Origin of the sequence: Streptomyces sp. NPDC048248, assembly GCF_043201875.1 — a bacterium.
In the GTDB taxonomy this organism is placed as follows: Bacteria; Actinomycetota; Actinomycetes; order Streptomycetales; family Streptomycetaceae; genus Streptomyces.
In genome coordinates this window covers 281,443-337,640 of record NZ_JBICZL010000008.1, presented here as the reverse complement: position 1 = coordinate 337,640, position 56,198 = coordinate 281,443, and the positions used below count along the sequence as shown (strand labels likewise).

Below are 56,198 nucleotides of genomic sequence, written 5' to 3'. Positions count from 1 at the left end.
TCAGCTGATGAGCCCCGTTGTTCAGGCCGCGGCGAACGTGCGACCGCTCTGGACCCGGCCCGCGGCCGTCAGCGCCTCGGCGGTCAGCACGGACGCAGGGGCCACCACCCCGCACTCCCGGCAGGCGGGTCCTGATGCGGGGGGCCCTGCGAGATCCGGGAGCCAGGCGAAGCGGGTCCCGCCGCACACCGGGCACTCCCGGCGCGGGCGCCCCGACTCCATCGCGGCGATCATGTTGCGCAGCACCACCGCAAGGCGGGCCGCCGGGTGCCGCTGCGGGGACTCGCAGGGCACGATGTCACAGCCGCCCCAGGTGCGGCGGTGCCAGTCGTCGATCGCGCTGGGCTGGCGGATGCCGTCGTGCTTCTCCCTGCGGCGCCGGGCCGCGAACTCCTCCTCGTAGGCCAGCCAGAGGGTGCGCGCCTCCTCCAGCTCGGCCAGTGCGACCACCAGCCGTTCGGGATCGGGGTCGCGGTCCTGTGGCGCGATGCCGACCCTGCTGCACAGATGGTGCCAGGTGGCCCGATGCCCGTAAGGGGCAAAGCGCTCCAGGCACTTGCGCAGGGCGGTACGCCGCTGAGCTGCGACGAGTCGTGGATTGCGGACCTGTTCGGCGAGGGCTCTGAAACCGGCCATGTTCATCCCACCTCCGTGGGGAGGACCCGACTGGACACAGAAGGGACGTAGCCGATCACCACCTGGATCCATCGAATTTTCGTGCGGTTTTTTCGGCGGATGGTGTCGGCGCGGCTCCCGGGTGTCTGTGGGGAATTGGAAAAGGTGACTGTTGTTCATCTTCCGGCCGGGGTTAACCGCCGGTAACGTCCCGCCCACCACCCTCCCCCGAGCTGTTGCGGAGCGGAGGGACCCCCATCGAGGAGCAGGGATGCGACGACGTACCGGAAGGCTCAGGACCGCCGCGGCGGCAGCTCTGGTCGCCCTGGGTGCCACGCTCTTGGCGCCACCCCCCACCGCGGCCGCGGCCGCCGCACCGACCGAAGCCACCGACCACTGCCAGGGCCAGTGCGCCGACATCCTGCCGCCCGGGGCCAGTGGCAACGCCACCCTGGTGGAGATCCTCGGCAACAAGCTGTTCGGCACCCACCCCGCGCACACCACCGATCAACTCGCCCCGTACGGCGCCCTGGCGAGCGGCTACCAGTCGCTCACCGACGACACCCTGACCAACTTCTTCAACGACGCCTCCTTCGGCGTCCCCGAGGACCAGGTCGCCAAGGTCACCGCGCCCCGCGACGACGTGACCATCACCCGGGACAAGAAGACCGGCGTGCCGCACATCAAGGGCACCACCCGCTACGGCACCGAGTACGGCGCCGGTTACGCGGCCGGCCAGGACCGGCTGTGGCTGATGGACCTCTTCCGGCACATCGGCCGCGGCGAGCTGACCTCCTTCGCCGGCGGAGCCCTCGCCAACCAGGGCCTGGAGCAGCAGTTCTGGCCGTCCGCCCCGTACACCGAGGCGGACCTCCAGGCGCAGGTCGACAGCATCCGTGACAACAACGGAGCCCGCGGCAAGCAGGCGATGGAGGACGCGCAGGCGTACGTCGACGGCATCAACGCCTACCGCGAGGAGTCCAAGAACGGCCGCTACTTCCCCGGCGAGTACGTGCTCACCGGGCATGTCGACGCCCTCACCAACGCCGGCGAGATCAAACCCTTCAAGCTCACCGACCTCATCGCGCTGGCGTCCGTGGTCGGCGGCCTCTTCGGCAACGGCGGGGGCGGCGAGGTCCCCTCCGCGCTCGCGCTGCTCTCCGCCCAGCAGAAGTACGGCGTGGAGAAGGGCACCAAGGTCTGGGAGTCCTTCCGGGAACGCAACGACCCCGAGGCCGCGAAGACCCTGCACGACGGCCAGAGCTTCCCGTACGCCGTCAAGCCGGCCAAGGCCAAGGGCACCGCGCTGCCCGACCGCGGCACGGTCGCCGCCGAGCCCCTGGTGTACGACCGCACGGGCGCCGCCACGGCCAAGAAGGGGACGCCGCCGCGCGACCCGGTCAAGGCCCCGAAGAAGTACAAGAAGCTGGAAGGGCTGTTCAAGGACGGGGTGCTGCCCAAGGGCAGTTTCGACCCGACACAGCACCGGGGGATGTCCAACGCCCTGCTGGTCTCCGGCAAGCACTCCGCGAGCGGCAACCCCGTCGCCGTCTTCGGCCCGCAGACCGGCTACTTCGCGCCCCAGCTGCTGATGCTCCAGGAGATCCAGGGCCCGGGCATCAGCGCCCGCGGCGCCTCCTTCGCCGGCGTCGGGATGTACGTCCAGCTCGGCCGCGGCCAGGACTACGCCTGGAGCGCCACCTCCGCAGGACAGGACATCACCGACACCTACGCCGTCGACCTGTGCAACACCGACGGCTCCGCGCCCACCAAGGACTCCACCGGCTACCGCTACCACGGCTCCTGCCTGCCCATGGAGAAGCTGGAACGCACCAACTCATGGAAGCCCACCATCGCCGACCCGACAGCGGCAGGCTCCTATCGGATGCAGGTGTTCCGGACCAAGTACGGCACCGTCACCCATCGCGCCACCATCGACGGCAAGCCCGTCGCCTACACGGCGCTGCGCACCACCTACCGGCACGAGGCCGACTCCATCATCGGCTTCCAGATGCTCAACGACCCCTCGTACGTCCAGGACGCGAAGACCTTCCAGAAGGCCACCCAGCACATCGGCTACGCCTTCAACTGGTTCTACGCCGACTCCCGCGACATCGCCTACTACAACAGCGGACTCAACCCGGTCCGCGCCCCCGGGGTCGACCCGGCGCTGCCGGTCAAGGCGGAAGCCGCCTACGAGTGGCAGGGCTACGACCCCGACACCAACAACATCGACTACACACCGCCCGCTGAGCACCCGCAGTCCGTCAACCAGGACTACTACATCTCCTGGAACAACAAGCAGGCCGAGGACTACGACTCGGCCGGCTACGGCAACGGCTCGGTGCACCGCGGCAACCTGCTCGACGACCGGGTGCGAGCCCTGACGAAGGACGGCGGGGTGACCCGCGCGTCGCTGACCCGGGCGATGTCCGAGGCCGCCGTCACCGACCTGCGCGGCGAGGACGTGCTGCCCGAACTCCTGCGGGTGCTGCGCAGCAAGCCGGTCACCGACCCCGCGCTGCAGACCGCGGTGCAGCGGCTGGAGGCGTGGCGCAAGGACGGTGCCCAGCGCCGCGAGACCACCGCCGGCTCGCACACCTACGCGCACTCCGACGCGGTACGGCTGATGGACGCCTGGTGGCCGCTGATGATCGAGAAGAGTTTCAAGCCGGGCCTGGGCGGCGACCTCTACGGCGCGCTGGGGGCCAACCTCGCCATCGACGAGTCACCTTCGGCCGGCCACGGTCCGACCGGCGCCCACGCCGGATCCGCCTTCCAGTACGGCTGGTGGAGCTACGCGGACAAGGACCTGCGGTCGGTGCTCGGTGACAAGGTCCAGGGCCCGCTCGCCGAGCGCTACTGCGGCGACGGCGAACTGTCCGCCTGCCGCGACGCCTTGCTGGAGACCCTCCGGCAGGCGAACGCGAAGACTGCCGAGCAGGTCTACCCGGGCGACGACAGCTGCAAGGCCGGCGACCAGTGGTGCGCGGACGCGATCATCCACCGCGCGGTGGGCGGTCTGACGCACGACACGATCAGCTGGCAGAACCGGCCGACCTACCAGCAGGTGGTGGAATTCCCCGGTCACCGTTAGGAGGGGAGCCGGGCTGGGACGCACGACGGGCCCCGGCCCGGCACTCAAGGACCCATCGGCCCACACGACGCCGGCCGGGTGCCCGAAGGACTCGGGCGCCCGGCCGGCGTCGTGCGAGGGCTTGCCGCGTCAGGCGAGTTCGCGCTCCCGCGTCTCGGGCAGCGCCAGGACGCACACCAGCGAGACGACCGCCATCGCGCTGACGTACCAGCCCACCGAGGAGGAGCCGAAAGCCGCCTGCAGCCGGGTGGCGACCAGCGGTGCCACCGCACCGCCCAGGACGCCGCCGAGGTTGTAGGCCAGCGAGGCGCCCGAGTAGCGCACCGTGGTGCCGAACAGCTCCGGCAGGTACGCGCCCATCGGGCCGTACACCACGCCCATGCAGAACAGCGCGCCGCCGATGCCGAGGGCGATCAGCACCGGCTGCTCGGTGTCCAGCAGCGGGAAGAGCACCAGGCCCCAGACGACGGCGAGTCCGCACCCGGCGAGGACGAGCTTGCGGCGGCCCGAGCCGTCGGAGCGGGTGGCGGCGAGCCAGGTGCCGGCCGCCAGGAACAGGCAGGCGACGAGCGAGAGGCCGAGCATGGTGTTCCGCGAGACGCCGAGGGTGCCGGTCGCGTACGAGAGGCAGTAGGTGGTCGCGGTGTAGAACAGGCCGTAGGCGATGACCATCCCGCCCGCGCCCAGCAGCAGCTCGCGCGGATGCCGGCGGAAGACGTCCACGGCCGGGACGCGGCCTGCTTCCTGCGCTTGCCGCACCTTCGCGAAGACCGGCGTCTCGCTGATCTTGAGCCGGACGAACAGTCCGACGCCGACCAGCAGGAACGACAGCAGGAAGGGCACCCGCCAGCCCCAGGAGCGGAATGCCGCGTCGTCGAGGACGGCGGACAGCAGCCAGAACACACCCGTCGCCGCGAAGAAGCCGACGGAAGGCCCGAGTTGGGGGAAGGCGGCATACAGTCCACGCCGCTTCTTGGGCGCGTGCTCGACCGCGAGCAGTGCGGCACCGCCCCACTCGCCGCCCAGCCCGATCCCCTGTAGGAAACGCAGCAGGATGAGCAGCAGCGGCGCCCAGATGCCCAGCGTGCCGTAGCCGGGGAGCAGTCCGACCAGGGCCGTGGACAGACCCATCAGCAGAAGCGAGGCGACCAGGACGGACTTACGGCCCACCCGGTCGCCGAAGTGCCCGAAGATCACCGAGCCGAGGGGGCGCGCGGCGAACGCCACCGCGTAGGTGGAGAACGACGCGAGCGTCGCGTTGACCGGATCGAGGGTGGGGAAGAACGCCTGGTTGAGGACGAGCGCGGCGGCCGTGCCGTAGATGTAGAAGTCGTAGAACTCGATGGCGGTCCCGATGAACGAGGCCACCGCCACGCGCCGCAGGCTCTCGCCGCCGGCCTCCTCCACGCCGCCGGTCTTCTCCACGGCGTCCGCGCCGGCCGGCGCCGCGGACGGGCCGGCCGCCCCCGTCCGCGGTACGGCCGTCGCCCCTGGCTCCGCCGGGGCCACGGCCGCTTCGTCCGGGCTCGTCTTCGCTGTTTTCGCTGGTGTCGCGTCACTCTGCACGAGCGGCACTCTCACGCTAGGTGTACGGGGCAGTCAATAGGCGAGATGGCCTGTCTCGGGTGCTGAGACGGCGCGGGGTCCGTCGCGCAGGTCCATCGCCCTGTCAGTGGTAGCGCAGATACTGCTGACGCACCGTACGGAAGCGCCGCAGCGGCCCCTGCCAGGCGGCGACGACCTCGTCGGTGTCCGCACCCGCGTCGATCATCGTCCGCACGGCCGACGAGCCGGTCAGCCGGTCGATCCCGTTGTCCGGCCGCCAGGCGAAGCCGTTCCAGACCCGCTTGGCGGTCACCAGCAGGCCGATGCCGGTCCGCACCGGATCGAAGACCTCGCGGTCGTGGACGTGCAGTTGCACGCCGCCGATCGTCCTGCCCTCGAACTTGGAGAACGTCGGCGCGAAGTACGCCTCCCGGAAGTGCACGCCCGGCAGCCGCAGTTCGCCGACCGCGGCGGCCCACCGCCGGTCGATGCCGTCCGCGCCAAGCAGTTCGAAGGGCCGGGTGGTGCCGCGCCCCTCGGAGAGGTTGGTGCCCTCGAACATGCAGGTGCCCGCGTAGACGAGCGCGGTGTCGGCGGTGGGCATGTTGGGGCTCGGCGGGACCCACGGCAGTCCCGTCGTGTCGAAGAAGTCCCCGCGCCGCCACCCGGTCATCAAGACCGTCTCCAGCTCCACCGGCCGCCCGGCGGCATTGGGCACGAACTCGCCGTTGAACAGCAGCGCCAGCTCCGCCACCGTCATCCCGTGCGACTGGGCGATCGGCTCCCGGCCGACGAACGAGGCGTACGCCTTTTCCAGCACCGGGCCGGTGGCGGACCGGCCGGTGACCGGGTTGGGCCGGTCCAGCACCACGAACCGCTTGCCGGCGAGCACGGCCGCCACCATGCAGTCGTACAGCGTCCAGATGTAGGTGTAGAAGCGGGCACCGGCGTCCTGGATGTCGAAGACGACGGTGTCCACGCCGGAGGCGGTGAAGATGTCGGCGAGCGCCTTGCCGCTCTTGTTGTACGTGTCGTAGACGGGCAGCCCGGTCGCCGGGTCGTCGTAGCGGCCCTCCGAGCCTCCCGCCTGTGCCGTGCCCCGGAAGCCGTGCTCGGGGCCGAAGACGGCGGTCAGCCGCACCCGGTCGTCCGCGTGCATCACATCCACGATGTGCCGTACGTCCGGGGTGACCCCGGTGGGGTTGGTGACGATGCCGACCCGGCGGCCTTCCAGCAGGCGGTAGCCGTCCGCGGCCAGCCGGTCGAAGCCGGTGCGTACCGTGCGGCCGGCGGGGGCGGCGCGGCCGCCGGGCACCCGCGCCGTCGCGTGGGCCGGGCCGGCGGCCGCGGCGACCGTGGCGCCTGCCGCTCCGGTCGCCGCCAGATGCCCGAGCAGAACGCGTCTCGACAGAGCCATGCGCACACCTCCGTGATCGGGTACGTGTCGTGCGCACGCTAACGCGGTCGGGGCCGCTACGGAACGCACCCGGCCGTCACGGAGCCGGGGCTCTTCCGTTCGGACATACCGACTGGTTAGTCTGCCCGGGCAGACGAGTGGACGTCACCGAGGGAGAACCAGCGTGGAAGCCGTACGGGACAAGGCCGTTGTCGTGACCGGGGCCGGCGGGGGGATCGGCGCCGCACTGGCCCGCCGGTTCGCCGCCGAGGGTGCCCGCGTCGTCGTCAACGACCTGGACGTGGCCAAGGCCGAGAAGACCGCCGAGGAGATCGGCGCCCTCGCGGTCCCCGGCGACGCCTCCACCGTCGTCCCGGCCGCCCGGGACGCCCTCGGCGGGGCCATCGACATCTTCTGCGCCAACGCAGGCGTCGCCCCGGCGGGCGGCCCGGAGGCCGCCGAGGACGTCTGGCTCCAGGCGTGGGACGTCAACGTCATGGCCCATGTCCGGGCCGCCCGCGACCTCGTGCCCCACTGGCTGGAGCGCGGCAGCGGCCGCTTCATCTCCACCGTCTCCGCGGCCGGGCTGCTCACCATGGTCGGCTCCGCGCCGTACAGCGTCACCAAGCACGGTGCCTACGCCTTCGCCGAGTGGCTGTCGGCGACCTACCGCCACCGCGGCATCGACGTGCACGCCATCTGCCCCCAGGGCGTGCGCACCGACATGCTGGCCGTCACCGGAGCCGCAGGCGACCTCGTCCTCACCCCCGGCGCCATCGAACCGTCCGCCGTCGCCGACGCGTTGTGCACCGCGATCGAGGAGGGCCGCTTCCTGGTCCTGCCGCACCCCGAGGTCGCCGGCTACTACGCGTCGCGCGCCGCCGACCCCGACCGCTGGCTGGGTGCCATGAACCACCTCCAGCAGAAGCTGGAGAAGGCCGAGGGCCAGGACGCGTAACCGCACCATCCGGGGGGCGGCGGGCCGGACGGGCCCGGCCACGTCACCCCCGCCCGCACCCCAGGTGTCCCCGCAGGGATGATCAGGCGATCAGGAAGAAAGGGCCGCACCCCGATGACCTCCTACCAGGACAAGCCGTGGCTGGCGCAGCTCACCGACGCGCAGCGCGCGCCCGTCCAGCCGCCCCCCTCGACGCTGCACGCCTTCCGGAGCGCGGTCCGCCGCGCCCCCGACCGCACCGCACTCGCCTACTTCGACGGCCGGCTGTCCTACGCCGAGACCGACGCGCTCTCCGACGGCATCGCCGCCCACCTCGCCGAGCGTGGCTTCTCCCGCGGTGACCGGGCCGCGGTCATGCTGCAGAACTCCCCGCACTTCGTGCTCGCGCTGCTCGGCGTCTGGAAGGCCGGCGGTGTGGCCGTGCCGGTCAACCCGATGTACAAGTCCGGCGAGATGCAGCACATCCTGAACGACGCCGAGGTCACCGCCGTCATCTGCGCCGACCGCACCTGGGACGGCTTCCTGCGGGACACCGCGGCCGAGTCCCCGTCCGTGACGATCGCGCTGACCGCCTGCGAGGGGGAGTTGCAGACCCGCGACGACGCGCGGGTGCTCCGCGGGGAACGCCTCGGGCCGCGCGAGGGCGCCGACGACCTGCTCACGGTCGCGCGCACCGCCGGGCGGATACGCGCCGTGCCCACCGACCCGGGCCTCACCGCCGACGACATAGCGCTGATCAGCTACACCTCGGGCACCAGCGGAACCCCCAAGGGCGCCACCAACACCCACGGCAACATCAGTTACAACGCCGAGCGGCAGCGCACCGGCCTTGGCCTGCCCGAGGGCGCCACCTACTTCGCGCTCGCCCCGCTCTTCCACATCACCGGCATGGTGTGTGAGCTCTCCGCGTGTATCGCCAACGCCGGCACCCTCGCACTGGCCTACCGCTTCGAGGCGGGTGTCGTCCTGGACGCCTTCCTGGAGCACCGCCCCGCCTACACCGTCGGCCCCTCCACCGCCTACATGGCGCTGATGGCCCACCCCGACGTCAGCCGGGACCATTTCGCGTCGTTCCTGACGATGTCCTCGGGCGGCGCGCCGCTGCCGCCCGCGCTCGTCGAGAAGTTCCGGGCCGGCTTCGGCCCCTACATCCACAACGGCTACGGCCTGACCGAGTGCACCGCCCCCTGCGCCAGCGTCCCGCCGGGCAGGGAAGCGCCGGTGGACAAGGTCTCCGGCACCCTGGCGGTCGGCGTGCCCAGCCCCGACGCGGTCGTCCGCATCATCGACGAGAGCGGCGCCGACCTGCCGTTCGGTGAGCAGGGCGAGATAGCGGTGCGCGGCCCGCAGGTCGTGCCCGGATACTGGCGGCGCCCCGAGGCCACCGCGGACGGTCTCCCGGACGGCGAGCTGCGCACCGGCGACATCGGCTTCATGGACACCGACGGCTGGCTGTACGTCGTCGACCGCAAGAAGGACATGATCAACGCGTCCGGCTTCAAGGTGTGGCCGCGCGAGGTCGAGGACGTCCTGTACACCCACCCGGCGGTGCGCGAGGCCGCCGTGGTCGGCGTGCCCGACGCCTACCGCGGCGAGTCGGTCAAGGCGTATGTCAGCCTGCGGCCGGGGAAGGCCCCCGAGCCCGGCGATCTGGCCGCGTACTGCAAGGAACGGCTGGCGGCGTACAAATATCCGCGGGAGGTGGAGATCCTGCCCGAGCTTCCCAAGACCACGAGTGGCAAGATCCTCCGACGGGAGTTGCGCCACCGCGCATGACCCCGGGCATCCGGCGGGTGCCGGGCCCGGGTAACCGGCCCGTGCCCCGCCCGACCCGGGCCCACCGGCACCACAGACGCATCAGCACGAAGGACAGGTGAGGGCGATGGCCGGCACGAAGGACGGCAACGGCAGCACGAAGCCCGTGGCCCAGCGGCTGCTGGCCACCGCCACCAAGCTCTTCGCGGAGCAGGGCTACGACCGCACCTCCGTCCAGGAGATCGTCGACGCGGCGGGCGTCACCAAGGGCGCCCTCTACCACTACTTCGGCTCCAAGGACGATCTGCTGCACGAGGTCTACGGCCGGGTGCTGCGGCTCCAGCAGGAGCGGCTCGACCACTTCGCCGACGCCGACGCGCCGGTCGAGCAGCGGCTGCGGGAGGCCGCGGCCGATGTCGTCGTCACCACCATCGACAACCTCGACGACACCAAGATCTTCTTCCGCTCGATGCACCACCTCGGACCGGAGAAGGACAAGCAGGTCCGCGCGGAGCGGCGGCGCTACCACGAGCGGTTCCGGGCACTGATCGAGGAGGGCCAGCGATCCGGTGTGTTCACCGCCGACATCCCTGCCGACCTCGTCGTCGACTACCACTTCGGCTCGGTGCACCACCTCGGCACGTGGTACCGCGAGCGCGGCCCGCTGACGCCCCAGCAGGTCGCCGACCACCTCGCCGACCTGCTGCTGCGTGCACTGCGCCCGTAACTCATGCAACGACGGAGGGGCCCCGCGGCTGTTCGGCCGCGGGGCCCCTCCGCCGCCGACGCTAGAGGTACTTCTTCAGCTCGCGGCGGGCCAGTGACCGCTGGTGCACCTCGTCGGGACCGTCCGCAAGGCGCAGCGTGCGGGCCGCCGCCCACAGCTCCGCCAGCGGGAAGTCCTGACTGACGCCGCCGGCGCCGTACAGCTGCACCGCCTGGTCCAGGATCCCGACGACCGTGCGCGGGGTGGCGATCTTGATGGACTGGATCTCGGTGTGCGCGCCCTTGTTGCCGACGGTGTCCATCAGCCAGGCGGTCTTCAGCACCAGCAGCCGCAGCTGCTCCACCGCCACCCGCGCGTCCGCGATCCACTCCTGGACCACGCCCTGCTGGGCCAGCGGTTTGCCGAAGGCCGAACGGGCCACCGCGCGGCGGCACATCAGCTCGATGGCCCGCTCGGCCATGCCGATCAGCCGCATGCAGTGGTGGATCCGGCCGGGGCCGAGCCGGGCCTGGGCGATGGCGAAGCCGCCGCCCTCCTCGCCGATCAGGTTGCTCGCGGGCACCCGCACGTCGTGGAAGACCACCTCGGCGTGGCCGCCGTGGTAGTGGTCCTCGTAGCCGTAGACCTGCATGGCGCGCTTGACCTCGAGCCCCGGGGTGTCGCGCGGCACCAGGATCATCGACTGCTGACGGCGGATGTCCTCGCCGCCGGGGTCCGTCTTGCCCATCACGATGAAGACCCGGCACAGCGGGTTCATCGCCCCGGAGATGTACCACTTGCGGCCGTTGAGGACGTACTGGTCACCGTCCCGCTCGATCCGCGTCTCGATGTTCGTCGCGTCCGAGGACGCCACCTCGGGCTCGGTCATCGCGAACGCCGAGCGGATCTCGCCCGCGAGCAGCGGCTCCAGCCACTGCTTCTGCTGGGCCTCGGAGCCGAACTGCGCCAGCACCTCCATATTGCCGGTGTCCGGCGCCGCGCAGTTCAGCGCGGTGGGGGCGAGCTGCGGGCTGCGGCCGGTGATCTCCGCCAGCGGCGCGTACTGCAGGTTGGTCAGCCCCGCGCCGTGATCGGCGTCCGGCAGGAAGAGGTTCCACAGGCCCTGCCGGCGCGCCTCCGCCTTGAGCTCCTCCACGATCGCCGGGGTGTCCCACGGCGAGGCCAGCTGCGCCCGCTGCTCCTCGACGATCTCCTCGGCCGGCAGGACGTGCTCGTCCATGAAGGCCAGCAGCTTCTCCCGCAGCTCTTCCGTACGGGCGTCGAATGCGAAGTCCATGGGTGCCTCAGCCTTCCTTCAGGGCGGACAGGGTCGAACGGCCGTGCTCGATGAAGACCGGCACGACCTCGCCGATCCGGTCGAAGCCGGCGCCCAGGGTCTGGCCGAGCGTGTAGCGGTAGTGGATTCCTTCGAGGATCACCGCGAGCTTGAAGTACGCGAACGCGGTGTACCAGGCGACCTGCGAGACATCGCGGCCCGAGCGGGTCGCGTAACGCTCGATCAGTTCGGCCGGTTCGGGGTGTCCGGGGGCGCTGCGGGTGGTGGTGATGGGGGAGTCCGGGGTGTCCTCCTGCTCGCTGTACATCACCAGCAGCCCGAGGTCGGCGAGCGGGTCGCCCAGCGTGGACATCTCCCAGTCCAGGACGGCGGTGATCCGGTCGTCGGCGCCGACCAGGACGTTGTCCAGGCGGTAGTCGCCGTGGATCACGGTCGGCGCGGGGGAGTCCGGCAGCGCCTTGGCCAACTCGTCGTGGAGCGCGTCGATGCCCGGCAGCTCACGGTTCCTCGACGCCGCGAGCTGCTTGCCCCAGCGCCGCAGCTGGCGCTCCAGAAAGCCCTCGGGACGGCCGAAGTCCCCGAGGCCGACCGCCTCGGGGTCCACCGCGTGCAGTGCGACGAGGGTGTCGACGAGGGAGAGCACCACGCCACGGGTGCGCTCCGCTCCCAGCGGCCGCAACTGGTCGGCCGTGCGGTACGGCGTGCCCTCGACCAGCTCCATCACGTAGAAGGGCGCCCCGATGACCGACTCGTCCTCGCACAGCAGCAGCGCTTCGGGCACCGGCACCGGCGTCTCGTGCAGCGCGCTGATCACGCGGTGCTCGCGCCGCATGTCGTGCGCGGTGGCCAGCACATGGCCGAGCGGCGGCCGCCGGACGACCCAGGAGGACGCGTCGTCGGTGACGCGGTAGGTGAGGTTGGACCGCCCGCCCTCGATCAGCTGCGCGCGCAACGGTCCGCCGGTCAGGCCGGGCCGTTCCCGTTCCAGGTGCTCGCGCAATCGCGCCAGGTCCAGGCCGGGGGGTACCTCCCGGGCCGCGGCCTGAGGGGGAGGGGTGCCCTTGCTCATCGTGCTCCTCCGTACGGAGTGGACAGTCACTCGGTCAACGCCTCGATCATGCCGACTAGTCGGTATGGCGTCCAGTGCGCGGACGTGGGGCGTCGGTCACGCGACGGCGGCCGGGCGCCGGCCCGGCCGCCGACCGGACGTCGCGCAGCCACTGTGACCAGGCCGGATCGCGCGACGGCAGCCCGCAGCCCGCGCTTCCCTCACGCGTGGCACGCCATCGGAATCCCGCCGTTCATGACCGTCATGTCCCCGAACCCGGCGACCGGATCCAGCAACGATCCGGGTGCCGCGCCCGCCAGCTCCGCGTACGCCCGATGCAGATTCGCCACCAGCCGCTCGCTCTCGGCCAGCTCGGCGAACGGGCCGAGGTCCGTCTCCTGGGCCACCTCCAGAGGAGTCCGGCCGGCCGCGTACCCGTCGACCGCCAGCCGCTGGACGAAGCGCAGGTAGCGCTCGACGTCGTCGTACACCTCCGGTCCGGTCACCGGGCCGTGCCCGGGGACGACCGTGACGGCGTCCAGCGAGCGCAGCACCTCGATCGCGTGCAGGGAGCCGGTCAGCGATCCCATGAACACGAACGGGGTGCCGCCGTGGAAGACGAGATCGCCGGTGAAGACGATCCGTTGGCCGGGCAGCCAGACGATGGTGTCGCCGGGGGTGTGCGCGACGCCGGGGTGGATCAGCTGCACCTCGATCCCGCCGATGTGCAGTGTGAGCGTGTCGGTGTACGTGACGGTCGGCGGGGTGAGGCGGATGTCGCCGTAGGCCACCTGCGGCCACATCGCGTGCAGCTGATGTCCGGCGGCGAGCAGCTCACGACGGCATGCGGCGTGCCCGATGATCGTCGCCTCGGGCGTGAAGACGCCGTTGCCGTAGGTGTGGTCGCCGTGGTGATGGGTGTTGACCACGGTGCGGGGCGTCGCGGCGCCGCTCCCGGCGATCCGGTCGCGCAGCAGGCGTGCCCGGCGTTCGGTGGCGGCGGTGTCCACCACAAGGGTGGCGTCCCCTTCGGTGACGAACCCCGCGTTGTTCAGGCACCATCCGCCGTCCGGCTGGATGAACGCGCCGACACCGGCGGCCAGTTCGACGAGATACGGCTCCGGTACGGCCTGCTCCGTGACGGCTGCCGCGCCGGCCGGCGGCTCGGCGGCGGTCACCTCGGCGGCGGGCCCCGGGACGGTGCCGGGGCCGGTGGCGGTCGGTGCGGTGTGGCTCATGCGGATGTTGCCCCTCAGCTGATGGATCCTCACCCCGCTCTGCCGGTACGAGTGTTAGGCCTGCTCCGGCGATGTGCGGGGTCGCGCCACGGTACCGCCGGGGGCCGAGCCGCCTGCGCACCGGGCGCCCTCCGCGCGACGGGCGCCTTCAGGGCAGCAGGATCGTCGCGCCACCCACCGCCAGCGCCAGGGTGCAGCCGACCAGCAGCAGCGCGGTCCGCGGGGGCATACCGGGCGGGCGGCCGCCGGCCATCGCCTGCATCCTGCGGTGTGCGACGGCGACGAAGACGATCCACACCAGCCCCATCAGGAGCACCAGGACCGCCTCCACGGCACCCGGGGCGTCGCTCTGGATCAGTTGCCTGCCGGCCAGCACCGCCACGGCCGTGCAGGACAGCGTCGTACGTCGCCATGCCAGCCTGGTCCGTTCCGGCTGCAGCCCGGGGTCCCGGTCCGGCTCCGGCTGCCGTGCCCCGGCGCCCTGCGCCTGCCCGTCGCCCATCGGCTAGCGGGTCCGGCCCAGCAGCACCAGCACGACCATCGCCACCGCGAGCGCCCCGACACCCAGCGCCAGCACCGAGGGGAAACGGGACGTCGGCAGGTCCTCACCGCGTCGCATCGCCCGCTCGCACCGCACCCAGTGGTTGACCGCCCGGAGCGCGCAGAGCGCCCCGCCCGCCAGCAGCGCGACGGTGAACGTCACCCGCAGTGCCTCGTGCAGTCGGGGCAGGAACTGATCCACCGCGAACCCGCCGCCGACCAGTGCCAGACCGGTACGCAGCCAGGCGAGGAAGGTGCGCTCGTTGGCGAGCGAGAAGCGGTAGTCGGGTGTCGAGCCCTCCTCGCGGACCCGCCCGGGGGAGAACCAGAGCCGCACGGCCGCCGCCGTCGCCCGCAGCCCGTCGGTGAGGATCATGCCCAGAACCCTACCCACCGGTTGGCTTGCCCGCCGGTGCCATCAGTGGGCCCCGCCGTCCCGGTGGGCGAGCAGCTGACGCCAGGCCGCCATGCCGTCCGGCGTCCACGGCCACGCGTCGAGCCGCCCGGCCAGCTCGTCCTCGGTCACGAAGGCATGCCAGTCGATCTCCGACTCCTGCGGGGCGACCGGCAGCGTGCAGCGCACCTCGTACACCGCGGACCACCAGGTGTGCTCGGGCGTCTCGTACAGGAAGGTGAAGAGGTGCTCCGGCTGCGGCAGGCCCTGGACGCCCAGCTCCTCCTCCGCCTCGCGCAGCGCCGCCTCGTCGTAGGACTCCCCGGTGCCGACCACGCCCCCGACGAACATGTCGTAGTGCGAGGGGAAGACGAGCTTTTGCGGTGTGCGCCGGTGCACGAAGATCCGGTCCTCGGCGTCCCGGGCGAGGACGAACGCGCAGCGGGTGCGCAGCCTGCGGGCGTAGGCCTCACCCCGTGGGGCCTGTCCCACGACCTGATCGTTCTCGTCGACGACGTCGAGGATCTCGTCCGCGTTGAGCGGCTGCTGATCGGTCATGGGGCCATGCAATCACCCCCGGCGGCGGCCGGTCCCGCCGGGGATGCGGGGCCCACGGGCACGGCCTTGCGGGCGAGCGCTCACTGCCCCATGACGTACTTCAGCGTCGGGCCGGTGGTCCAGCCGCCGTCCACGGCCAGCTCGGCGCCGGTGACGTAGGAGGCGGCGTCGGACAGCAGGAAGACCACGGATCCGGCGATCTCGTGTGCCTCACCGACCCGGCCCATCGGGGTGTTGGGGTACTTGCCCTCGCCCGGCTCGATGCCGACCTCGGCGGTCATCGGCGTGTAGGTCATACCGGGGTGGACGGAGTTCACGCGGATCCGCGCCGTGCCCAGCTCCACCGCACCGATCTTGGTCAGGCCGCGCACGCCCCACTTCGACGCGCCGTAGCCGCCGGTCAGCGCCAGCCCCATCAGCCCGGCCGCGGAGGAGATGTTGACGATCGAGCCGGCGCCGCGCTCCCGCATGGCGGGGATGACGGTCTTCATCCCGATGAAGACGCCGGTGAGGTTCACGTCCAGGACCTTGCGGAAGAAGTCGACGGAGACCGACTCCAAGGGCGCCCCGGTGGATATCCCGGCGTTGTTGACCAGGCCGTCGATACCGCCGAACGCGTCCACGCAGAACTCCGCCACCCGCTGCCAGTCCTCCTCGGACGTGACGTCATGGGGGAGGAAGCGGGCCCGCTCGCCGAGGCGGGCCGCCGTCGCCGCGCCCTCTTCCCGCAGCACATCGGTGAGCACGACCCGGGCCCCGGCCGCCACGGCCTGCTCGGCGGCGGCGGCGCCCAGTCCGCGCGCGCCGCCGGTGATGATGACGGTCTTGCCGGCCAGGCCGGCAGCGGGGGCGGGTACGGGGGTGGCGTCGGTCATGAAGCGCTCCTTGAAGGCGGGGTCGGGCCCGGGGCGGCGGCAAGCAGGAACGCGACCGTGGTCCCGGTGAGGTCGGCGAGGAAGAAGTCCTCGCCGGTGAGGGGCGAGGCACCGTCGAGGTGGTGCCGGGCGCGGTCGGCCATCGCCGCGCCGATGAGCGTCAGCGCCAGGTCCAGCCGCTCCAGCCGCAGCGCCTCGGGCAGCCCGGCCGCGACGAGGGCGTCCTCGACGCGGCAGATCAGCTGCCAGTAGGCGGTGCCGGCCAGTGTGGGGTGCGGAATCCGGGTGCGTACCCCGCTCTCGTGGCTGAGCTGGGCGGAGATCCGAAGACAGCGCCGCCCGCGGTCGTCGCGCAGTTCGGTCGCCTCCGCGGTGACCAGCGCGCCGATCAGGTCCCTGAGCGAGGTCTCGCCCGTCATCGCGGTCAGCAACGGCTTCAGCGCGGCCTCGGTACGGGCCAGCCGGCCGGCCATCACGGCGTCCAGCAGACCGGCACGCGAGCCGAAGTGGTACTGCACGGCCGAGGGGTTGCTCTGCCCCGCCCGCCGCACGATGTCGCGGGTCTGGGCACCGTCCACCCCTTGCGCCGCGAAGACCTCCTCGGCGGCACGGAGCAGCTTCTCCCGGGTCTCGGGTCCTGAAGTCCTGGCCATGAGCGCACTCTAATGCTGGCCATTATTAAAGAGCGAGCCATCGGGAGAAGGAGGAGGCATGGGCCGAGGTGCGGTTCCCCGGCGGCGAGTGGTGCCGCGGGGTACCGGGGCGGGCACGGGGGAATGGCTTAGCGCGCGGCGGCGGTCCAGCCGGGACCTGGCGGCCCACCGAGACCAGCGAGCGCCCGGTCCCCTCGCGCAGCCCGCCTCGGCGCGGCCGCATCCCCGCGCGCCCTCGGCCGCGCCCCGAACGCCGTGGTGCTACGGCCGTGCGGACGTTGGGCCTCGACAGGAGGACCCCACCGGTCAACCGGGGCCGTCCCAGCACTCGGCGCCCGCCGCGCAGCATCGGGCTCCCGCCGGACGGCAGTCGGCGTCAGCGCCACCGGAGTCCTCGCGCGCCCTCGGCGGTCGCGCGCCCGTCCGCGTAAGCGCTACCGCCGGACGGCATTCCGGCGTCGCCGGGCGGCAGCCTGCTTCAGCGCGGCTCCCACTCCCGCGCGCCCTCGGCCGCGCGTTGGTACGCCTCGGTGCCACCGCCGATGGGCAGAGTCAGGCGGACGGCTCCCGTCCCGGCGGGCCCACCGCCGCCCGGGCCCGCCGAACCATCGGCCGGCCCGCACCGGCGTTCAGTGCGGCTGCAGCTCCCGTGAGTTCTCGGCTCGGCCCGCGCCCGGTGGCATCGCGGGGTGGCTGCCGATCAGGACGATGCCCGTGACGACGGCCGCTATCCCCGCCCCTTCCCAGGCCAGTGCCCCGGGAGTGACCTCCAGCCGGTCGCCGAGGAACCCGACCCCGCAGGCGATGCCGGCCAGCGGCTGAGCGGCGGTCAGGGCGGGCAGCGACATCCGCAGTGGCGCCGTCTCGAAGGCGCTCTGCACCAGCACCAGTGCCAGCACCCCGAGCACCACGATCGCGTACGGCTGCCACGTGGTGAGCAGGGCGTTCCAGCCCCCCTCGCCGAACCGCTCCCCGCTCATCCTGGTGAGCGCGTCCTGCAGGCCGTAGATCAGCCCGGCCGCGACGCCCAGCAGCGCGGCCTCCACACTTATCCGCGCCCGTTTGGCCAACGCCGCGAGCAGCAGGGCGGTGCCCAGCACCATGCCCATGATCAGCCAGTGCCACATCGATTCGGTCTCGCTGGTCCCGCCGCGTGGCCGGCCCGCCACGATGAAGGCCGTCACCCCGCCCGCCAGCAGCCACAGCCCCGCCCAGCCGCTGCGCCCGAGCCGCTGCTTGGTCAGCCGCCTGGCCAGGGCCATCGCGAACAGCAGATTGGTCGCCAACAGCGGCTCCACGAGGGTGATGTCGCCCATCCCCAGCGCCACCGCGCCCAACGACATCCCGATCACCATCAGGCCGATGCCCGCCAACCAGCGCGGCATCCGCACCAGGTCGAGCAGCAGCCGCAGGGAGAGGAAGTCCTTCATCGGGGCGTGCTGCGCCGCGGCTTGCTGGAGGACGAATCCCAGTCCCAGACAGCAAGCCGCACCAAGGGCGAGCAGTATCACCGTCACGTCGCACACCTCGTATCGCGCGGGGCGGGGGATGCGCCTGAGGATAGTCATCCGCCGGCGTCGGTGGAGTGGCCCTGGTCACCCACCATTCTCCCGCTCACCCGTGCGTACCACCCGGTAACAGCTGTTGACGGCCGTGGCCGGTGCACTGAAGATCGTGTGCACCACGGCGGCCAGGTCGTCCGGCGTGTCCGGTGAGGAGAGCTGAGATGGCGTACGACGCTGATGTGATCGTGATCGGGGCGGGGCTTGCGGGGCTGGCCGCCACGGCGGAGCTGGTGGACGCCGGGCGCAAGGTCATCCTCCTCGACCAGGAGCCCGAACAGTCCCTCGGCGGACAGGCCCACTGGTCCTTCGGCGGTCTGTTCCTGGTGGACACGCCCGAGCAGCGCCGGCTGCGGATCCGCGACAGCCACGACCTGGCCTGGCAGGACTGGCTCGGCACGGCCGGTTTCGACCGCCCCGAGGACCACTGGCCGCGCCAATGGGCGGAGGCGTACGTCGACTTCGCGGCGGGGGAGAAGCGCTCCTGGCTGCACCGCCAGGGCCTGCGCATCTTCCCCGTCGTCGGCTGGGCCGAACGTGGCGGCTACGGAGCCACCGGGCACGGCAACTCCGTCCCCCGCTTCCACATCACCTGGGGCACCGGCCCCGGCATCGTGGCACCGTTCGAACGCCGGGTGCGCGCCGGCGCGGCGCGCGGCCTGGTGGACCTGCGCTTCCGCCACCGCGTCACCGGCCTGTCGCGCAGCGCGGGCAGCCTGGACACGGTCAGCGGCGAGATCCTGGAGCCGTCCGACGCCGAACGGGGTACGCCCAGCAGCCGCGAGGTGACCGGTTCCTTCGAGCTCCGGGCCCAGGCCGTGATCGTCACTTCCGGCGGCATCGGCGGCAATCACGACCTGGTCCGCGCCAACTGGCCCGAACGGCTGGGCAACCCCCCGCAGCAGATGCTCTCAGGGGTGCCCGCGCATGTGGACGGCAAGATGCTCGGCATCACCGAGGCGGCCGGCGGCCGGATCATCAACCGCGACCGGATGTGGCACTACACCGAGGGCATCGACAACTGGAACCCGATCTGGCCGAAGCACGGCATCCGGATCCTGTCCGGGCCCTCCCCGCTCTGGCTGGACGCCCGGGGCAAGCGCCTGCCCGTGCCGCTGTTCCCCGGCTTCGACACGCTCGGCACGCTGGAGCACATCATGCGCACCGGCCATGACCACACCTGGTTCGTGCTCACCCAGAAGATCATCGAGAAGGAGTTCACCCTCTCCGGCTCCGAGCAGAACCCGGACCTGACCGGGAAGAGCATCCGGGGCGTCCTGGGGCGGGCCAGGGCGGGCGCGCCGGGACCGGTGCAGGCGTTCATGGACCACGGCGCGGACTTCATCGTCGAGCGGTCGCCGGCCGACCTGGTGCGGCGGATGAACGAGCTCACCGGGAAGCCGCTGATCGACGAGGCCGCGCTGCGCGGCGAGATGGTGGCACGGGACCGGGAGATCGCCCACCCCTTCACCAAGGACCTCCAGGTGACGGCGATGCGCGGCGCCCGCAAATTCCTCGGCGACCGCCTGATCCGCACGGCTGCCCCGCACCGCCTGCTCGACCCCAAGGCCGGGCCGTTGATCGCCGTACGGCTGCACATCCTGACCCGTAAGACGCTCGGCGGTCTGGAGACCGATCTGTCCTCGCGCGTACTGGCCGAGGAGGGGTCTCCCGTCCCGGGCCTGTACGCGGCGGGCGAGGCGGCCGGCTTCGGTGGCGGCGGCGTCCACGGCTACCGCTCGCTGGAGGGCACCTTCCTCGGCGGATGCCTCTTCTCCGGCCGCACGGCGGGTCGCGCCGCGGCCAAGGCGGTCTCCTGACGGAAGGCCCGGGGGTGGGCCGGCCCCCTAGGCCGCCGACGAGCTCTGCACGACCTTGGCGTGCGCCTCGGCGGAGGCCAGGCCCAGCAAGGGGATGATCGGGGGGTGGGCGAGGGTCGGGATCACCGTCTGGAAGAACACCGTGAGCCAGTGCTGAAGGGGAGACGGACCGCGCCCGGCCGAGAAGGCGTCCGACATCAGCTCGATGCCGGCGAACGACCCCACGATCATCTCGGCGACATCGCGACGCGCGGTCCTGCTCTCCATGGTCGGCAGGAGTTCCCCCCGGTCGTGCGCGACCGTCAGCAACTCCTCGACGTACTCCGTCCACATCAGCATGGGCTGCGCACGGTCCAACTGGTTGGCGCCCTGCTCCAGGGTGAGACGTGCGGCGGCGCGCTGCACCACGTCCGTCTGCAGCCGGTCCACAAGGGTGTAGCCCGCCGTCATGAGTTCCCGGAGCTTGATCGCGTCCGGCTCGACCCTGATCTCGTGGACGTGCTCGGTGAGGAGGGTGTCGGCGAGCGCCTGCTTGTCCGTGAAGTGGAAGTACAACGCGCCCTTGGTGACGTTCGCTTCTCTCAGGATGTCGGCGATTCTGGCCTTGTCGTAGCCGTTCTCGGCGAAGACCTTGGCGGCGGCTTCGAGTATCACTCGCCTGGTTGCCATCGCGCGTTCCTGCTGAACCACAGGGCGCCTCCCGTCCGTCGAGGAATGTCAGGTGAGCAACTCGATGCTCACGTCATTGGCAGACCACCAGTCGTCTTCGGCCGAGCCCGGAAACAGCAGAACGTACCTGGTGGTGCGCAGCGTAGCCGTGTCGGCCGCCTCGTGAGAGGCGGGGCCGAGGGGCTCGCCACGGGGACGGACGGGCTCACGCGGCGGCCGCCCGGGTATCGCGTCGGCCAGGGTGGCCGGGACGGCCGGGGTGAGCGGAAAAATTGGCCGGTGCACCCCTGGTGGTGACAGCCCCGACCTGATCGCGACGCCCGCGGTGCGACGCTCTACCGTTGCCAGCGCGGTCGCCCTGACGCCCTGCGCGCCCCCGGACGCGGTTCGAGACATCGGACGGGACCACCCAGGGGTGTCATGGACACCGCAGGTGCCGCGCGGGGGCGATCCCTGCGGCGGGCCCTGCGCACCGCCGCTCCACCGTCCCCACCCGACATGTCAGACAAAGGAGTTACCCGTATGTCCCGATCCGTTCTGGTGACCGGAGGCAACCGAGGCATCGGCCGGGCTGTCGCCGAGACGTTCCGCGACGAGGGCGACAGGGTCGCCATCACCTATCGCAAGGAGGACCCGGCGATACCCGGGGTGCTCGCGGTGCGCTGCGACGTCACCGACAGCGAACAGGTCGATGCGGCATTCGACGAGGTCGAGGCCCGGCACGGCAACGTCGAGGTGCTCGTCGCCAACGCGGGCGTCACCGCCGACAACCTGCTCGCGGACATGTCGGACGAGCAGTTCCGGCACGTCTACGAGACCAATGTGGCGGGCACCTTCTACGTCGCCCGGCGCGCCGGCACCGCACCGATGCCGGACGGCGGCCGCATCATCGCGATCTCCTCCGCCATCGCCCCCTACGGCGCCTACGGCCAGGCCAACTACGCGTCCTCCAAGGCCGGACAGATCGGGCTGGTCAAGTCGCTGATGCGCGAGCTGGCTCCGCGGGGGATCACCGTGAACGCCGTCCTCCCGGGTCCCGTGCAGACCGACATGTACGACGAGCTCTCGGAGGAGGCCAAGGCCGGTCATCTGCGGAGCATCCCGCTGGGCCGCTGCGGTCAGCCCGAGGAGATCGCCGGAGTCGTGGCCTTCCTTGCCTCGTCCAAGGCCGCGTTCATCAACGGAGTGGCGCTGCCCGTCGACGGCGGGGCGCTCGGCCACCTGATCTGATGCGTCCTCGGCGGTCGTACGCCTGAAAGGCGGCGGGTCCCTGCCGGCCACGGAAGGGGCCCGCCGCCTCCGCGGCGTGCCCCGGCCCCGGGGGAGCGCCAGGTCCGGCCGCCGGCATCGCCGGTGCGCCACCTGACGCCGCCGATGACGAAAGTCTGACGCCGTGGCCCGGGCACTGGACCGGGAGGCCGTACGGTGTTCGAATCCAAGAGTGACAAAGGACGCGATTCCGGCCCGCCCGGCGGACGGCGACGGCGAGGACGGGCGCGGTACACCCGTCGGCCGCCGCGTCGTGCTCGGCATGCTCGGGGCGGGCGCCGCGGGAGTCGCCGCGGCCCCCTTCCTCCAGCGTGCGTACGACAGCACCCTCGGCGCCGCCGCCCAGAAGGACCCCACCGGGCTCTCCGGCCTGCTGCCGGCCGGCGGCGGATTCCGCTACTACTCGGTCACCGGCTCGGTCCCGCCCAAGGACGAACGGACCTACCGGCTCACGGTCGACGGCCTGGTCCGCCGGCGCGTCACCTACCGCCTCGACGACCTGCGCCGGCTCCCGCAGACCCGGCTCGTCCGCGACGTGCAGTGCGTCACCGGCTGGCGGGTGCCCGGCACCCCCTTCGAGGGCGTGCGCCTGGCCGACCTCCTCGACGACGCGGGAGTCCGCCCCCAGGCCAAGGCCGTCCGGTTCACCTGCTTCGACGGTGCCTACAGCGAGTCCCTCACCCTCGAACAGGCCCGCCGCAGCGACGTCCTGGTGGCCCTGCGGATGCAGGACAAGCCGATCGGTCACGCGCACGGCGGACCGGTGCGTCTTTACGTGGCGCCCATGTACTTCTACAAATCCGCGAAGTGGCTCTCCACGATCACCCTCACCGAGCGCGTGGAGCCCGGCTACTGGGAGGAGCGTGGATATGACGTCGACGCCTGGGTCGGCAAGTCGAACGGACGCGACGATGCCCCGACCACCTGAGCGCCCGGCGGCCGGCCGCATCGCCCGCTTCACGCCCGCCGAACACTGGGTGCACCGCGCCACCGCCACCCTGATGGCGCTCTGCGTCCTGACCGCGGGCTGCCTCTACCTGCCCTTCCTCGCCGAACTCGTCGGCCGGCGCGCCCTCATGGTCACCGTCCACGAGTGGTCGGGCGTCCTGCTGCCGGTGCCCCTCCTGCTCGGCCTCGCCTCGCGAGCCCTGCGCGCGGACCTCACCCGGCTGAACCGCTACGGTCCCCACGACCGCCACTGGCTGCGCGCGTCCCTCCGCCGCCGGAAGCACCGCACCGGCGCCCGCACCGCCGGCAAGTTCAACGCCGGTCAGAAGGTCTACGCCGCCTGGATCGCCGGTGCCGTCCTGGTCATGATCTGCACCGGCCTGCTGATGTGGTTCACCCACCTCGCCCCGCTGGTGTGGCGGACCGGCGCCACCTTCGTCCATGACTGGCTCGCCCTCGCCGTGGTCATCGTGATCGCCGGCCATGTCTGGATGGCGTTCGGCGACCCCGAGTCCCGCCGGGGCATGCGCACCGGCCACGTCGACGCGGACTGGGCCCGGCGCGAGCACCCCCTGTGGGATCACGAGAAGGACCACCGGAGCGAGGACCGGTAGCAGGGGGAGCGGCCGTGGGACCGGCAGGGGAGACCGCCGCGAAGGTGATGGCGCAGGCGGCGCCCATCAGGCCGGGCGTTCCCAGGCAGCGCGTTCCTGTATCGAGAACATCTTGCAGAGAAACCTCTGCAAAGGAGTCTCGGCATCTTCTACTCTGTCGGCATGACGGAGTCTCCCGAGCCACCCCGGACACCTGCCGAAACGCGCCCCGTCCGCCGCCTGGACGCCCGTAGCCTGCGGGGCCTGGCGCATCCCCTGCGGATGCGCATCCTCGAGCTGCTGACCCTCGACGGCCCCGACACCGCCACCGGCCTCAGCCGCCGCGTCGGCGAGAACACCGGCACCGTGAGCTGGCATCTGCGCCACCTCGCCGACCACGGATTCATCGAGGAGGAGACGGGCCGCGGCACCAAGCGGCAGCGCTGGTGGCGGGCGGTCGCGGTCTCCCGCCACCTGAACACGACGGAATTCCGCGACGATCCGGATGCCCGTGGTCCGCTCTCCGTCTACGTGCACGAGCTCGTCCAGCAGCACTTCCACCGGGTCGCCGGCTACCTCGCCGAGGACTGGGACGCCGACTGGCGGGACGCCGGCACCATCGCCCAATGGCACGACCTGCGCCTGACCCCCGGTCAACTCGAAGCGCTCAACGCCGAGATGACGGCCGTCGTCGACCGCTACCGGCAGGCAGCTGCCGCCACCGGCGAGCCCGTGAACGAAGACGATCGCGCCGGCACGAGCGCTTCCGGGAAGCCGGAAACCCGGCCCGTCATCGTCCAACTCCAGTCCTTCCCCCGCAAGGAACGTGCGGAGCACACCGCGGCTCCGGAACAGCCGGACGGGCGGGACGGCGGAGAGCAGCCGGGGCGCGACGAGCCGCGTCGCCCGCGGGAAGACGGCCGATGAGCGGGCTGCTGCGCCGCGACCGGGACTTCCGGCTGCTGTGGTGCGGCGAGACCTCCGGGAAGTTCGGCGCGGCGGTCACCCATGTGGCCATGCCGCTGGTCGCCGTCTCCACCCTGCACGCCGACACCTTCGCGGTCGGCCTGCTCGGCGCCTGCGGCTGGCTCCCCTGGCTGCTGATAGGGCTGCCGGTGGGCGTCTGGGTGGATCGCACACGCCGCCGTCCGCTGATGCTGTCCGCCGCGGCACTGTCCCTGACGCTGTTCGCGGCCGTGCCGGTTCTGGCCTGGCTCGGTGGGCTGGGGCTCGGCCTGCTGATCGTCGTCGCGCTGCTCGCGGGGTCCGCCTCGGTGGTGTTCCAGACCGCCTACAGCGCCTACCTTCCCACTCTCCTCCCACCGGCCGATCAGGCCGAGGGCAACGCCGCACTGCACGGCAGCGCGTCCGCGGCGCAGATCGCGGGACAGGGCGCCGGCGGCCTGCTCGTCCAACTGGCGGGCGCGGTCAACGGATTGGCCGCCCAGGCCGCGACCTTCCTCGTCTCGCTGCTGTGCCTGCTCGGCATCCGCCACCGCGAACCGCGGCCGACGGGGCCGACGGGCGCGCCTCGGGCACTGACCGCGGAGGTCGCCGAGGGCCTTCGGCTGGTCGCGGGTGACAAGTGGTTCCGTACGCTCACCCTCTTCGGCGCGTCGTCCAACCTCGCGCTCATGGGCTACCAGTCCCTCCTGGTCGTCTTCCTGGTGCGCGAGGTCGGTCTGTCGCCGGGGGCGGTCGGTGGCCTGCTGGCACTGGCCGGTACGGGCGGTATCGCCGGCGCCTTCGCCGCCCGCCGGCTGGCGAACCGCCTGGGCACCGCCCGCGCCATGCTGGTGTGTGAACTGGTCCTGCCCACCGGGGCATTGCTGATCCCCCTCACCGGCCAGGGTGCCGGCGCCCTGTTCTTCGCCGCGGGCAGCTTCTGTGTCTCGGCGGGCGTCGTCGCCGGCAACATCGTCAAGGCAGGCTTCCAGCAGCGCTACTGCCCGCCGGCCCTGCTCGGCCGCCTCGTCGCCAGCACCTCCTTCCTCAACTACGGGACGCTGCCGCTCGGCGCCCTTCTCGGTGGCGCGCTCGGCGGGGCGCTGGGACCCCGCCCCGCGATGTGGATCTTGACCGCCGGTGTCCCGCTGGCCGCCCTGATCCTCCTGTTCTCGCCGGTGCGCAGGGTCCGGGACCTGCCGCTCGCACGCCCGGAGGCGGGCCGGAATCCCGATACGCCCGGCCGCGACGGGACTGCCCCGCTGCCGGGGCGATGAGGTCACCGCTCCCGGTGCCGGTGCTCACGCCCCGCCGACGGCGAGCCCCCAGGAGCACCGCCACCGTCCGCCGGGGAGCCTCACGCCACGGGCGGTTCCGCCGCCGGGAGATCCACCTCGAAACGGCAGCCCGCGCCGGCATTGCGGACCGTCGTGCGCCCCTGGTGGGCTTCCACGATGCCGCGGACGATCGCGAGCCCGAGACCGGCGCCGCTCTTGCCGTCCGCGCGGGGTGTCCGGGCCGGGCCGCCGCGCCAGCCGGTGTCGAAGACCCGCTCCAGGTCGCCCGGCGGGATGCCGCCGCAGCCGTCCTCGACGGCGAGGACGACCCGGCCCGCCTCGTGCCGCGCGCTGACCGCGACGGTGCCGTCGGCCGGTGTCGCGCGGATGGCGTTGACCAGCAGATTGCCCAGTACGCGGGTGATCTGCTGGGCGTCCACCCGTACCGGCAGCGGCACCACCCCGCCGTCCACCAGCCGCACCCCGCTCACCCGCGCCAGCGGCCGGGCCCCCGCGAGCGCGTCGTCCACCAGGTCGTACACCGACACCCGCGACAGGGTCAGCGCCAGCGCCCCGGCCTGGATGCGGGAGAGTTCGAAGAGGTCGTCCACCATCGCCGCGAGCCGGTCGACCTCCACCCGCATCCGGGAGTGGTAGCGGGCGGTGTCCTCGGCGACGCCGTCCTCCAGCGCCTCGGCCATCGCCCGCAGCCCGGCGAGCGGGGTGCGCAGATCGTGCGAGATCCCGGCGATCAGATCGCGCCGCGAGGCGTCCAGTGCCCGCTCCCGCTCGCGTGCCTCGGCGAGCCGCCCGCTGGTCTCCTCCAACGCGGTGGACAGCGCGGCGAGTTCCGCGGTCGGTGGCTCGGCGGGCGCCACGAACCCGCCCTCGCTGCCGACCGTACGGGCCGACCGCGCCAGCTCCCGGCTGCCCGTGGCGACCCGCCGTCCGAACAGCAGGGCGGCGGCCAGCGAGACCACCCCGGAGACACCGACCACCGCCATCACCACGCCCAGGTCGTGCCCGGACAGGAACATCGCCTGCGCGACCGCGACGGTGCCCGCCGCCATCGAGGCCACCGCCAGGGCGGCCACCGCGAACAGGGAGACGGCGACGGAGCGGCGCCGCAGTACCCGTACCGCGGGTGCGGCGAGCAGGCCCACGAGCAGCGCGCCGAGCGCCGCAAGGCCCACGATGACCAGGAAGTCCGTCATGACGGCGACCCGCCTTCCGCGGGGTCGAAGCGGTAACCGGCGCCCCACACCGTCGTCACCAGGCGCGGCGCGGCCGGATCGTCCTCGACCTTCTCGCGCAGCCGTCGCACATGCACGGTCACCGTCGACAGGTCACCGAACTCCCACCCCCACACCCGGTGCAGCAGCGCCTCCCGGGAGAAGACCTGTCCGGGGTGCCGCATCAAGAAGACCAGCAGGTCGAACTCCCGGGCAGTGAGGGACAGTTCGCGACCTCCCCGGTCGGCCCGCCGGCCGCCCGGATCCGCGCGCAGGTCCCCGCACCGCAGGACCGGGGCGGGGGCCGCGGGCGGCGGCGCCGACTCCGCCCGCCGCAGCACCGAACCGATGCGCAACACCAGCTCCCGCGGGCTGAACGGCTTGGTCACGTAGTCGTCCGCCCCCAACTCCAGGCCGAGGATACGGTCGGCCTCCTCGCCCCGCGCCGTCAGCATCACCACCGGAACGGCGGGGCCCTCGTCGGCACGGCGCAGCCGCCGGCACACCTCCAGGCCGTCGATGCCCGGCAGCATCAGGTCGAGGACGACGAGATGGGGGCGGAAGGCCGCGGCCCGGTCGAGGGCGGCGAAGCCGTCGGCCGCGTGCTCGGTGGTGTAGCCCGCGCGGGAGAGGTAGCCGGTCACGACTTCGGCGACGGTTGGATCGTCCTCGACGACAAGGACGCGCCGCGGCGGTCCGTGCGACGGGGTCGGGGACGGAGGGGGCTCGGGAGGCGTGGCTCGGTGCACGGGGTCAGCGTGCCATTCCCGGCGCGGAGCCGTGCGAGGCGTCGTCGCTTGCGGGGGCGTACGGGGCGGCTTCCCCGGGGCGACCGGCATTCTGAGCACCCGGGGGCGCCGGATGCCGGCGTCCCCGGGGCCGTCCCAGGCCGCCCGTCCCCTCGGCCGGCCGACTGTCCAGGTGGTGCGTCATGGTTCCAGCAAACACCGGCGAGGCGCCGCGGCGTGCGGCACGGACTCCTGCCGTAAGACTCCGGTAATCGCATGGTGCCGCGGCCCGCCCCGGCTGCTCCGCGTCAGCTCTCCAAGCCCTCCCGCACCCGCCGCGACACCTTGATCGCGTAGAGGTCGAGCACACCCGGCGGTTCGGCGAGACCTGGACCGCCCGCGCGGATCCACGCGGCGATGTCCGCGAGCGCGTCGTCGTCGTTGACGAGTCCGAGCCAGACGGGGCGCCCGCCCGCGGCCCGGCCCGCCGCCGACGGCTGGACCACGACGACGTTCGCCTGGTCGCAGACGTCCAGGCACTCGGAGGCCCGTACCGGCGCCGCGCCGTCGAGCGCCGCGCGCAGCCTGGGTATCTGGCCGGCGTGGTCGACGCCCGGGATCTTGGACGCGTCACCGCAGCAGCAGCCGCGGCAAACGGTGACCCGGCACGGGGACGCGGTGGCCGCACGGCCGGAACGCTGGGAGCTCATCCGCACCATGCTACGTGCGGCGATCCGGCGGCCCGCCCCGCGCCCCCGGCCCCGCGCCACCCGCACCCGCCGTCCCGCCGGCCCGTCTCGAACGAATGCCCCAACCCGCGGTGCGGGGCACGTTTTTGGGATAGGAATCGGAATATGACGCTCACCGATTCCGATCGCACTCCCGGCCCCGGCTCCGACGGTGGAGCCGCCACCGACATCCCCGGGCCGGCCGGTCTGCCGTTACTCGGTTCGATGCTCGACCTCCGCCGCGACTCCCTGAGCGCCTTCGTCCGCGCACAGCGCGAACACGGCGACGTGGTCCGCCTCCAAGCGGGCCCACCAGGTCTGCGCAGCGTGTTCCACGCCGTCTTCTCGCCGGCCGGGGTCCAGCAGATCCTCGGCACCGAGGCCGCCAACTTCCGCAAGGACCACCCCCTCTACGAAGAGGTCCGGCAGGCGTTCGGCAACGGTCTGCTGACCAGCCAGGACGAGGACTACCTTCGCCAGCGGCGGCTGGTGCAACCCCTGTTCACCAAGCGCCGCGTCGACACCTACGCGGCGGCCGTGACGACCGAGGCGGACGCCGTCGCCGAGCGCTGGCGGACCGCGGACCCGTCCGGCGTCGACCTGGTCCCCGAGATGAACCGGCTGGCACTGCGCACGGTCTCCAGGATCCTTTTCGGTACGGACGTCGAGGCCGCCGTCGACGTCATCCACCGGTGCGCCCCGGTCATCAACGCCTATGTCGTGCGCCGCGCCTACGCTCCCCTGAAGGTCCCGCGCGACTGGCCGACGCCCGGCAACCGCAAGGTGCAGGACGCCTCCGCGGAATTCTCCGCCGTCTGCGACCGCATCATCGCGGAACGGCGTGCGGCGTCCGGGACCACCGGGGACGGTGGCCGCGCCGCGGACGGCGACGACCTCCTCTCGCTCCTCGCCGATGCGGGCAACGAGGAGGACGGCTCCCTGGACGCCACCGAGGTCCGCGAACAGGTGCTCATCTTCCTGCTCGCCGGCCACGAGACCACCGCCACCTCCATGGCCTTCACCCTCCACCTCCTCGCCAAGCACCCCGAGGAGCAGGCACGGGTCCGCGAGGAGATCGACCGCGTACTGGCGGACCGCGAGCCCACGGCCGAGGACCTGGAGCGACTGCCGTGCCTGACCCGGGCGTTCAAGGAAGCCATGCGGCTCTATCCGGCCGCGCCGGTCGTCAGCCGCCGAGCCGTCGAGGCCACCGAGATCGGGGGCTATGTCATCCCCGCGGGTGCCGATGTGGTGGTCGCGCCGTGGGTGACCCACCGCAGCCCCGACCTGTGGGAGGACCCGGAGCGCTTCGACCCGGAACGCTTCACCCCCGAGCGCGAGGCGGCACGGCACCGCTACGCCTGGTTCCCGTTCGGCGGGGGCCCGCGCGCATGCATCGGCCAGCACTTCTCCATGCTGGAGTCGGTGCTCGCGATGGCGACGCTGCTGCGCGCCCACGAACTTGAGGCCGTGGACCAGGAGGTGCCGGTCGCGGCCGGCATCACCCTCCAGGCGACCGGCCCGGCCCGGGTACGCCTGCGCCCCCGCGACCTCGGCTCCGAAGGAGGGTGAGCGGACCCTGCTGCCGGGCCCACGGCCCCGCGACAACCGGGGCAGCCGTCCGGCTGCGGGGCCACTGCCCGTCCCGTCGCCGGAATTCGGTTGCCGAGCGCCGTTCCCGTGGGCCATGCTCCTGCGCATGACCTACAGGAAGGGCGGTTGCCGCCCCACCCGTTGACCGCGCGGACGCCGGGCCCGATCCCGGCTTCCGCCCCGTCCACCGGTCGCACCGACTCGCACCGCCCGTGACAGGGCCGTCCGGTCCTACGCGACCGTCATGCCGGCCGGGCCGCGAAGAGCGCCAGGCTCGCCCCGCACTGCGAGTGCAGCGGCGCCGGCAGCGCGTCCGGCGCGAACCACTCCCACGCGTCGAACTTGTGCGGCTCGCCGAGCTCCACCTCACCAGGCTCCACCCGGACCGCGAAGACCACCGCGACCCAGTGCGAGTGCACCGGATCGCCGCGCAGCACATTGCGCACCCCGATCATGTCGATGCGGAGCGGCCGTGTGCCGTACTCCTCGTGCACCTTCCGGGCCACAGCCGCCTCGAAGGTCTCCCCGAACTCCAGCGCCCCTGCCCCGCAGTCCCATGTCCCCGGCTCGTCCCTGGCGCCGCTGCTCCGCCGCGCCAGCAGCACCCGCCCTGCCTCGTCGTGGCACACGAAGACACACGACACCTTCGGCTCCGACCCGCTCACACCAGCCCCCTCGACCACCCTGTGCTCCTCGCCTGTGCCCCGCCTCAGAAGTGCCGCAGCAACTCACCGAACGCCGACAGCCGAAGGACCTTCTTGTCGTCCGGATCCACGTCGCCGTGCTCCAGCACCCAGGTGTGCTCGTGCGGAATGAAGACCGCGTTCAGTCCGGCCGCGCGGGCCGGCAGGATGTCCGACTTCGGGGAGTTCCCGATCATCCAGGTCGAGGCCGGCACCAGGCCGTGGACCCGCACCAGCTCCTCGTACGTCGAGACGTTCTTCTCCGCCACGATGTGCACGTCCCGGAAGTACGGCAGCAAGCCGGATGCCGCCACCTTCCGCTCCTGCTCCTCGGTGTCGCCCTTGGTCAACAGCAGCAGCTCGTGCCGCCGGGCCAGCTCCGCCAGCGTCTCGGCCACCCCCGCAACGAGCTCCACCCGGTCGTGCGCGAAGGCCGCCGCCCACCCCGCGATGCGGGCCGTCTCCTCGGCCGTCGCCGCCCGCTCCCGCAGCCGTGCCACACACTCGCCGAGGCTGCGCAGGAACACCTTGCTGCCGTAGCCGTGCGTCAGGGCGTTCGCTGCCTCGATGTCGTCGAGGACGGCCCGCACCCCGGCCCGGTCGAGCTCGGGATGCGCCATCCACTCCAGAAACTCGTCGATAACCCGCTCGAAGATCACGTTGTTCTCCCACAACGTGTCATCCGCATCGAAGATCAGCACTCGCCCGCCCCTCCCACGCTCCACCGACCTGCGCACCCTACGCACGCCCGGCGGGCCCGCGCACCGGAATATCGCGGGGGGACGGGCGCGACCCGCCGCCGTGGCCGGGCGCCCAGGGAAAAGCAAAGGACCCCAGATGAACTGGGGTCCTGACTGGTGTCCGAGGGGGGACTTGAACCCCCACGCCCGATAAAGGGCACTAGCACCTCAAGCTAGCGCGTCTGCCATTCCGCCACCCGGACAAGGTGTCTGTCGTCGCGGCTGCGCCGTTCCGACGTGGAAAACAATAGCAAACCTTCGGCGGTGGTCGATCACCCACTCTTTTGGCCGGGGGAGGGGCTGTGACCAGGGCATGTCGGGAGTATTGCGGCCTTGGGCACAGCGGCCGCGAGGTGGAGGATGGCGGTGGACCCCCGCCGCGGTGCGGGCTCCCATGAGGAGCGCGACGCGGCCGTGAACCATGAGGAGGCAGTGTGAGCGAGCCCGGCGAGCGAACCATGGCAAGGTGCGAGCCCCGCGGATGCGGGGCCGAGCGAAGCGAGGTTCAGGCATGAGCGAGTCGCAGCCGACCCGTACGGTCACCGGCGAGGACGAGGTCGTCGACCTGTGCCGGGACCTGATCAGGATCGACACCAGCAACTACGGCGACCACTCGGGCCCGGGTGAGCGCGCGGCCGCCGAATACGTCGCGGAGAAGCTCGCCGAGGTCGGGCTGGAGCCGCAGATCTTCGAGTCGCACCGGGGCCGCGCCTCGACCGTTGCCCGGATCGAGGGCGAGGACCGCTCCAGGCCCGCACTGCTGATCCACGGCCACACCGACGTCGTGCCCGCCAACGCGGACGACTGGACCCACCACCCGTTCTCCGGCGAGATCGCGGACGGGTGCCTGTGGGGCCGCGGCGCGGTCGACATGAAGGACATGGACGCGATGACGCTGGCCGTCGTCCGTGACCGGATGCGCACCGGCCGCAAGCCCCCGCGCGACATCGTGCTGGCCTTCCTCGCGGACGAGGAGGCGGGCGGGAAATACGGCGCGCGCTTCCTCGTCGACAAGCACCCCGGCCTCTTCGAGGGCGTGACGGAGGCGATCAGCGAGGTCGGCGGCTTCTCCTTCACCGTCAACGAGAATCTGCGCCTCTATCTCGTCGAGACGGCGCAGAAGGGCATGCACTGGATGAAGCTGACCGTGGACGGCTCCGCCGGACACGGCTCGATGATCCACCGGGACAACGCCATCACCGAACTCTCCGAGGCCGTCGGGCGGTTGGGTCGGCACGAGTTCCCGGTGCGGGTGACGAAGACCCTGCGGGCCTTCCTGGACGAGCTCGGGGACGCGCTGGGCACCGAACTCGACCCGGAGAACATGGACGACACGCTGGCCAAGCTCGGCGGCATCGCCAAGCTGATCGGCGCCTCGCTCAAGAACACCGCCAACCCCACCCAGCTGGGTGCGGGTTACAAGGTCAACGTCATCCCGGGCCAGGCCACCGCGCATGTCGACGGCCGCTTCCTGCCCGGCTACGAGCAGGAGTTCCTGGCCGACCTGGACCGGATCCTCGGCCCGCGCGTCAAGCGGGAGGACGTGCACGCGGACAAGGCCCTGGAGACCACCTTCGACGGCGCGTTGGTCGACGCGATGCAGTCGGCGCTGCAGGCCGAGGACCCGATCGCGCGCGCGGTGCCGTACATGCTCTCGGCCGGCACGGACGCGAAATCCTTCGACGACCTCGGAATCCGCGGGTTCGGCTTCGCGCCGCTGAAGCTGCCGCCGGAGCTGGACTTCGCCGGAATGTTCCACGGCGTGGACGAGCGAGTGCCCGTGGACGGCCTGAAGTTCGGTGTACGCGTGCTCGACCGGTTCATCGAACAGAGCTGAATTGGGCGCGGGTTTCCTGCCGTCCGCGCCGACGTAGCTGAAACGGGTGAATGCAACGGTGTGTTCGTAGCTCAATCGCTCCGGCCTCGTTGGAGTGAGTGCGGTCCGCGGCTGGGATCGCATTGCCTACAAGGAGGAATAATGATCAAGAAGATCGTCGCTGCTGCGGCAGTCACCAGTGGCCTTGTGCTCGCCGGCGCGGGCCTGGCTGTTGCCGATTCGGGTGCCCAGGGCGCGGCCCTGCACTCCCCGGGCGTCGTCTCCGGCAACGTCGTCCAGGTGCCGGTCCACGTTCCGGTGAACGTCTGCGGCAACACGGTCAACGTGATCGGTCTGCTGAACCCCGCCTTCGGCAACAAGTGTGTCAACGACTGACGTTCACTGACGTTGTATCCGCCCCTGTAGGGGGCTGATCCAGCTCGGCTCCGGAATGCACTCGCATTCCGGAGCCTCTGGGTATTTCAGCGGGCGGGTGGATCTTACTCGCGCGCATTCCTGATGGCACAAGGCAGGGGAACCAAGCTATGAGGCAGGTCGCGAAAAAGGGCCTGATCACGATGGCGGCCGCGGGCGGATTGCTCGCACTCGCGGGCGGCTACGCACAGGCGGACTCCGGAGCACTGGGACGCTCGGCGCACTCGCCCGGTGTCGGCTCCGGCAACACCGTCCAGGTCCCGGTCCACGTACCGGTGAACGTGTGCGGAAACACCGTCAACGTCATCGGACTGCTCAACCCGGCGTTCGGGAACAAGTGCTCCAACGACTCGGGTGGCAAGCACCACGGCTCCGGCGCCAAGGGCAAGGCATCGCACTCGCCCGGTGTCGCATCCGGCAACAATGTCCAGGTCCCGGTCGACGTTCCGGTCAACGCCTGCGGCAACAGTGCCTCGGTGGGCGGGCTGCTGAACCCCGCCTTCGGAAACGACTGCGACAACGAGTCGGAGACGGTGCCGCCGACGAGCCCGGAGTACCCGGACAACCCCGGCGATCCCACTCCGCCCACGGAGGAGCAGCCGCCGTCGCCGGAGAACCCCGACGAGCCGGACAACCCGGATAACCCCGAGGAGCCCGAGGAGCCGGGCACTCCCGGGGGACCGGAAACCCCGGACTCTCCGGACAGCCCGGACTCCCCGGACAACCCGGGGACGAGGCCGCAGACGGAGACCGAGCCGCACACGCAGGTCGTCACGCCGCCCAGGGCTGCCGGACATCTCGCGCAGACCGGTGCCGGGGCGATCGGTCTCGCGGTTCCGGCCGCCGCCGGACTGCTGCTCGGGGGAGCCGTGCTCTACCGCCGGGCGCGCACCGCTCGCGGGTGACAGGCACCACATAGCCCGGCGTGAGACGTCCGGGCATCGGAGCGGGCCCCGTGGTGACGGGGCCCGTTTCGCTGTGCTCGGACAGCTCCTGTGATCACCAAGTGGCGCGGAGCTGTCGGATGATCCGGCGGCGCAACCGCACCCTGCGGCTGCCGTCGGGGTTGAGGCGAAGTCGGTCCAACTCCCAGTGTCCGTACTCGGCATGGTCGGTCAGCAGGCGTGTGGCGGCCTTCCGGGAGACCCCCCGAGGCACGTACACATCGCAGAATTCGTATTCCGGCATCGCATCTATTGTGCGGGACCGGCCCCGGTACGGATAGCGTCTGCACTATGTCTGATGCTGCGCAGCCCTCCGCTGCCGAGGTACGTGCCGCCGCCGAGGCGGTCAAAGCCGCGCTGGACCGTCACCTCGACGCGGTCGAACGCCGCTCGGGGCAGGATGATCCAGCTGTTTATGCCGCGTTCGACGAGCTCGCCGCGGCGGCCGAGGCCTATGACGAGCTGCTGTACGACACCTACGACGAGGTCACCCCCTTCGAGATCCCCGGCAGCGACGTGCTGCCTTCCTACGCGGGCCCCGAGGAGCCCAGTGCGTTGAGCGTGCTCATCCGGCGCGACTACACCGTCGTCGAACCACAACGGTTGCTGCACCAGGCCCAGCGCATCGCCGACCTCGATCCGGACGCCGCCGACGGCGTACCGGCCAACGGCTCCGCGGGTGCCGGGGCGGGCGGCGTGGTCGGCAACAGCGTGCATGCGGCGCTCGGAGTGCTCTTCGGGGAGTTCGAGCCGGACGAGATCGCCTCCCGCCACAAGGAGTTCGGCCTGGAGGAGGGCGACTCCACGCTGTGGGTGGCGGCCGCGGACGATCCTGCGGAGCCGGGGGAGTGGCTGTCCGCGCCGTTCGACCAGGCGGATCCGCAGCGGGTGGTCTGCCGCTTCGACGTCAGCTCCGTCTTCGACGAGGAGCTGGGCGAGGACGACGACGATCTGATCGAGGTGCTCGACCAGGACCGGTGAGACCGGGCGGGAGGTTCGCCTCTCGTCTGACTCCCGGCCTCGTGCGCATCGCTGCCCCGGCCCCGTCAGGACGTACCGACGGGACCGGGGCAGCGGCGTGCCCGGGACCTAGCTCACCGCGGCGTCCGCGGTGTCCTGCACGCTCTGCATCTGCAGGAGGGTGCGCAGCCGGGTCGTACGCTCCTTGACGGGCACCTCCGCCACGGCACGCGCCAGGGCCTGGTCGACGCCCTGGACCACGGAGAGGTGGCGCTCGCCGCGGCTGAAGGCGGTGTACGCCCAGGAACGGGTCAGACCGCCCGCCGCGTCACCGGGCAGCACGGCCACCACGGCGGGCCAGCGCATACCCGCCGCCTGATGGGCGGTGAGCGCCCAGCCGTGCCGCACGGCACCGGAGCCGACCTGGTCGCGCGGCACCACCACGGGGGCGCCGCAATCGAGGTGCAGGCCGTCGACGTCCGCTCCGGTGACCGTGCCGGGCACGGTGCGGCCGGGCGCCGGGGCGTACACGACGCGGTCGCCCGGGTCGAAGCCGCCGAACCGGCCGGGGCCCGGGTTGAGCCGCTCCTTGAGAGCGGTGTTCAGCGCGCGGGTGCCGGCCGCGCCGCCGTGGCCGACCGTGATGACCTGCGTCTGGTCTGCGGGGACGCCGAGCGCCCGGGGCACGGAGTCGGCGACCAACTGGACAGTGCGGTGCACGGCCTCGCCGGCGTCCCGCACCGGGACGATCACCACTTCCTTGCCCGGTGCCTCGACCTGGGTCAGCTCCCCGATGCCGATGCCCGACACCAGCTCGCCGATCGGGCCGAAGTCCGGGGTGCGGGAGGCGACCTGGGGGCAGCAGCGGGCCGAGAGGAGGTCGGTGAACAGCCGGCCCGGCCCTGCGGACCACAGGACGCCCGGGTCGCCGCTGAGCACCAGGCGGGTGCCGTCGGTCAGCGACTCGACGAGCAGCGCGGCGGTCTCCAGATCCAGTTGGGGAGCGTCCAGCACCACGAGCAGATCGAGGGCAAGCGCGCCGTCCGCGTCCCGGCCGGGGCCCTGCTGCCCGGAGAGCAGGCCGGACACCGTCACCGCCGAGGTGTCGGCGCCCTCCAGGGCGGTCGGGGCGGTGCCCTGCGGGGACCGGGAGAGCTGCGCGGCCAGCCGCCTGCGGCCGTTCTCGCTGTGGGTGGCGCCGAAGGCCCGCAGGCCCAGGGCGCGGGCCGCGGCGATCAGCGCGGCGGGCTCGGCGCGGGCGGCCTCCGCGCCGGTGTGGGCCACCAGGCCGCTGTGCGCGACGGCGCGGATCAGCTCTGCGGCCGACGGCGACGGTGCGGCGGCCGCCGCAGCCTCCCATGCCGCGGTGGACGGCTGGGCGCGACGGATGCCCTCGGTCTCCTCCGCGAGTTCCCGGGGCTCTTCCTGGGGCTCCTCGGCGGGCCCCGGGCCGCTCTCGGCGGCCGCCGGGGCTGCCGGGCTTCGGCCTTCGCCTTCCGGCGCCGGTTCGCCTTCGGGCACCGGCTCGAAGGTGTTGAGCAGCCGTGCCAGCCCGTCGGCGACGCTCTCCTCGGCCATCGCGAACCTGTCGAGACCGAGCAGGACCCGGACCGGCTGCTCCTCTTCCTCGTCGCCCGCCACGGGCCGGCGGCCCGGGGTGTCGATCGCGTCCTGGAACACCAACACCGCGCCGTCCGCGATGGCGGTCTGCAGTGCCTCGTCGGGGTCGGGCACCGAGCGCTGGGCGAGGGCGGCGCGCAGTGCGGGCGCCTCCAGCGCGGAGTGGCCAGCGACGGCGGCCTGCTCCAGCAGCCACAGCACCAGCGCCTGTCCGCGGCGTTCGTCGTCCGGCCCGCATGCGGCGCCCAGCAGCGCCCGGGCGAAACCGTCGGCCTGTTCGGGGCGCACACCGGGGACGGCGAGCAGCTGCCAGGGGTCGTCGTTCAGCGCCTCGGCGGCCTTCTCACCCAGCGCCTCGGCGGCCTTCTCGGCCAGCTCCTCGGGAGCGCCGCCCGCCGCGAGGACCTGGCGTACGCCTGCCAGGCCGGGGGCCGTCGCCACCGCGGGCTTCGGGGCGGGCGCGGGCCGGCCCTGAGCGGGTGCGTGGCCCACCGCGCCGCCGTCCGCGGTGGGCGGGCGGACGGGGTCCGCGGGTGCGTCGGCGGGGCGGGCTGCCTGCTGCCGTGTGGGGTCGACCGGTCCGCCGGTCCGCGCGGGCCGTGCGTCCGCGGCCGGGACGCCGGCCTGCTGCACGGGGGCGGCGGGGGTGCTCGGCTTGGGGGCACGAGGGCTCTGGGCGAAGAACGAGGCGGCCGAGCGCTCGCCGCTCTCGACGGCCCGCACCGCGGCGGCCAGGTCGGCGGCCGTCGCCGCGGCGGAGCCGGGCGCCGGCGGGGCCTTCGCGGTGCCACCGGCGACGGCCTCAGGGGCTGCCTCCGGAGCCGTTCCGGGCGCGGAGCCCGGCCCCGGCTCCGGCTGGGCAGCCGATGCGGGTTCCCCGGAGTTGTGGCCCGCGGCTTCGGGGCCCGCCGCCTCGTCGCCCGGCGCGCGCGGGGAGTCGTCGGGCGACTGGGCATCCGTAGCGCCGGGCGCGGCCTCCTGCTCGGGCGTGGTCTCGCCGGCGAGGCGGTCGGTACTCACAGCGTGCTCCAGTCGTGATCGGGATAGTGGTGCACCGGGGCCGACACATCGTCCAGCGCCCGGCGGATCTCGTCAGGAAGACTAAGGGTCTCCACTGACAACGCCGCTCTGAGCTGCTGTGCGGTCCGCGCCCCCACGATCGGGGCGGTGACTCCGGGACGGTCGCGGACCCAGGAGAGCGCGACCTGCAGCGGGGTGACGGCGAGTCCGTCCGCTGCAGTGCTCACCGCCTCGACGATCCGGCCCGCCGACTCGTCGAGGTAGGGCGCGACGAACGGAGCGAGGTGGTCGGAGGCGCCGCGCGAGTCGGCCGGTGTGGCATGGCGGTACTTGCCGGTGAGCACGCCTCGGCCGAGCGGCGAGGACGGCAGCACGCCGACGCCGAGATCGAGGGCCGCGGGCAGCACCTCGCGCTCGATACCGCGCTGCAGCAGGGAGTACTCCATCTGCGTGCTCGCCAGCCGGTTGCGCACGCCGGGCACGGCCAGCTGCCAGGTGGCGGCCTTGGCGAGCTGCCAGCCGGAGAAATTCGACAACCCCACATACCGCGCCCGGCCGCTGCTGACGGCGAGGTCGAGGGCGTGCAGGGTCTCCTCGAGCGGGGTCTCGTGGTCGAAGCCGTGCAGCTGCCACAGGTCGACGTAGTCGGTCCCCAGCCGCTCCAGGGAGGCGTCCAGCGCGGCCAGCAGATGGCGGCGGGAGCTGTCGAAGCGGCGGTCGGTCTCCAGGACGCTGCCGGCCTTGGTGGCGATCACAAGATCCTGGCGGGGGACGAGCGCCTCGGTCAGCCGGCCGAGGAGGTATTCGGCGCCGCCGTCGGCGTAGATGTCGGCCGTGTCGACGAGGGTGCCGCCGGCCTCCCAGAACGTCTTGAGCTGGTCGGCGGCTTCCTGTTCGTCGGTGTCGCGTGCCCAGTTCAGGGTGCCGAGCCCGAGGCGGGACACACGAAGGCCGGTACGCCCGAGGTGCCTTTGCTCCATGGTCTGTGAGATTACTGGCCGCGGGCCCGGATCAGGGGACCTGTGGACAACCCGCCGATGACGGTCGGCGGGGTGGCGCGCTAGAGTCCCCGCAACAGCGACGTTACTGATCAGTAAGGGGAGCGGCATGAGGCTTGGCATCAACCTCGGCTACTGGGGTGCCGGGATGGACTCGGACAATCTCGCCGTGGCGCAGGAGGCCGACCGCCTCGGTTATTCGGTCTGCTGGGCCGCCGAGGCCTACGGATCCGACGCTCCCTCGGTGCTCTCCTGGGTCGCCGCCCAGACCGAGCGCATCGACATCGGTTCGGCGATCTTCCAGATCCCCGCGCGCGCCCCCGCGATGACGGCGATGACCGCCGCCACGCTCGACTCGCTCTCCGGCGGCCGTTTCCGGCTCGGCCTCGGTGTCTCGGGGCCGCAGGTCTCCGAGGGCTGGTACGGCGTGAAGTTCGACAAGCCGCTGGCGCGCACCCGCGAATACGTCGACATCGTCCGCAAGGCGATGTCGCGCGAGCGGCTCTCCTACGAGGGCGAGCACTGGACGCTGCCGCTGCCCGGCGGCCCCGGCAAGCCGCTGAAGCTCACCGTGCACCCGCAGCGCGAGCACATCCCGCTCTACATCGCGGCGATCGGCCCCAAGAACCTCGAGCAGACCGGTGAGATCGCCGACGGCGCACTGCTGATCTTCCCCTCCGCCGAGCACCTGGCCGAGACCGCCATCGCCCCCATCCGGGCGGGCCGCGAGAAGGCCGGCAAGACCCTGGAGGGCTTCGACGTCTGTCCGACGCTGCCGCTCGCCCTCGGCGACGACGTCGGCGCGCTGGCCGACATGTTCCGCCCGTACACCGCGCTGTACGTCGGCGGCATGGGCAGCCGGAAGCAGAACTTCTACAACAAGCTGGCCCAGCGCATGGGCTACGAGAAGGAAGCCGCCGAGATCCAGGACAAGTACCTGTCCGGTGACAAGGACGGCGCGGCCGCCGCGATTCCGCAGCAGCTGATCGACCAGACCACGCTGCTCGGCTCCGTCGACCGGATCGCCGACCGGATGCAGGCGTACGCCGCGGCCGGGGTCACCACCCTGACCCTGGCGCCGGCCGGCTTCACGCTGGAGGACCGGATCGCCTCCCTGCGGGCCGGTACCGAAGCCCTGGAGCGCGCGGGGCTCGCGTAGCGCGACGACAACGCATTACCGGACCGCACCGCACAACGCGAAGCCCGGCACCGAGGGTGCCGGGCTTCCGGGAAGCGCTGCGGCCGTGGTGGGGGCTCGGGGGTCTTCCCCGCCACGGCCGTCACGCAGCACAACGCCGCGCCGGGCACGGTGGTTACGCCCCGGAGCCGAGGTGGCATGTCATTCGAACGGCCGAATGGGCCGGTCCTCCGGTTGCCGCACTCCGCACGCCGACCTTGACTTTTCCTGCGGGTGTGTCCGTTCGGAGGTGGCGCGCATGTTCTCGGCCAGAAGCCTGTTCCAAGAGATCATCGACAACGATGACTCCTACCGTCTGTTCTGCTCCATAGCGGCCAGCGGTGAGGCCCAAGGGGGCTGGGAGAACGGCCGTATCGCGGCCCTGCTCCCCCCGTCGATGGCCAATCTCGCACCCAAGGTCGCGCGGCACGGCGCGGATGAGGACAAGCACGGCAGGATCTTCCAGGCGCTGCTGCGCAAGCGCGGCATGACGGCCGCCGAGGTCCCCGAGGAAACCGACTACACCATGCTGCTGGAGCGGCGCGGCATCGGACTGGCGCACGACAAGCTGCGCCGCGACGCCCCCCTCAGCGAGCTGGACATCATCACCTACCTCTCGCACAGCAGGGTCACCGAGCAGCGTGCGGCCGACCAGATGGAGATGCTGACGAAGCACTTCGGCGACCACCCCGAGGTGGGCAAGGCGATCCGGATGATCTCGAGCGACGAGGACAACCACCTCGCCTACTGCCATGAGGAACTCCTCCGGCTGGCCCGGGCCGGGCACGGCAGGACCATCCAGCGGATCCTGCACGAGTGCGCGAACGCCGAGATCGCGGTCTACCGGGACGTGAGCCTGGCGGTGATGGACCACATGGGACGCATCCTGAAGTGGCCCACGGCCAAGTCCGCGGTGCTCAGGGCGGGAATCCGGGCGATGTACGGCTACGAGCGGACGGGTGGCTGGCGGCGGATGGTCAGCCTGTCGATGCCCGAGCGGCGCGACGCGCTGGGCGGGCCTGCCAGTTCCGCGGCGGAGTTCGCCTGACGGTGTGACGGCGGGCGCCCGGCCGCGTGACGGGATGGCTGTGACGCAGGGCCCGCCGGCCCTCCGTCACAGCCATCCGCGCCGTTTGAACATCCGGTACAGCCACACCTCCAGAGAGGCCATCACCAGCAGGATCGCCGGGTATCCCAGGGACCACCGCAGCTCGGGCATGTGCTCGAAGTTCATCCCGTAGATGCCGGCGATCAGGGTGGGGACGGCGGCCAGCGCCGCCCACGACGAGATCTTGCGCATGTCGTCGTTCTGCCGCACGCCCATCTGCGCGAGGTGGGCGGAGAGAATGTCCGACAGCAGCCGGTCCAGCCCCTCGACCGACTCGTTGGCGCGGGTGAGGTGGTCGTCGACGTCGCGGAAGAACGGGCGGGCCTTTTCGTGCACGAACGGCACACCGGGGTTCTGCAGCCGGGCCATCGGCTCCGCCAACGGGCCGGTCGCGCGCCGGAATTCGAGGATCTCGCGCTTGAACGCGTAGATCGCGGCCGCGGTGTTCCTGGTGTCGCCGCGGACCGGCGCGAAGACCTCCGCCTCCAACTCCTCCAGATCCACCTGGAGTTCCGCGGCCACCTCGATGTAGTGGTCGACCACCGCGTCGCTGACGGCGTACAGCACCGCGGTCGGCCCGTGCCGGAGGACCTTCGGCTGGTGCTCCAGGCGCAGGCGCACGGTACGCAGCGGGCTCGCCTCGCCGTGCCGGACGGTCACGACGAACGAGTCGCCGACGAAGAGCATCAGCTCGGAGGCGGTGACGGTGTCTGCGGCGTCGTCGTAGGCGACCGGCTTGAGCACCACGAACAGGGAGTCGTCGTAGACCTCCAGCTTCGGTCGCTGATGGGCCTTGAGGGCGTCCTCGACCGCCAGGGGATGCAGCCCGAACTGGCTGCTGACGCGATCGAACTCCTCCTGCGTCGGCTCGTGCATGCCGAGCCACAGAAAGGAATTCCCCTCGGCCCGCGCCTCGTCGAGCGCGGCGGAGAGATCATCCGGCCCCTCGGTGCGGCGGCCGTCCCGGTAGATGGCGCAGTCCACGATCACACCTGGCATTCTCACCCCTCCTCCGGCCGCCTGCCAGGAACGGGCCCGGGGAACGTAGGCTGGCGGCCATGCCCACGCTGATCCTGGTGCGGCACGGCCGCTCCACCGCCAACACCTCCGGCGTCCTCGCCGGACGGACTCCCGGTGTCGCCCTCGACGAGCGGGGCGCCGCCCAGGCCGTGGCGCTGCCCGCGCGGCTGGCGCAGGTGCCGCTGGCCGCCGTCGTCTGCAGCCCCCTCCAGCGCTGCCAGGAGACCGTGCAGCCGCTGCTCGACGCCCGTCCCGGCCTGCCGCTGCACCAGGAGGACCGGATCAGCGAATGCGACTACGGCGAATGGTCGGGCCGCAAACTCGCCGAGCTGAGCGACCAGCCGCTGATGGAGGTCGTCCAGCAGCACCCGTCCACCGCGGCCTTCCCCGGCGGGGAGTCGATGCGCGGTATGCAGGCCCGCGCGGTGGACGCGGTACGCGACTGGAACGCCCGCATCGAGGCCGCCCACGGCGCCGAGGCCGCCTATGTGATGTGCTCGCACGGCGACATCATCAAATCCCTTGTCGCGGACGCCCTGGGCATGCACCTCGACCTCTTCCAGCGGATCTCCGTGGAGCCCTGCTCGGTCACCGCGATCCGCTACACACGGCTGCGCCCGTACCTCGTACGGCTCGGTGACACCGGTGATTTCGGCGGGCTGGCCCCTCGGGAGGAGGGCGGCGCCGCAGCGGCCGAACGGGATGCCGCGGTCGGCGGTGGTGCGGGAGCACCGTGATCAGTCGGCGCAGTAGGGTGGTGCGACGGCGCTGCCCGCCATGCCCCTGCGATCCGACGCGGTGACCAGGGCCGCAGCGACCGCAGTGCCCCCGCAGTCGAGCAATCGGAGCAGGACGTTGTCCCGTCAGGTGTTCTTCTACGACGCGCCGGACCGCTTCGTGGCCGGTACGGTCGGGCTGCCTGGCCGCCGTAGTTTTTACCTCCAGGCCACCGCGGCAGGCCGTACCACCAGCGTCGCCCTGGAGAAGACCCAGGTCGCGGCCCTCGCGGAGCGGATCGACGAGCTGCTGGACGAGGTGGTGCGGCGCAGCGGGGGCAACGCCCCGGTGCCCGCGATGTCCCCCACGGAGGTGTCCGACACCGCCCCGCTGGAGTCGCCGGTCGAGGAGGAGTTCCGGGTCGGCACCATGGCACTCGCCTGGGACGGCGAGGACGAGCGGATGATCGTCGAGGCGCAGGCCCTGGTGGAGCTGGAAGCCGACAGCGAAGAGGATCTCGCGGACGCCGAGGAGCGGCTGCTCCAGGACGACGAGAACGGCCCCCCGATGCTCCGGGTGCGTCTCACCGGCGCCATGGCCAGGGCGTTTGCCAAGCGGGCCCTGGACGTCGTCAACGCCGGGCGGCCGCCGTGCCCGCTGTGCAGTCTGCCGCTCGATCCGGAGGGACACGTGTGTCCGCGCCAGAACGGATACCGGCGGGACGCGTGAGCGCCATGGAGCCCTCCGTCGAACCGGCCGGGCAGCTGCCCGGACCCTCCGCACCGCAGGACCCGGCGCCGGGCGCGGCCCCGCGGGAGCGGGCCCCGGGACTGCCGGACGCGTTTCTCGCCCAGGGCGAGCTGACGGTGCGCGGGCAGATCCGGGAGGCGTCCAACGCCGTGCTGTACTGCTCGGTCACCCACGAGGGCCGCACCGCCGCCTGCGTCTACAAGCCGGTGGACGGCGAGCGCCCCCTGTGGGACTTCCCCGACGGCACCCTCGCGCAGCGGGAGGTGGCGGCGTACGAGGTCTCCCGGGCGACCGGCTGGGACCTGATCCCCACGACCGTGCTGCGGGAGGGCCCGTACGGCACCGGCATGGTCCAGGAGTGGATCGAGGCGCCGGCCGGCGGCGACGACGGCGAGGCGGTCCCGGAACTGCTGGCCCTGGTGGAGGACGAGGAGCCGGCGCCCGGCTGGAAGGCCGTCGGCTTCGCGGAGATCGGCGACGGCCGCACCGCGCTGCTGGTGCACGCCGACCATCCCTGGCTGCGGCGGCTCGCGGTGCTCGACGCGGTGATCAACAACGGGGACCGCAAGGGCGGGCACCTGCTGCCCGCGACCGGCGGACAGCTGTTCGCCATCGACCACGGGGTCACGTTCAACGCCGAGGACAAACTGCGCACGCTTCTGTGGGGGTGGGCGGGCGAGCCCCTGACGGAGGAGGCCCTGGAGGTCCTGCGGGGCCTCCAGGACGCACTCACGGACGCCGCGCCGCTCGCCGCCCGACTGGCCGAACTGATCACGGACGCCGAGATCGAGGCATTGCGGGAGCGCGTCGCGGAGCTGCTGCGGACCGGCCGGCACCCGGAGCCAAGCGGCCAGTGGCCCGCGATCCCGTGGCCGCCGGTCTGAGAACGCCGCCCGCAGCCGCGGCTCCTTGCACGATCCGACCCCGAACACAAGAGCGCCTATCCGGCCAAGAGCGCCGGACCGGTTCGTATGCGGAACATGCGTCCGGTTACGCTCAAGGCATGCATGCATGGCCCGCTTCTGAGGTTCCCGCCCTGCCCGGTCAGGGCAGCGACCTGAGGATCCACGACACCGCGACCGGCGGACGGGTGACCCTCGCCCCCGGTCCCGTCGCCCGTATCTACGTCTGCGGCATCACGCCGTACGACGCCACCCACATGGGGCACGCGGCGACCTACAACGCGTTCGACCTGGTTCAGCGCGTGTGGCTCGACACGAAGCGCCAGGTTCACTACGTGCAGAACGTCACCGATGTCGACGATCCGCTCCTGGCGCGGGCCGTCGACACCGGTGAGGACTGGACGGCGCTCGCCGAGCGTGAGACCGCCCTCTTCCGCGAGGACATGACGGCCCTGCGGATGCTGCCGCCCCGCGAGTACATCGGCGCGGTCGAGGCCATACCGGGCATCGTCCCGCTGGTGGAGCGGCTGCGCGACGCCGGTGCCGCGTACGAACTGGACGGCGACATCTACTTCTCCGTCGAGTCCGACCCGCACTTCGGCGAGGTCTCCGGACTGGACGCGGAGGCGATGCGCCTGCTGTCCGCGGAGCGTGGCGGCGACCCCGAGCGGGAGGGCAAGAAGAGCCCGCTCGACCCGATGCTGTGGATGGCCGCCCGCGAAGGCGAGCCGAGCTGGGACGGGCGCTCCCTCGGCCGTGGCCGCCCCGGCTGGCACATCGAGTGCGTGGCCATCGCCCTGGAACACCTGGGCATGGGCTTCGACGTCCAGGGCGGCGGCTCCGACCTCGCGTTCCCGCACCACGAGATGGGCGCCTCGCACGCCCAGGCGCTCACCGGCGAGCACCCGTTCGCCAAGGCGTATGTGCACGCCGGGATGGTCGCGCTGCACGGCGAGAAGATGTCCAAGTCCAAGGGCAATCTCGTCTTCGTCTCCACGGTGCGGCGCGAGGGCACCGACCCGGCCGCCATACGGCTCGCGCTGCTCGCGCACCACTACCGCGCGGACTGGGAATGGACCGACGGAGTGCTTGAGGAGGCCGTGGAGCGCCTGGCGCGCTGGCGTGCCGCCGTCTCGCGGCCCGACGGCCCGTCGGCCGACGCCCTCCTCGCGGAGGTCCGTACGGCACTCGCCGACGATCTGGACTCCCCGGCCGCCCTCGCGGCCGTGGACCGCTGGGCCGCTGCCCAGCAGGCCGGCGGCGGCGATGACGAGTCCGCCCCCGGCCTGGTCTCCCGCACGGTCGACGCGCTGCTCGGCGTGGCGCTCTGACCCGCTGACCGTCGCCCCCTCCGTCCTCCGGGGCGCTCCCGCCGATCGGCGGGAGCGCCCCCTTTTTTTGCTCTGTGTGAGCCCAACCGGTCGGCGGGCGAGGATGATTGCGGCGATTGCGTGGTCTCGCTGGGGGCGGCGGATCGGGGGCGGGGCGCTTTCGCGCCGAAATCGCCGCTGACGGGCCATCACCGGGGCGCGCAGCGGCACCGTTCGGCCCCGAACTGGCCGAGGCGCCGACCCGGCCTCGCGGCTGGTTCGGCGCCCCGGTGTGGTGGCGCGGTGCTGGGTGGGCGACTCAGCGGTCGCCGTCCTCCGGGCCGTTGCCGTCCTCGGACCTGCCGGTGTCGCCGGAGTCCGCCGCGTCGGGGACGTCCGGGGACGCGGGCGAGCCCTTGGCTCCGCCCTCCGCCTCCGGGGCGTCCTTCCGCGGCTCCGCGGCGTCCTCGGCGGGCCGGGGCTCGCGCGGTTCCTTCGGCGCCGGTCGCGGAGGGCGGGTGCGGCCGCTGGAGGTGTCGCGCAGATAGGAGCCGTCACGGCCGTCGGTGAGGCCGCCCTCGGTGGCCACGCCCGGCCCCGCCTGCGGATCGCGGCGGCGGAGGTAGCGCTCGAATTCCCTGGCGATCGCCTCGCCGGACGCCTCCGGCAGCTCCGCGGTGTCCCGGGCCTCCTCCAGCGACTGGACGTACTCGGCGACCTCGCTGTCCTCGGCGGCCAGCTGGTCCACGCCCAGCTGCCAGGCGCGTGCGTCCTCGCTCAGCTCGCCGAGCGGGATGCGGATGTCGAGGAGGTCCTCCAGGCGGTTGAGCAGGGCGAGGCTGGCCTTCGGGTTCGGCGGCTGCGAGACGTAGTGCGGCACCGCCGCCCACAGGCTCACCGCGGGAACGCCCGCGTGCGTGCACGCCTCCTGGAGGATGCCCACGATGCCGGTGGGGCCTTCGTAGCGGGACTCCTCCAGATCCAGCCGGCTCGCCAGCTCCGTGTCGGAGGTGACGCCGCTGACCGGCACCGGCCGGGTGTGCGGGGTGTCGCCGAGCAGGGCGCCCAGCACGACCAGCATCTCCACGCCCAACTCGTGTGCGAAGCCCAGGATTTCGTTGCAGAACGAGCGCCAGCGCATGCTGGGCTCGATGCCGCGGACCAGGACCAGGTCGCGGGGCCTGCCCTTGCCGTCGGAGTCGGCGACGCGCACGACGGACAGGCGCGTCGTCGGCCAGGTGATCTTGCGCGCGCCGCCCTCCAGGAAGACGGTCGGGCGGTTCACCTGGAAGTCGTAGTAGTCCTCCGCGTCCAGCGCGGCGAAGACCTCGCCCTTCCATTCCCGGTCCAGGTGCGCGACCGCGGCGGAGGCGGCGTCGCCGGCGTCGTTCCAGCCCTCGAACGCGGCCACCATGACCGGGTCGATCAGCTCGGGCACCCCCTCGAGCTCGATCACCCAGCGCCTCCTTCCGACCGGTCGGGCCGCCTCGGGGCGGCCGCCGGCAGCAGTTCCATTACGTGCGTTCCCCAGACTACGGCGTCCGGCGTGCCTGCTCGCAGCCCCTCCGCACGAACGAGTGCTCATTCATCCGACCTGTTTCGAGATCGTCCGATCAACTTCCGTACGCGGTCTGGACGCTGCCGTGTGGGCGGGTCTATACATCGGATGACCAGGAAAGGTCCGATGTTCTTCCGCGACATGCCAGGGGGCGTCCGCATGGCTGCAGCCGACACCGTCACCGAGCTGGAGGTGCACGACGTCCGCTTCCCCACCTCGGAGCAGCTCGACGGCTCGGACGCCATGCACCCCGACCCCGACTACTCCGCCGCATACGTCCTGCTGCACACCGCAGGCGGGCCGCCGGGACACGGCTTCTGCTTCACCATCGGACGCGGCAACGATGTCATGGCGGCCGCGATCCGCTCCCTCGCGCCGTACCTCGTCGGCCGCCCGGCCCCCACCACCGCCGCCGGTCTCGCCGCCCTGCACCGCGACCTCACGCACGACTCCCAGCTGCGCTGGCTCGGCCCGGAGAAGGGCGTGATGCACATGGCCGCAGGCGCGGTGATCAACGCGGCCTGGGACCTGGCGGCCACCCGCGCGGGCCTGCCGGTGTGGGCGTACCTCGCCGCCATGACCCCCGAGGACCTGGTCGCTCAGGTCGACTTCCGATACCTCTCCGACGCCCTGACCCCCGACGAGGCGCTGGCCCTGCTGCGCGCCGCCGAACCGGGCCGCGCCGAGCGCACCGCCCGCCTGCGGGCCGAGGGCTATCCCGCGTACACCACCACGCCCGGCTGGCTCGGCCACGACGACGCCGAGCTGGTGCGGCTGGCCGAGGAAGCGGTGGCCGACGGCTTCGGGCAGATCAAGCTGAAGGTGGGCGCCGACCTGGAGGACGACCGGCGCCGGATGCGGCTGGCCCGGGACGCCGTCGGCCCCACGGTGCGCATCGCCGTGGACGCCAACCAGCGCTGGGGCGTGGCCGAGGCGGTCCGCTGGATGACCGCGCTTGCGCCGTACGCCCCGCACTGGATCGAGGAGCCCACGAGCCCGGACGACGTCCTGGGGCACGCGGCGGTGCGCGCCGGGCAGCCCGTGCCGGTCGCCACCGGTGAGCACGTCGCCAACAGGGTGGTTTTCAAGCAGCTGTTGCAGGCCGGCGCCGTGGACTTCGTGCAGATCGACGCGGCGCGGGTGGCCGGGGTCAACGAGAACCTCGCGATCCTGCTGCTGGCCGCCAAGTTCGGCGTCCCCGTCTGCCCGCACGCCGGCGGGGTGGGGCTCTGCGAGTTGGTGCAGCACCTCGCGATGTTCGACTACGTCGCGGTCTCGGGCAGTCGCGAGGACCGGGTCATCGAGTACGTCGACCATCTGCACGAGCACTTCACCGATCCGGTGGTCGTCGAGCAGGGCCGCTACCGGGCCCCCACCGCGCCGGGGTTCTCCGCCCGGATCAGGCCGGAGTCGGTCGCCGCCCATTCCTATCCCGACGGCCCGGTGTGGCGTGCCCGACGCGACCGCCGGCCACCGCACGCGCACGGCAGGCCCACCGGCCAGGACGAACAGGAGATCACCGTATGAGCACCGGAGCGCAGACCGCCCGCCCGCCGGCCGACTTCGCGGGCATGGGCGCCCTCGTCACCGGCGGCGGCTCCGGCATCGGCGCGGCCACCGCTGCCCTGCTGCTGGCCCGCGGCGCCCGGGTCGCCGTGCTGGACCGCGACCCGTCCGGCGCGCCCGAAGGGGCGATCCCTGTGAAGGCCGATGTGACCTCCGACGCGGCGGTCCGTGCCGCCGTCGCCGAGGCGGTGGGGGAGTTGGGCACCCTGCACGCCGTCGTCGGCAACGCCGGGATCGGAGCCGTCGGCACCGTCGAGGACAACGACGACGCCGAATGGAGCCGGGTGCTGGAGGTGAACGTCATGGGTCTGGTGCGCACCGCCCGCGCCGCTCTGCCGCACCTGCGCCGCACGGCGGCCGATCAGCCCGGCCGGGTCTCCCTCACCCACACCTGCTCCATCGCGGCCACCGCGGGCCTGCCGCAACGCGCGCTGTACAGCGCCAGCAAGGGGGCCGTCCTCTCGCTGACCCTGGCCATGGCCGCCGACCACGTCCGCGAGGGCATCCGGGTCAACTGCGTCAACCCCGGCACCGCCGACACCCCGTGGGTCGGACGGCTGCTGGACCGGGCGGACGATCCGGCCGCGGAGCGCGCCGCACTCAACGCCCGCCAGCCGATGGGACGCATGGTGGCATCCGACGAAGTGGCCGCCGCCATCGCCTACTTGGCCTCACCGGCCGCGTCCGGGATCACCGGTACCGCACTCGCCGTCGACGGCGGCATGCAGGGCCTGCGTCTGCGCCCGGCCACCTGATCCGCGCCCGGCGCCCCCGTGCCCCACCCTCCGTACCCCAGCCGCACCGACGACCAAGGGACCACCATGAGACTGCGTACGACCGGCGCGGCGGCCTGCGCCGTCCTGCTCGCCACCGCCGCGCTCGCCGGCTGCAACCGCGGCAGCGACGCCGCCGGCGCCAAAGTGGGCATCGACATGCCCCGTACGGACACCGACTTCTGGAACTCCTACCAGAGTTACGTGGAGAAGGGACTGGACAAGGGCACGGTTTCCGCACTGCCGCTGTCCAACTCGCAGAACGACATATCCAAGGTCGTCTCCAATGTGCAGGCCCTCACCGACCAGGGCGCCAAGGCGATCGTGATGGCCCCTCAGGACACCGGCGCCATCACCGCCGAGCTGGATCGGCTGGCGGAGAAGAAGATCCCGGTGGTGAGCGTGGACACCCGGCCCGACGAGGGCAAGGTCTACATGGTCGTACGCGCCGACAACCGCGCCTACGGCGAGAAGTCCTGCGAGTACCTCGGCAAGAAGCTGGGCGGCAAGGGACGCGTCGCCGAACTCCAGGGAGACCTCAGCTCGATCAACGGGCGGGACCGCTCCCAGGCGTTCGCGGCGTGCATGAAGAAGAAGTTCCCCGGCATCACCGTGCACGAGCTGTCCACCGACTGGAAGGGCGAGGTCGCCTCCGCCAAGCTGCAGAGCCTGCTCGCCCAGCACCGCGACATCGACGGCCTCTACCTCCAGGCGGGCGGCGCCTTCCTCCAGCGACCCTGGCCCTGCTGGAGCAGAAGAAGCTCCTGAAGCCGGCCGGTTCCGACGGGCACATCACCATCATCTCCAACGACGGCATACCGGACGAACTGGCCGCGATACGCGCCGGGAAGATCGACGCCACGCTCTCCCAGCCGGCTGATCTCTACGCCCGGTACGCGCTGTTCTACGCCCGGGCCGGCCTGGACGGGAAGACCTTCAGCCCCGGTCCGACCGACCACGGCTCGACGATCGTGAAGATCAAGAACGGGCTGGAGGACCAGCTTCCGGCGCCCCTGGTCACCAAGGACAACGTCGACGACCCGAAGCTGTGGGCCAACCGGCTCCAGAAGCGGAAGTAGCGGCCGTGGACACCACCGGCCGTCCAGCCCCGGGCCACGAGGGACCCGCGGCCGCCCCGCAGGAGGCCGCGGTGCACGCCGAGGGGATCGTCAAGCGCTACGGGCCGACCGTCGCCCTCGACGGCGCGCGGCTGACCGTACGGCCCGGCGAGGCGCATGCCCTCGTCGGCCGCAACGGCGCCGGCAAGTCCACCCTGGTCTCGGTGCTGACCGGAATGGAGCGGCCGGACGCCGGTCAGGTCACGTTCGGCGGTGCGCCCGCGCCCGGCTGGGGCGACACCGCCGCCTGGCAGCGCAGGGCGGCCTGCGTCTACCAGAAGTCCATGACCGTGCCCGAGCTGACCGTCGCGGAGAACCTCTACCTCAACCGCTTCCAGGGTGAGCGGACCATCCGCTGGCGGGCCCTGCGCGCTCGGGCACGCGACCTGCTCGCCGACTACGGCGTCGACGTCGACCCGGCCGCCCGCATCAAGGATCTCGGCGTCGAACAGCGGCAGTTCGTGGAGATCGCCCGCGCGCTGTCCTTCGGTGCCCGGCTGATCATCCTCGACGAGCCCACCGCCCGGCTCGACGCCGGCGGCATCGCCCGGCTCTTCGGCAAGCTGCGCGAACTGCGCGCCCAGGGCGTCGCCTTCCTGTTCATCTCGCACCATCTGCAGGAGGTGTACGAGCTGTGCGACACCGTCACCGTCTTCCGCGACGCACGCCATGTGCTGACCGCCCCCGTCCCAGGGCTGGCCAAGGACGACCTGGTGGCGGCGATGACGGGGGAGGAGGCGGGCGCCGCGCGGCGGGTGAGGCCGTCGTACCGGCCGGCCGGTGAGCCGGTGCTGCGTACCGAAGCGCTCGCCCTCGACGGCCGGTTCGCGCCGCTGGATCTGACCGTACGGGCCGGTGAGGTGGTGGGGCTGGCAGGGGCGACGGCAAGCGGGAACACCGCGATCGCCGAGACCCTGGTCGGGCTGCGCGCGCCCAGCGGCGGCCGGATCGCGGTGCGCGGCCGGCCCATCAGAACGGGCAGCGTGCCGCACGCCCTCGACGCGGGCATCGGCTACGTCCCCGAGGACCGGCACCGGGAGGGGCTGATCCTTGGCCGCAGCGTCGCCGAGAACGCCACCTTGACCGTCACCGACCAACTCGGACCGGCCGGAACCGTACTGCCCGCGAGAATCCGGGAGTTCGCCGCACGCATGATCCGGTCACTGGACATCAAGACCACAGGGCCCGGGCAGCCGGTATCCGGGCTCTCCGGCGGCAATCAGCAGAAGGTCGTCATCGCCCGTGCGCTGGCCCGCGACCCGGGGGTGCTGGTCGCCGTCCGGCCCACCAACGGGGTGGACGTCAGGTCCAAGGACGCTCTGCTGGGCGTCGTACGGGACGTCGCGGACCGCGGCCGAGCCGCGGTGATCGTCTCCGACGAGCTGGACGACCTGCGGATCTGCGACCGGGTGCTGGCGGTCTTCCACGGCCGGGTGATCGCCGAGTTCACCGGCGGCTGGCGCGACCACGAGCTGGTGGCGGCCATGGAAGGCATGGCGGGCGGGGCGGGCGCACTCGGCACCGTACCCGCGGCAGCGCACACGGAGGGAACGGAAGGGACCGCACCATGACCGAGACCGCATCGCCACCGGCCACCGACGCGGTGGGCAAGCCCGCCGCGCCCGACCGGGCTCTGGGCGGCCTCGCCCGCTGGCGGGACTTCTCCCTCGTACCGGTGATCTTCGTGCTGGGCGTCATCGGCTTCATCGTCTCGCCCGCCTTCCTCACCCAGGACAACCTCATCGGCGTCATCCAGCAGTCCACCGAACTGGGCCTGCTGGTGCTGGGTGAGGCACTCATCCTGATCAGCGGCCGGATGGACCTGTCGCTGGAGTCGACGATCGGCCTGGCACCGGTGATCGCCCTGTGGCTGGTGATGCCCGCGCACGGCTCCCGCTTCGCGGGCCTGGAGCTCTTCCCTGCATGGACGGCGATCCCGCTCTGCCTCGCCGTGGGCGCGGCGGTCGGCGCGGCCAACGGATTCCTCATCCTGACCCTGCGCGTCAACGGGTTCATCGCCACCCTCGGGATGCTCACCATGCTGCGGGGCCTTCAGGTGGGCATCTCCGAGGGGCAGTCCATCGGCGGTGTACCGGAGTCCTTCGCCTATCTGGGCAAGGCGGACTGGCTGGGCGTCCCGGCCGCCGTCTGGATCTGTCTGGCCCTCTTCGCCTGCGGCGGCGGGGTGCTGGGATATCTGCGGCACGGACGGGCGCTGTACGCAATCGGCGGGAACCCGGAAGCGGCCCGCGCCGCCGGCGTACGGGTGGACCGCATCACCTGGGTCGTGCTGGCCGTGGGCGGGGTGCTCGCCGCGTTCGCCGGCATCCTCTACACCGGCCACTACGGAGCGGTCTCCGCGAGCCAGGGCAACGGCTGGATCTTCCAGGTCTTCGCCGCGGCGGTGATCGGCGGCATCAGCCTCAAGGGCGGTCGCGGCACCCTGTTCGGCGCGCTCACCGGCGTCCTCACCCTGCAGCTGGTGATCAATGTGATGACGCTGGGCGGAGTGCCGCCGCTGTGGACGCAGTTCCTCAACGGGATGATCATCATCATCGCGCTGGTCATCTCCCGCTTCACCAGCGGCGAGAAGCAGGACTGAGCGGGCATGCCCCATCAGCCTTTCGCACTGCGGGAGTTGGGGAGCAGCGGGGTGGCCGTCCCGGCCCTCGGCCTCGGCTGCGCCCCGCTCGGCAACCTCTACCGCGCGGTCCCCGAGGAGCAGGCCGGGCAGGTGGTGCGCACCGCCTTCGCCACCGGCGCACGCTACTTCGACACCGCCCCCCACTACGGCGTCGGCCTCTCCGAGGAGCGCCTCGGCCGGGCGTTGCGCGGCCTCGACCGGGGCGCGTACACGCTCTCCACCAAGGTCGGCCGCAGGCTGCGGCCACAGGCACCGGGGGAGGGGGCGGCCGGCGAGGGGTTCGTCGACACCCCTGCACGCGTGAGGGTGCGGGACTTCTCCCGCGACGGTATCCGCGCCACCCTCGACGCGTCCCTGGAGCGGCTCGGTGTGGACGCCGTCGACATCGTCTATCTGCACGATGTGGAGGAGCACCTGCCCGAGGTGTACGCGACCGGCTTCCCCGCGCTCGCCGAACTGCGCGCCCAGAAGGTGGTCCGCGCCATCGGCTTCGGTATGAACCACAGCGATGTGCTGGCACGTCTGGTCGCGGAGCTCGACGTGGACGTGGTGCTGTGCGCGGGTCGCTGGACACTGCTGGAGCGCACCGCGTTCGACGATCTGCTGCCGGTGTGTGCGCGGCGGGGCACCTCGGTGGTCGTCGGCGGTGTCTACAACTCCGGTCTACTGGCGGATCCGTCGCCCGGCGCGCCGTACAACTACGTGCCGGCGCCACCGGATCTTCTCCACCGGGCACATCAACTCGCCGCGACGTGCTCGGAGTTCGATGTGCCACTCAAGGCCGCGGCACTCCGCTTCCCCTTCGGGCACCGCAGTGTCGCTTCGGCCGTGGTCGGTGCCGCCACTCCGGAGGAGGCCGCGCAGAACGCCACGCTCTTCGAGCGGGACATCCCCGACGAGTTGTGGCATACCCTCGTCGCCCGGGGCCTGCTCGACCCCGATCTGCCGCTGCCCCTCGCCGCCCCTGGAGCCCGTCCTTGACGCGCATCGACGCCCATCACCACCTGTGGGACCTGAGCCGACGCGCTCAGCCGTGGATGGACGGCCCGTGGGCGGACCCGATCCGCCGCAGCTACACGCTGCCCGACCTCCTCCCGCATCTGGACGCGCACGGCATGGACGGCACCGTCCTGGTCCAGTCCTCGTCGTCGTACGAGGAGACGGCCGAACTGCTGGCGGTCGCGGCCGGGGACGGGCCGGTGCGCGGCGTCGTCGGCTGGGCCGATCTCACCGACCCGGCGCTCGCCGAGGTGCTGGCGGGGCTCCCCGCGGGCCTGGTGGGCATCCGCCACCAGGTGCAGGACGAGGCGGACCCGGACTGGCTCGTGCGGCCGGATGTGCTCCGCGGTCTGCGCGTCCTGTCCGATGCCGGGCTGGTCTACGACTTGCTGGTCACGCCGCGCGAGCTGCCGGCCGCGCTGACCGCCGCGCGCGCCCTGCCGGGCCTGGCCCTGGTCCTCGACCACGCGGCCAAACCGGCCATTGCCCAGGGCGATTGGCGGCCCTGGGCCGACCTGGTCGCCGAGCTGGCCGGGCTGCCGCAGGTGGCCTGCAAGCTCTCCGGGCTGGTCACCGAGGCCGATCGGTCCGGCTGGCGGCCGCAGCAGATCCTGCCGTACGCCCGGCACGTCCTGGATGTCTTCGGGCCGGACCGCGTGATGTTCGGCTCCGACTGGCCGGTCTGCACCCTGGCTGCCGACTACGACGACGTCTTCGCCCTCGCCGAGGCCGCCACGGGGCTGCTCGACGACACCGGGCGGGCCGCCGTCTTCGGCGGAACGGCCGCGCGGGTGTACGGCATCGGGCCGGGGCGGGCCGCGCGGCAGCTCGCGGACGCGTCCTAGGCCGCGTCCGCACGCCCCGGTCGCCGATTCGGCGTCCGGATTCCGCCAGCACCCTGCTTCGCGCCGTTCGAGGATCGAGTCGTGCCGCTGACGTGAGCGGTGCGGACCACGAGCCGAAAGGTGGGCGACAGCATGGCAACGACAGCCGGGGGAACCGGGGCAGGCGCGACGGCCGGGACGGCAACGCCGGAAGGGGGAACGGCGACAGGCGGTGCGCGGCAGCTCCGCGGCAAGGTGGCGCTGGTGACCGGCGGCAGCCGCGGCATCGGTGCGGCGACGGCCCTGCGGCTCGCCGCGGACGGCGCGGCCGTGGCGCTCACCTACCTGAGCCGGAAGGACCGCGCGGAGCAGGTCGTCAAGGAGATCGAGCAGGCCGGCGGGCAGGCGTGGGCGATACGCGCAGACAGCGCGGACCCGGAGGAGGTGCGGTCCTCGGTGACGGGCACTGCCGACCGC

At 72.2% G+C, this 56,198-nt stretch carries 51 protein-coding genes, 1 tRNA gene and 1 pseudogene (1 of these 53 running past the window's edge); 29 read left to right on the top strand and 24 right to left on the bottom strand.

The genetic code is table 11. From position 1 onward, the window contains the following. Window positions 1-21: 21 nt before the first annotated feature. On the bottom strand, window positions 22-636 hold the full coding sequence (locus ACGFZW_RS19710; protein WP_393894414.1) for a hypothetical protein: 615 nt from the start codon (window positions 634-636) through the stop codon (window positions 22-24). Window positions 637-886: 250 nt separating this feature from the next. Between ACGFZW_RS19710 and ACGFZW_RS19705 the strand changes: the two genes are divergently transcribed. Further along, the gene (locus ACGFZW_RS19705; RefSeq protein ID WP_393894413.1) at window positions 887-3,712 is read left to right on the top strand and encodes a penicillin acylase family protein; all 2,826 of its coding nucleotides are present in this window, start codon (window positions 887-889) and stop codon (window positions 3,710-3,712) included. A 129-nt stretch (window positions 3,713-3,841) separates the two neighbouring features. Here ACGFZW_RS19705 and ACGFZW_RS19700 read toward each other — a convergent pair whose 3' ends face one another. Both ACGFZW_RS19700 and ACGFZW_RS19695 read right to left on the bottom strand, forming a co-directional pair. Further along, window positions 3,842-5,137 (bottom strand): MFS transporter, encoded by a 1,296-nt coding sequence (locus tag ACGFZW_RS19700; RefSeq protein ID WP_393894523.1) that lies wholly within the window; start codon window positions 5,135-5,137, stop codon window positions 3,842-3,844. Window positions 5,138-5,381: 244 nt separating this feature from the next. After that, window positions 5,382-6,674: an exo-beta-N-acetylmuramidase NamZ domain-containing protein gene (locus ACGFZW_RS19695; RefSeq protein ID WP_393894412.1), complete on the bottom strand. Its 1,293-nt coding sequence runs from the start codon at window positions 6,672-6,674 to the stop codon at window positions 5,382-5,384. A gap of 163 nt (window positions 6,675-6,837) precedes the next feature. Between ACGFZW_RS19695 and ACGFZW_RS19690 the strand changes: the two genes are divergently transcribed. The 3 genes from ACGFZW_RS19690 to ACGFZW_RS19680 all read left to right on the top strand — a co-directional run bounded on the left by ACGFZW_RS19690 (window position 6,838) and on the right by ACGFZW_RS19680 (window position 10,093). Next, window positions 6,838-7,611 (top strand): SDR family oxidoreductase, encoded by a 774-nt coding sequence (locus ACGFZW_RS19690; RefSeq protein ID WP_393894411.1) that lies wholly within the window; start codon window positions 6,838-6,840, stop codon window positions 7,609-7,611. Between the two features lie 114 nt (window positions 7,612-7,725). Continuing rightward, entirely contained in the window at window positions 7,726-9,387 is a 1,662-nt protein-coding gene (locus ACGFZW_RS19685; protein ID WP_393894410.1) for a class I adenylate-forming enzyme family protein, read from the top strand. Window positions 9,388-9,493: 106 nt separating this feature from the next. Further along, complete coding sequence (locus tag ACGFZW_RS19680) at window positions 9,494-10,093, top strand: TetR/AcrR family transcriptional regulator (protein WP_393894409.1); 600 nt, start codon at window positions 9,494-9,496, stop codon at window positions 10,091-10,093. A gap of 61 nt (window positions 10,094-10,154) precedes the next feature. Here the strand turns inward: ACGFZW_RS19680 and ACGFZW_RS19675 are convergent, their stop codons facing one another. The 9 genes from ACGFZW_RS19675 to ACGFZW_RS19635 form a co-directional block, all read right to left on the bottom strand. Beyond that, window positions 10,155-11,369, bottom strand: coding sequence for an acyl-CoA dehydrogenase family protein (locus ACGFZW_RS19675; RefSeq protein WP_393894408.1), 1,215 nt, complete (start codon window positions 11,367-11,369; stop codon window positions 10,155-10,157). A 7-nt stretch (window positions 11,370-11,376) separates the two neighbouring features. After that, entirely contained in the window at window positions 11,377-12,438 is a 1,062-nt protein-coding gene (locus tag ACGFZW_RS19670) for a phosphotransferase family protein (protein WP_393894407.1), read from the bottom strand. A 200-nt stretch (window positions 12,439-12,638) separates the two neighbouring features. Further along, window positions 12,639-13,655, bottom strand: coding sequence for an MBL fold metallo-hydrolase (locus tag ACGFZW_RS19665; RefSeq protein WP_393894406.1), 1,017 nt, complete (start codon window positions 13,653-13,655; stop codon window positions 12,639-12,641). Window positions 13,656-13,803: 148 nt separating this feature from the next. Beyond that, window positions 13,804-14,157: a DUF202 domain-containing protein gene (locus tag ACGFZW_RS19660; RefSeq protein ID WP_393894405.1), complete on the bottom strand. Its 354-nt coding sequence runs from the start codon at window positions 14,155-14,157 to the stop codon at window positions 13,804-13,806. Between the two features lie 3 nt (window positions 14,158-14,160). Next, entirely contained in the window at window positions 14,161-14,571 is a 411-nt protein-coding gene (locus ACGFZW_RS19655; RefSeq protein WP_393894404.1) for a YidH family protein, read from the bottom strand. Window positions 14,572-14,613: 42 nt separating this feature from the next. Further along, window positions 14,614-15,147, bottom strand: coding sequence for an NUDIX hydrolase (locus ACGFZW_RS19650; RefSeq protein WP_393894403.1), 534 nt, complete (start codon window positions 15,145-15,147; stop codon window positions 14,614-14,616). Between the two features lie 80 nt (window positions 15,148-15,227). Next, window positions 15,228-16,022: a glucose 1-dehydrogenase gene (locus ACGFZW_RS19645; protein WP_393894402.1), complete on the bottom strand. Its 795-nt coding sequence runs from the start codon at window positions 16,020-16,022 to the stop codon at window positions 15,228-15,230. After that, on the bottom strand, window positions 16,019-16,675 hold the full coding sequence (locus tag ACGFZW_RS19640) for a TetR family transcriptional regulator (protein ID WP_393894401.1): 657 nt from the start codon (window positions 16,673-16,675) through the stop codon (window positions 16,019-16,021). Before ACGFZW_RS19640 ends, ACGFZW_RS19645 begins: the two co-directional genes overlap by 4 nt. Before the next feature lie 629 nt (window positions 16,676-17,304). After that, entirely contained in the window at window positions 17,305-18,192 is an 888-nt protein-coding gene (locus ACGFZW_RS19635; RefSeq protein ID WP_393894400.1) for a DMT family transporter, read from the bottom strand. 209 nt (window positions 18,193-18,401) lie between these two features. On the opposite strand from ACGFZW_RS19635, the gene ACGFZW_RS19630 reads away from it, so the two are divergent. Beyond that, entirely contained in the window at window positions 18,402-20,057 is a 1,656-nt protein-coding gene (locus ACGFZW_RS19630; RefSeq protein WP_393894399.1) for an FAD-binding dehydrogenase, read from the top strand. Window positions 20,058-20,084: 27 nt separating this feature from the next. Here ACGFZW_RS19630 and ACGFZW_RS19625 read toward each other — a convergent pair whose 3' ends face one another. Continuing rightward, window positions 20,085-20,726 carry a ScbR family autoregulator-binding transcription factor gene (locus ACGFZW_RS19625; protein WP_393894398.1) on the bottom strand — a complete coding sequence of 214 codons (642 nt, stop codon included), beginning with the start codon at window positions 20,724-20,726 and terminating at the stop codon, window positions 20,085-20,087. A 522-nt stretch (window positions 20,727-21,248) separates the two neighbouring features. Between ACGFZW_RS19625 and fabG the strand changes: the two genes are divergently transcribed. The 5 genes from fabG (at window position 21,249) to ACGFZW_RS19600 (ending at window position 25,758) form a co-directional block, all read left to right on the top strand. Next, window positions 21,249-21,956, top strand: a complete 708-nt coding sequence (fabG, locus tag ACGFZW_RS19620; RefSeq protein WP_393894397.1) for a 3-oxoacyl-ACP reductase FabG — start codon at window positions 21,249-21,251, stop codon at window positions 21,954-21,956. Window positions 21,957-22,167: 211 nt separating this feature from the next. Continuing rightward, a complete protein-coding gene (locus ACGFZW_RS19615) occupies window positions 22,168-22,923 on the top strand; it encodes a molybdopterin-dependent oxidoreductase (protein WP_393894396.1) in 756 nt (251 codons plus the stop codon). Further along, window positions 22,907-23,557: a cytochrome b/b6 domain-containing protein gene (locus ACGFZW_RS19610; RefSeq protein WP_393894395.1), complete on the top strand. Its 651-nt coding sequence runs from the start codon at window positions 22,907-22,909 to the stop codon at window positions 23,555-23,557. Before ACGFZW_RS19615 ends, ACGFZW_RS19610 begins: the two co-directional genes overlap by 17 nt. A 162-nt stretch (window positions 23,558-23,719) precedes the next feature. Further along, window positions 23,720-24,463 (top strand): helix-turn-helix domain-containing protein, encoded by a 744-nt coding sequence (locus ACGFZW_RS19605; protein WP_393894394.1) that lies wholly within the window; start codon window positions 23,720-23,722, stop codon window positions 24,461-24,463. Then, window positions 24,460-25,758: an MFS transporter gene (locus ACGFZW_RS19600; protein WP_393894393.1), complete on the top strand. Its 1,299-nt coding sequence runs from the start codon at window positions 24,460-24,462 to the stop codon at window positions 25,756-25,758. The genes ACGFZW_RS19605 and ACGFZW_RS19600 overlap by 4 nt, the downstream gene beginning before the upstream one ends. An 80-nt stretch (window positions 25,759-25,838) precedes the next feature. Here the strand turns inward: ACGFZW_RS19600 and ACGFZW_RS19595 are convergent, their stop codons facing one another. The 3 genes from ACGFZW_RS19595 to ACGFZW_RS19585 all read right to left on the bottom strand — a co-directional run bounded on the left by ACGFZW_RS19595 (window position 25,839) and on the right by ACGFZW_RS19585 (window position 28,428). Beyond that, window positions 25,839-26,972 carry a sensor histidine kinase gene (locus ACGFZW_RS19595; protein WP_393894392.1) on the bottom strand — a complete coding sequence of 378 codons (1,134 nt, stop codon included), beginning with the start codon at window positions 26,970-26,972 and terminating at the stop codon, window positions 25,839-25,841. Continuing rightward, window positions 26,969-27,739, bottom strand: coding sequence for a response regulator transcription factor (locus ACGFZW_RS19590; protein ID WP_393894391.1), 771 nt, complete (start codon window positions 27,737-27,739; stop codon window positions 26,969-26,971). The genes ACGFZW_RS19595 and ACGFZW_RS19590 overlap by 4 nt, the downstream gene beginning before the upstream one ends. Window positions 27,740-28,026: 287 nt before the next feature. Then, complete coding sequence (locus ACGFZW_RS19585; RefSeq protein WP_393894390.1) at window positions 28,027-28,428, bottom strand: (2Fe-2S) ferredoxin domain-containing protein; 402 nt, start codon at window positions 28,426-28,428, stop codon at window positions 28,027-28,029. Between the two features lie 144 nt (window positions 28,429-28,572). Between ACGFZW_RS19585 and ACGFZW_RS19580 the strand changes: the two genes are divergently transcribed. Then, window positions 28,573-30,018, top strand: coding sequence for a cytochrome P450 (locus ACGFZW_RS19580; RefSeq protein ID WP_393894389.1), 1,446 nt, complete (start codon window positions 28,573-28,575; stop codon window positions 30,016-30,018). A gap of 263 nt (window positions 30,019-30,281) precedes the next feature. Here the strand turns inward: ACGFZW_RS19580 and ACGFZW_RS19575 are convergent, their stop codons facing one another. The 3 genes from ACGFZW_RS19575 to ACGFZW_RS19565 all read right to left on the bottom strand — a co-directional run bounded on the left by ACGFZW_RS19575 (window position 30,282) and on the right by ACGFZW_RS19565 (window position 31,665). Continuing rightward, a complete protein-coding gene (locus ACGFZW_RS19575; RefSeq protein WP_393894388.1) occupies window positions 30,282-30,704 on the bottom strand; it encodes an NUDIX domain-containing protein in 423 nt (140 codons plus the stop codon). Between the two features lie 44 nt (window positions 30,705-30,748). After that, window positions 30,749-31,423, bottom strand: coding sequence for an HAD family hydrolase (locus ACGFZW_RS19570; protein WP_393894387.1), 675 nt, complete (start codon window positions 31,421-31,423; stop codon window positions 30,749-30,751). A 154-nt stretch (window positions 31,424-31,577) separates the two neighbouring features. Continuing rightward, window positions 31,578-31,665 (bottom strand) — tRNA-Leu (locus tag ACGFZW_RS19565). Window positions 31,666-31,973: 308 nt separating this feature from the next. Here ACGFZW_RS19565 and ACGFZW_RS19560 point away from each other — a divergent pair. From ACGFZW_RS19560 to ACGFZW_RS19550, 3 genes are all read left to right on the top strand, one after another. Continuing rightward, window positions 31,974-33,299 carry a M20/M25/M40 family metallo-hydrolase gene (locus ACGFZW_RS19560; protein ID WP_393894386.1) on the top strand — a complete coding sequence of 442 codons (1,326 nt, stop codon included), beginning with the start codon at window positions 31,974-31,976 and terminating at the stop codon, window positions 33,297-33,299. 141 nt (window positions 33,300-33,440) lie between these two features. Beyond that, complete coding sequence (gene chpH / locus ACGFZW_RS19555; RefSeq protein ID WP_393894385.1) at window positions 33,441-33,674, top strand: chaplin ChpH; 234 nt, start codon at window positions 33,441-33,443, stop codon at window positions 33,672-33,674. 149 nt (window positions 33,675-33,823) lie between these two features. Then, window positions 33,824-34,618, top strand: a complete 795-nt coding sequence (locus ACGFZW_RS19550) for a chaplin (RefSeq protein ID WP_393894384.1) — start codon at window positions 33,824-33,826, stop codon at window positions 34,616-34,618. Between the two features lie 94 nt (window positions 34,619-34,712). On the opposite strand, the gene ACGFZW_RS19545 is transcribed toward ACGFZW_RS19550, so the two are convergent. Continuing rightward, window positions 34,713-34,901 carry a DUF5703 family protein gene (locus tag ACGFZW_RS19545; protein ID WP_018537156.1) on the bottom strand — a complete coding sequence of 63 codons (189 nt, stop codon included), beginning with the start codon at window positions 34,899-34,901 and terminating at the stop codon, window positions 34,713-34,715. Between the two features lie 47 nt (window positions 34,902-34,948). On the opposite strand from ACGFZW_RS19545, the gene ACGFZW_RS19540 reads away from it, so the two are divergent. Beyond that, window positions 34,949-35,638 (top strand): hypothetical protein, encoded by a 690-nt coding sequence (locus ACGFZW_RS19540; RefSeq protein ID WP_393894383.1) that lies wholly within the window; start codon window positions 34,949-34,951, stop codon window positions 35,636-35,638. A 108-nt stretch (window positions 35,639-35,746) separates the two neighbouring features. Here the strand turns inward: ACGFZW_RS19540 and ACGFZW_RS19535 are convergent, their stop codons facing one another. Both ACGFZW_RS19535 and ACGFZW_RS19530 read right to left on the bottom strand, forming a co-directional pair. After that, window positions 35,747-38,257, bottom strand: a complete 2,511-nt coding sequence (locus tag ACGFZW_RS19535) for a helix-hairpin-helix domain-containing protein (protein ID WP_393894382.1) — start codon at window positions 38,255-38,257, stop codon at window positions 35,747-35,749. Then, on the bottom strand, window positions 38,254-39,237 hold the full coding sequence (locus ACGFZW_RS19530; RefSeq protein WP_393894381.1) for an aldo/keto reductase: 984 nt from the start codon (window positions 39,235-39,237) through the stop codon (window positions 38,254-38,256). The genes ACGFZW_RS19535 and ACGFZW_RS19530 overlap by 4 nt, the downstream gene beginning before the upstream one ends. Before the next feature lie 127 nt (window positions 39,238-39,364). Between ACGFZW_RS19530 and ACGFZW_RS19525 the strand changes: the two genes are divergently transcribed. Next, window positions 39,365-40,414 (top strand): LLM class F420-dependent oxidoreductase, encoded by a 1,050-nt coding sequence (locus ACGFZW_RS19525; protein WP_393894380.1) that lies wholly within the window; start codon window positions 39,365-39,367, stop codon window positions 40,412-40,414. Window positions 40,415-40,691: 277 nt separating this feature from the next. Further along, on the top strand, window positions 40,692-41,480 hold the full coding sequence (locus ACGFZW_RS19520; protein ID WP_393894379.1) for a ferritin-like domain-containing protein: 789 nt from the start codon (window positions 40,692-40,694) through the stop codon (window positions 41,478-41,480). 66 nt (window positions 41,481-41,546) lie between these two features. On the opposite strand, the gene corA is transcribed toward ACGFZW_RS19520, so the two are convergent. Further along, window positions 41,547-42,539 carry a magnesium/cobalt transporter CorA gene (gene corA / locus ACGFZW_RS19515; RefSeq protein ID WP_393894378.1) on the bottom strand — a complete coding sequence of 331 codons (993 nt, stop codon included), beginning with the start codon at window positions 42,537-42,539 and terminating at the stop codon, window positions 41,547-41,549. A gap of 59 nt (window positions 42,540-42,598) precedes the next feature. On the opposite strand from corA, the gene ACGFZW_RS19510 reads away from it, so the two are divergent. From ACGFZW_RS19510 to mshC, 4 genes are all read left to right on the top strand, one after another. After that, a complete protein-coding gene (locus ACGFZW_RS19510; RefSeq protein ID WP_393894377.1) occupies window positions 42,599-43,297 on the top strand; it encodes a histidine phosphatase family protein in 699 nt (232 codons plus the stop codon). Between the two features lie 118 nt (window positions 43,298-43,415). Beyond that, complete coding sequence (locus ACGFZW_RS19505; RefSeq protein WP_393894376.1) at window positions 43,416-44,006, top strand: DUF3090 domain-containing protein; 591 nt, start codon at window positions 43,416-43,418, stop codon at window positions 44,004-44,006. A 5-nt stretch (window positions 44,007-44,011) separates the two neighbouring features. Continuing rightward, entirely contained in the window at window positions 44,012-44,911 is a 900-nt protein-coding gene (locus ACGFZW_RS19500; protein WP_393894522.1) for an SCO1664 family protein, read from the top strand. Between the two features lie 119 nt (window positions 44,912-45,030). After that, window positions 45,031-46,260, top strand: coding sequence for a cysteine--1-D-myo-inosityl 2-amino-2-deoxy-alpha-D-glucopyranoside ligase (gene mshC, locus ACGFZW_RS19495; protein WP_393894375.1), 1,230 nt, complete (start codon window positions 45,031-45,033; stop codon window positions 46,258-46,260). Window positions 46,261-46,558: 298 nt separating this feature from the next. Here the strand turns inward: mshC and ACGFZW_RS19490 are convergent, their stop codons facing one another. Next, window positions 46,559-47,695 (bottom strand): PAC2 family protein, encoded by a 1,137-nt coding sequence (locus ACGFZW_RS19490; RefSeq protein ID WP_393894374.1) that lies wholly within the window; start codon window positions 47,693-47,695, stop codon window positions 46,559-46,561. Window positions 47,696-47,956: 261 nt separating this feature from the next. On the opposite strand from ACGFZW_RS19490, the gene ACGFZW_RS19485 reads away from it, so the two are divergent. The 8 genes and pseudogenes from ACGFZW_RS19485 to ACGFZW_RS19450 all read left to right on the top strand — a co-directional run. Continuing rightward, window positions 47,957-49,324, top strand: coding sequence for an enolase C-terminal domain-like protein (locus tag ACGFZW_RS19485; RefSeq protein WP_393894373.1), 1,368 nt, complete (start codon window positions 47,957-47,959; stop codon window positions 49,322-49,324). Next, complete coding sequence (locus ACGFZW_RS19480) at window positions 49,321-50,118, top strand: SDR family NAD(P)-dependent oxidoreductase (protein ID WP_393894372.1); 798 nt, start codon at window positions 49,321-49,323, stop codon at window positions 50,116-50,118. Before ACGFZW_RS19485 ends, ACGFZW_RS19480 begins: the two co-directional genes overlap by 4 nt. Window positions 50,119-50,184: 66 nt before the next feature. Beyond that, window positions 50,185-51,215: pseudogene (locus ACGFZW_RS19475) on the top strand (sugar ABC transporter substrate-binding protein). Between the two features lie 5 nt (window positions 51,216-51,220). Further along, window positions 51,221-52,825 (top strand): sugar ABC transporter ATP-binding protein, encoded by a 1,605-nt coding sequence (locus ACGFZW_RS19470; protein ID WP_393894371.1) that lies wholly within the window; start codon window positions 51,221-51,223, stop codon window positions 52,823-52,825. Further along, window positions 52,822-53,856: an ABC transporter permease gene (locus ACGFZW_RS19465; protein WP_393894370.1), complete on the top strand. Its 1,035-nt coding sequence runs from the start codon at window positions 52,822-52,824 to the stop codon at window positions 53,854-53,856. The genes ACGFZW_RS19470 and ACGFZW_RS19465 overlap by 4 nt, the downstream gene beginning before the upstream one ends. Before the next feature lie 6 nt (window positions 53,857-53,862). Then, a complete protein-coding gene (locus ACGFZW_RS19460) occupies window positions 53,863-54,879 on the top strand; it encodes an aldo/keto reductase (protein ID WP_393894369.1) in 1,017 nt (338 codons plus the stop codon). Beyond that, on the top strand, window positions 54,876-55,742 hold the full coding sequence (locus tag ACGFZW_RS19455) for an amidohydrolase family protein (RefSeq protein ID WP_393894368.1): 867 nt from the start codon (window positions 54,876-54,878) through the stop codon (window positions 55,740-55,742). Before ACGFZW_RS19460 ends, ACGFZW_RS19455 begins: the two co-directional genes overlap by 4 nt. 132 nt (window positions 55,743-55,874) lie before the next feature. Further along, window positions 55,875-56,198, top strand: the 5' portion of a protein-coding gene (locus ACGFZW_RS19450) for a 3-oxoacyl-ACP reductase family protein (RefSeq protein ID WP_393894367.1). The gene runs 498 nt beyond the window's last position; the window shows 324 of its 822 coding nt (coding positions 1-324); the start codon lies at window positions 55,875-55,877; its stop codon lies beyond the right edge, outside the window.

Excerpts from the sequence above, each read along its gene's own strand:
- ACGFZW_RS19580 (WP_393894389.1), top strand. The coding sequence starts at position 28,573 with ATGACGCTCACCGATTCCGATCGCACTCCCGGCCCCGGCTCCGACGGT.
- ACGFZW_RS19595 (WP_393894392.1), bottom strand. The coding sequence starts at position 26,972 with ATGACGGACTTCCTGGTCATCGTGGGCCTTGCGGCGCTCGGCGCGCTG.
- ACGFZW_RS19695 (WP_393894412.1), bottom strand. The coding sequence starts at position 6,674 with ATGGCTCTGTCGAGACGCGTTCTGCTCGGGCATCTGGCGGCGACCGGA.
- ACGFZW_RS19585 (WP_393894390.1), bottom strand. The coding sequence starts at position 28,428 with ATGAGCTCCCAGCGTTCCGGCCGTGCGGCCACCGCGTCCCCGTGCCGG.
- fabG (WP_393894397.1), top strand. The coding sequence starts at position 21,249 with ATGTCCCGATCCGTTCTGGTGACCGGAGGCAACCGAGGCATCGGCCGG.
- ACGFZW_RS19655 (WP_393894404.1), bottom strand. The coding sequence starts at position 14,571 with ATGATCCTCACCGACGGGCTGCGGGCGACGGCGGCGGCCGTGCGGCTC.
- ACGFZW_RS19610 (WP_393894395.1), top strand. The coding sequence starts at position 22,907 with ATGCCCCGACCACCTGAGCGCCCGGCGGCCGGCCGCATCGCCCGCTTC.
- ACGFZW_RS19605 (WP_393894394.1), top strand. The coding sequence starts at position 23,720 with ATGACGGAGTCTCCCGAGCCACCCCGGACACCTGCCGAAACGCGCCCC.
- ACGFZW_RS19680 (WP_393894409.1), top strand. The coding sequence starts at position 9,494 with ATGGCCGGCACGAAGGACGGCAACGGCAGCACGAAGCCCGTGGCCCAG.
- ACGFZW_RS19550 (WP_393894384.1), top strand. The coding sequence starts at position 33,824 with ATGAGGCAGGTCGCGAAAAAGGGCCTGATCACGATGGCGGCCGCGGGC.
- chpH (WP_393894385.1), top strand. The coding sequence starts at position 33,441 with ATGATCAAGAAGATCGTCGCTGCTGCGGCAGTCACCAGTGGCCTTGTG.
- ACGFZW_RS19705 (WP_393894413.1), top strand. The coding sequence starts at position 887 with ATGCGACGACGTACCGGAAGGCTCAGGACCGCCGCGGCGGCAGCTCTG.
- mshC (WP_393894375.1), top strand. The coding sequence starts at position 45,031 with ATGCATGCATGGCCCGCTTCTGAGGTTCCCGCCCTGCCCGGTCAGGGC.
- ACGFZW_RS19625 (WP_393894398.1), bottom strand. The coding sequence starts at position 20,726 with ATGGCAACCAGGCGAGTGATACTCGAAGCCGCCGCCAAGGTCTTCGCC.
- ACGFZW_RS19710 (WP_393894414.1), bottom strand. The coding sequence starts at position 636 with ATGGCCGGTTTCAGAGCCCTCGCCGAACAGGTCCGCAATCCACGACTC.
- ACGFZW_RS19480 (WP_393894372.1), top strand. The coding sequence starts at position 49,321 with ATGAGCACCGGAGCGCAGACCGCCCGCCCGCCGGCCGACTTCGCGGGC.
- ACGFZW_RS19465 (WP_393894370.1), top strand. The coding sequence starts at position 52,822 with ATGACCGAGACCGCATCGCCACCGGCCACCGACGCGGTGGGCAAGCCC.
- ACGFZW_RS19545 (WP_018537156.1), bottom strand. The coding sequence starts at position 34,901 with ATGCCGGAATACGAATTCTGCGATGTGTACGTGCCTCGGGGGGTCTCC.
- ACGFZW_RS19600 (WP_393894393.1), top strand. The coding sequence starts at position 24,460 with ATGAGCGGGCTGCTGCGCCGCGACCGGGACTTCCGGCTGCTGTGGTGC.
- ACGFZW_RS19520 (WP_393894379.1), top strand. The coding sequence starts at position 40,692 with ATGTTCTCGGCCAGAAGCCTGTTCCAAGAGATCATCGACAACGATGAC.
- ACGFZW_RS19670 (WP_393894407.1), bottom strand. The coding sequence starts at position 12,438 with ATGAGCAAGGGCACCCCTCCCCCTCAGGCCGCGGCCCGGGAGGTACCC.
- ACGFZW_RS19650 (WP_393894403.1), bottom strand. The coding sequence starts at position 15,147 with ATGACCGATCAGCAGCCGCTCAACGCGGACGAGATCCTCGACGTCGTC.
- ACGFZW_RS19510 (WP_393894377.1), top strand. The coding sequence starts at position 42,599 with ATGCCCACGCTGATCCTGGTGCGGCACGGCCGCTCCACCGCCAACACC.
- ACGFZW_RS19640 (WP_393894401.1), bottom strand. The coding sequence starts at position 16,675 with ATGGCCAGGACTTCAGGACCCGAGACCCGGGAGAAGCTGCTCCGTGCC.
- ACGFZW_RS19660 (WP_393894405.1), bottom strand. The coding sequence starts at position 14,157 with ATGGGCGACGGGCAGGCGCAGGGCGCCGGGGCACGGCAGCCGGAGCCG.
- ACGFZW_RS19560 (WP_393894386.1), top strand. The coding sequence starts at position 31,974 with ATGAGCGAGTCGCAGCCGACCCGTACGGTCACCGGCGAGGACGAGGTC.
- ACGFZW_RS19500 (WP_393894522.1), top strand. The coding sequence starts at position 44,012 with ATGGAGCCCTCCGTCGAACCGGCCGGGCAGCTGCCCGGACCCTCCGCA.
- ACGFZW_RS19630 (WP_393894399.1), top strand. The coding sequence starts at position 18,402 with ATGGCGTACGACGCTGATGTGATCGTGATCGGGGCGGGGCTTGCGGGG.
- ACGFZW_RS19685 (WP_393894410.1), top strand. The coding sequence starts at position 7,726 with ATGACCTCCTACCAGGACAAGCCGTGGCTGGCGCAGCTCACCGACGCG.
- ACGFZW_RS19485 (WP_393894373.1), top strand. The coding sequence starts at position 47,957 with ATGGCTGCAGCCGACACCGTCACCGAGCTGGAGGTGCACGACGTCCGC.
- ACGFZW_RS19525 (WP_393894380.1), top strand. The coding sequence starts at position 39,365 with ATGAGGCTTGGCATCAACCTCGGCTACTGGGGTGCCGGGATGGACTCG.
- ACGFZW_RS19675 (WP_393894408.1), bottom strand. The coding sequence starts at position 11,369 with ATGGACTTCGCATTCGACGCCCGTACGGAAGAGCTGCGGGAGAAGCTG.
- corA (WP_393894378.1), bottom strand. The coding sequence starts at position 42,539 with ATGCCAGGTGTGATCGTGGACTGCGCCATCTACCGGGACGGCCGCCGC.
- ACGFZW_RS19530 (WP_393894381.1), bottom strand. The coding sequence starts at position 39,237 with ATGGAGCAAAGGCACCTCGGGCGTACCGGCCTTCGTGTGTCCCGCCTC.
- ACGFZW_RS19665 (WP_393894406.1), bottom strand. The coding sequence starts at position 13,655 with ATGAGCCACACCGCACCGACCGCCACCGGCCCCGGCACCGTCCCGGGG.
- ACGFZW_RS19460 (WP_393894369.1), top strand. The coding sequence starts at position 53,863 with ATGCCCCATCAGCCTTTCGCACTGCGGGAGTTGGGGAGCAGCGGGGTG.
- ACGFZW_RS19540 (WP_393894383.1), top strand. The coding sequence starts at position 34,949 with ATGTCTGATGCTGCGCAGCCCTCCGCTGCCGAGGTACGTGCCGCCGCC.
- ACGFZW_RS19645 (WP_393894402.1), bottom strand. The coding sequence starts at position 16,022 with ATGACCGACGCCACCCCCGTACCCGCCCCCGCTGCCGGCCTGGCCGGC.